This is a genomic window from uncultured Agrobacterium sp. (assembly GCF_913777885.1).
In the GTDB taxonomy this organism is placed as follows: Bacteria; Pseudomonadota; Alphaproteobacteria; order Rhizobiales; family Rhizobiaceae; genus Agrobacterium.
This window is the reverse complement of the sequence record NZ_CAJYTV010000011.1, coordinates 509595-567265: the sequence shown is the minus strand read 5'-3', so window position 1 is coordinate 567265 and position 57671 is coordinate 509595. Positions and strand designations below refer to the sequence as shown.

The window sequence follows — 57671 nt, the reverse complement described above, 5'->3', positions numbered from 1 at the left end:
CAGCATCTTCATGAAGTCTTTCGCTTCGCGATAGCCTTCCTCACCGGAAACGATGATTTCGCTGATGTCCTTGTTGTAGAGGTCGCGGATCGAACGCTTGATCAGCGAGCCTTCCTCATAGACGAGGCAAGGTGCCGTAGAGTTCAGCGTCAGTGTGCGGACGTTCTCCCACAGTCGCATTAGATATTCGAAGTCGCGCTTAATTTCGACGCGTGTGCGGTTGGCGCCAGCGGTGCGCAGAATAACGCCCATGCCGTTCGGAACCTCGAGATCGCGGGCAATCTCCTTCAGGCGCTTGCGGTCTGCAGGCTGTGTGATTTTGCGCGAAATTCCACCACCACGTGCCGTGTTTGGCATCAGAACGGAATAACGTCCGGCGAGCGACAGGTAAGTCGTCAGCGCAGCACCCTTGTTGCCGCGTTCTTCCTTGGCAACCTGCACAAGCAGGATCTGGCGGCGCTTGATGACTTCCTGGATACGATATTGCTTGCGCGGCTTGCGCATGGCGCGGTCTGGAACTTCTTCCATCGCGTCTTCAGCGCCGACAGACTCGATGACCTCCTTCTCATGATGATCGTCGTCGTCGTCATCATCATCATCGCCGACGCGTTCAACGTCCTCGGAAATCGTGTCCGTGTCGACCATGGCCGCCATTTCGCCGCCCTTGGAGCCGTCCTCGTCGGAGGCTTCATCGGCCGGCGCTTCGGCAGAAGCCTCTTCGGCGTCGGTCTTTTTCTTCGCACGGGGACGACGGGTGCGCTTCTTTGGCTTTTCTTCTTCCGCAGACTGCTCTTCGGCAATCGCTTCTTCCGCAACGGCGATGGTCTCTTCCGCGACTACGACGTCTTCGGACGCCGCGGCTTCTTCGGCCTTTTCCTCAGCTGCCGGAACGATGCCGATATCCGGCTGGTCCGCCTTGGAGAGATCGATAGCAGGCCCGTTGGGCGCATCGGCCGGCTCGAAGTCATCGCCGCGGCGATGCTCCTCGGCTTCCGCCTTCAGAAGCGCTTGCCTGTCGGCCAGAGGGATCTGGTAATAGTCGGGGTGAATTTCGGCGAAGGCCAGAAATCCGTGACGATTGCCGCCGTAATCAACGAAAGCTGCCTGAAGCGACGGTTCGACGCGCGTCACTTTTGCCAGATAAATATTGCCGCGTATCTGCTTCTTATGTTCGGACTCGAAATCGAATTCTTCTATGCGATTTCCGCGAACAACGACTACGCGCGTCTCCTCTTCGTGGGAGGCGTCGATAAGCATTTTGTCTGCCATGTAAGCTGTGCTCCTCGGCGCAGCCTTGTCCCATACGAGAACAGGCCTGCCGCAGGGACAGGCCTTTCATATTTTTTCAAGGGTGTGCCGGAAATGAAGTGTCCTGCCCGACGCATGTAAACTGGCAGCATCCGGACAACGTACAGGGCAATTTGCCTGCTTCCTGTGTCCGGTTCGTATGAAAGCTGCTGCAACGACATCATTGTCCAAGCTAGAACGACTATAATAAATAGACTCCTTAGAGTCCGATGAAAATGCTCTCCACAGAGCGATCGGTGGCATGCCACCGGGTATGTCTCCGGCCGCGGCCGGATTGATCCAGTTTCAGGATAAAAATGAAGCGACGGCAGATGATTGCCCGTAATTCAGCGCCAGAGTCATTCTCGATTGGCAGCCGGCGGGAATCTATCCCGTCAACATTTTTAACCCTCAATCGTGTTGTATGGTTTATCCGTCACAATAGCAATAGGCAGGCTAAATATGCCATATCATTGATGGAATTTCGCAGTTAAGAATTGCTTCATCAAGGCTTGCGAATGTTGCCCCAGGGCTCAAGTAGGGTCATTCTTATCCGAGGAAATGCGCGTTTTGTCTAACTAGCCGGCAAAGTTCGTGCGAAACGATGAAAATTTAAAGATATTGACGACGATGAAAAATTGGCTGGCTACGGTGGCAGAATTGAACCGGGAGAGCATTCTCCCACGAATCACTCGTTATGCGGGTGTTGTTGTTCCGGCTCTGCTGATGACGTTTATGTCGAGCATTCACGTTCATGCCGCACCTGAGTTTGTCGCGAAGGCCGCGCGTATCATTGGCGATGAGGCTCGCACACGCGTCGTTCTCGATTTCAACGCCGAACCCGAGTTTGAGGTTCACTATCTGGATTCGCCAGTGCGTGTCGTGATCGACATGCCAGCGGTCAACTTTGCCTTTCCTGCCCATGAGTTGAAACCCACGGGCCTCTTCAGCGATATCCGTTTCGGCAGTATGGGCGAGGGGAGTGCGCGGCTGGTGCTGACGGCCCGAAAGCCGGTCCAGGTTGCGATTGCCAAGGTTGAAGCGGAAGAGGATGGCAAGCTGTTCCGTTTCGTTCTCGATACGGAAATTGCTTCCAAACAGAAGTTTGGGGAACTTTTGAAGCAACAGGACTGGCAATCGCTGGCGCCTGCCACAACCGCATCCGTCACGCCGGATATCATCGAAAAATCACCACGGCAGTCCGATTTCGTTATTGCGGTTGATGCCGGTCACGGCGGTATCGATGCGGGCGCCACAGGGGGGGTCAGCGGAACGGACGAAAAGGTCATCACCTTGGCCTTTGCCAAGCAACTGGCAGATCGTCTGAACAAGATTGCCGGTATAAAAGCGTTCCTGACCCGAGATGACGATACGTTTCTGGCGCTTTCCGAGCGCGTCACCATTGCTCGCCAGCACAGCGCCAATCTTTTCGTTTCGGTTCATGCCGACACACTGAGCCAGAAGGGCATTCGAGGTGCCACAGTCTACACAATCTCTGACAGGGCTTCTGACAGAATGGCGCAGAATCTGGCGGAGCGCGAAAACCTCTCCGATCAAATTGCAGGTGTGACGGTCTCAAACGCGCAGCCAGAGGTCGCCGATATCCTGCTCGATCTGACGCGGAGAGAAACTCAAGCTTTTTCGGTAACGCTTGCGGAGAATATAGTCTCCTCATTCGAGGGGCAGGTGGGGCTGATCAACAATCCCCATCGTTATGCGGGTTTCCAGGTTCTGCGTGCGCATGATGTCCCTTCGGTCCTCGTCGAACTCGGCTTCCTTTCAAATCCGGAAGATGAGAAGCTTCTTCTTGATGAGAAATGGCGCGACAAGGTGGCCGAGAGGTTGTCGGAAGCGGTCACCAAATATCGCGCTCAGGCTCTTGCCAATGGTGGTTGATCGCTGATGGGTCAGTCTACCCGGCGGGCCAGTCCTGCATGGCTGTGTTGCTTTTGTGACGGTAGCTGGAAAGCGACGTCTAGCAACCCTAAAGCTGCGGGATTTGTCAGCAAGAGCCCTATTTTACTCACATTCCCCGCGTTACTGCGATAGATGGATTCGGTATGGTAGCGGGCTCTTTACTCGTTGCGCGAACTCCATCTCCCGGTAACATGAACGCGAATGGTAATATCCGCGACTTGTCATCGGTTAAGCGGTGTGCAAAACGGCACGCTCCATATAAATTTGCGCGCCTACGGGCAGGCGCAAAGTGCGATTCGAAGTATCGGTAGCCTCATATGATCAGACTGATTGGATATTTCTTCGGCTTGGCAAGCACGCTTTTTCTCGTGGTCGCTGCTGGCGTTGCCATTTACCTGGTGACGATAACGAAGGACTTGCCTGACTATGCGGTTCTGAACAGCTACGAACCGCCGGTGACGACGCGTGTCCACGCCGGCAATGGCGCGCTCATGACGGAATATGCGGAACAGCGGCGCCTGTTCCTGCCGATCCAGGCCATTCCTGACCGGGTGAAGGCTGCCTTCCTTTCGGCGGAAGACAAGAATTTCTATCAGCATCCCGGCATAGACGTGACTGGTTTCGCGCGTGCGGCACTCGCTTATGTAACAGGCGGACCGACGCAAGGCGGTTCGACGATTACCCAGCAGGTGGCGAAGAACTTTCTGTTGACGAACGAGCAGACGATGGAGCGTAAGGCCAAGGAGGCCATTCTCTCCTTCCGTATCGAGCAGGCCTACAGCAAGGATAAGATCCTCGAGCTTTATCTCAACGAGATTTTCTTCGGTCTGAACTCATACGGCATTGCCAGCGCCTCGCTGACCTATTTCAACAAGTCCGTGACGGAATTGACCATCGCGGAGACGGCCTATCTTGCTGCTCTGCCGAAGGGGCCGGCCAACTATCATCCTTTCCGTCGAGAAAAGGCCGCTGTCGAGCGCCGTAACTGGGTGATCGATCGTATGGCCGAGAATGGCTATATTACCAAGGCGGATGCCGAAGAAGCCAAGCAACAGCCGCTTGGCGTCAACGTCCGTCGCAGTGGCCCACAGCTTGCCGGTTCGGATTACTTCGCAGAAGAAGTGCGTCGCCAGATCGTCGATCAGTTCGGCGCAGACAAGTTGCTCAAAGGCGGCCTTTCGGTGCGCACCTCTTTCGATCCTGAAATCCAGATGGAAGCGCGTAAAGCGCTGCAGGACGGTCTCATCGATTATGATGAGCGCCGTGGTTTCCATGGCCCGATCGATCAGATCGACATCAATGGCGACTGGGCGGCGCTCCTTTCCAAAATGAAACCTCTGCGCGACGTTCCCGAGTGGAGGCTTGCCGTGGTGCTGGATGCGAGTGCCGGTGGCGTCGATATCGGCCTGCGTCCGGATCCCGACAGCGACACCCCTGATAAGGGGAGCCGCGGCTCCATCAAGCCAGAGAACATGAAGTGGGCTTATCGCGACTCCAAAGGGCAGCGCAGCACAGCAAAGTCTCCGACCGGAGTGCTGAAACCCGGAGATGTCGTTTATGTCGAGCCCATCGCAGCACAGGGTACGTCCTATCGTCTTCGTCAGCCACCGAAAGTGCAAGGTGGAATGGTTGTGATGGACCCGCATACGGGTCGTGTTCTGGCAATCGTCGGCGGTTTTTCCTACGCGCAGTCCGAGTTCAACCGCGCCACGCAGGCCATGCGTCAACCGGGATCGTCCTTCAAACCGTTTATCTACGCAGCAGCACTCGATAACGGCTATACACCGGCATCCGTTATTATGGATGCGCCACTTGAAGTGGTATCCGGTGGCGAGGTCTGGAGGCCGCAGAACTATGGTGGCGAGGTTGCCGGCCCATCCACGCTGCGACTTGGCATCGAAAAATCGCGTAACCTAATGACGGTGCGTCTTGCGCAGGACATGGGCATGAATCTGGTCGCGGAGTATGCGGAGAGATTCGGCATCTATGACAAGATGCCGCCTCTGCTTTCCATGTCGCTCGGTTCCGGTGAAACCAGCGTCATGCGTATGGTCTCTGCCTATTCGGTCATTGCCAATGGTGGCAAGCAGATCAAGCCGACAGTGATCGACCGCATTCAGGATCGTTATGGCAAGACCATTTTCCGCCATGAGGATCGCGCCTGCGAAGGCTGTAACGCGACGGTGTGGCAAGATCAGAACGAGCCGACCATCCTCGACAAGCGGGAGCAGGTTCTCGATCCGATGACCGCCTATCAGGTCACCTCGATGATGGAAGGCGTCGTTCAGCGCGGTACGGCTGCTGGCAAGATCAAGGTCGATCTCCCAGTTGCAGGCAAGACCGGCACTACCAATGACGAGAAGGACGCCTGGTTTGTCGGTTATACGCCAGACCTGGTTGCCGGGCTTTACATCGGTTTCGATAGCCCGGCACCGCTTGGTCGTGGCGGTACGGGCGGCTCGCTTGCAGCACCAATCTTCGGCGAGTTCATCTCGCAGGCTGCCAAGCACCTGCCGCACAGCAAGTTCATTGTGCCGAACGGCATGAACTTCGTTGCCGTCAACCGCAAGACGGGTATGGCGGCGATGGAAGGCGAGCCTGATACGATCATGGAAGCCTTCAAGCCGGGTACCGGCCCCGCATCGAGCTTCAATGTCATCGGTATGGACGGCAACATGTCGCAGGAAGACATTTTGCGGGAATCTCCACAGGCTCAGCAGGCCATCACTGGCGGCGGCGGCGGACTTTACTGAAATCAATTCCGTACGAAGTCGAGGGGCGCGGGTCTTTACATCCGCGCCCCTCGCATTTATTCACCCAGGCAGTTTTTTAAAAAGGCGAAGAATCTGCGAAATGCGCAATGAAATCGTAAATGTAGTCGACGAAATCAAGCAGGCCATAAGCCTGCTGAGGAGGCATCTTTGACTGGGACCAGGCGATAAGGCGACTGGACTGGTTGAACAACAAGGCAGAGGATCCGACCCTCTGGAACGATGCCGGTGAAGCGCAGAAGCTGATGCGCGAACGCCAGCAACTGGACGAATCCATCACGGGCGTTCGCTCGCTCGAGCAGCAGGTCAACGACAATATCGAGTTGATCGAGATGGGTGAGGCTGAAGGCGACGACGAAATCGTACGTGAAGCGGAAGAGGCGCTTAAGGCGCTCAGAAGCGAGGCGAACCGTCGTCAGGTGGAAGCGATGCTTTCCGGCGAGGCCGATTCCAACGATACATATGTCGAAGTGCATTCCGGTGCCGGCGGTACGGAAAGCCAGGATTGGGCGAGCATGCTGCTGCGCATGTATACGCGCTGGGCCGAGCGCCAGGGTTTCAAGGTCGAAGTTCTGGAAGTGCATGATGGCGAAGAAGCCGGAATCAAGTCTGCGACAATTCTCGTTAAGGGCCATAATGCCTTTGGCTGGATGAAGACCGAGTCCGGGGTTCACCGTCTTGTGCGTATCTCACCTTACGACAGCAACGCACGCCGCCACACGTCGTTTTCTTCCATCTGGGTCTATCCGGTGGTGGATGACTCGATCCAGATCGACATCAACGAAAGCGATTGCCGTATCGACACCTACCGGTCGTCCGGCGCCGGCGGTCAGCACGTCAACACGACCGACTCGGCGGTGCGTATCACTCACATTCCTACCGGTATTGCCGTTGCCTGCCAGCAGGAGCGGTCTCAGCACAAGAACCGCGCCAAGGCGTGGGAAATGCTGCGGTCGCGTCTTTACGAAGTCGAGCTGCAAAAGCGCGAAGAGGCCGCCAATGCGCAGGCCGCGTCCAAGACGGATATTGGCTGGGGTCACCAGATCCGCTCCTACGTTCTGCAGCCGTATCAGCTGGTCAAGGATCTGCGCACCGGAGTGGAAAGCACCTCGCCAAGCAGCGTTCTCGATGGCGATCTCAACGAGTTCATGGAGGCTGCGCTTGCTCACCGCATCAGCGGCGGCGCGGGAGTGGAAGTTTCCGATATCGATTGATCGTTGCTTTAAAGGGCTATGAGATCATGACCTCTCGCGGCATACGCTGCGGGAGGTCTTTTTACGGCATCTGGCTGGCAATTTTCTACCATCTGCCCGGCGATCGGAATATTGAAAAGCTCGATGAGCCGATTAGAGCGTTCTATATGATACGGAAATGTCTTAGGAGTTCCGTGAGGACGAATGGTGCCTTGGCCGCACCGTAGTTTTGCAGGGCGCACATTGGTAGATCCAGACAACTTGGCAGGAGATTGACGTTGAGACAGGCTCTTTACATCGTCGATGTTCAACTGAGCTTTAATCCCCCGCAGCGCCTCGTCGAGGACATCGCGGCTCTTGCTCTGAAAATGCCGAGCATTGCAAGCGTCGAGCGGCATGATGAAAAGATCACACCCTTTGAACGGCAATTGGGTTGGAAACCGGCCAAAGACGATGAGTCACTGGTGGCTGCGGATCGAGTCTTCGTCAAGCATGGTTATTCGCCGCCAAGGGACGCCATCGACTATCTTCTGTCGCTGGAACTCGATCGGGTTTTGGTTTGTGGTATCCAGACCGATACTTGCGTTCTGGCTGCCGGTTTCTGTCTATTCGACGCTGGCCTTTCGCCCACTCTCTTGCCGTGGCTGACCGTTGGCTCCAGTCTGGACCGGTCGGGCGCACTGGGTGTAAGGCTGTGGAAGCACCATTTCGGCGCAGTTCTAAGCGGACCCGAAGAACTTTAGGCGCTCTCTATCGATTTCCGACAGATTGTGACGAAAGCGGCCATTATGGTCCTAAGCTGCATTTAGGCAAGGGGCGAGACACAGCGACCCGTTCTAATTGGACGCCTTTTCGATCTTCATGTCACCCAGTTCGTCGATGAGGATGGTCCATGCATCGGGCTCTTTCTGAGCCGGATCGGTCTTCAGATGCACCGTGACGAATAGGCCAGGCAAGCTGGATGCGCCTGCTGAGCTTTCCGGACGGATGTCGGTGACGTAAGCTTTCATCTGGGTAAACTCTTCCAGCTCGAGCGTATCGACCAAAGCGGGGCCATCTGCAGTGTAGGCGATCTGTTGGAGGTAGATTTTCGCCGTACCGTCTCCCTGACGCATGGCGACGACCTTGTAATAGCCGCGCGTGGGCTCGGCGCGCGCAGTCGGGTTGTTTTGCGCAGGCTCGCTCGGCTTGGCTGCGTCATCCGCTGGTTCACGCTCCCACATGCCGCTGCTGGTGACGAAGATCGTCGAGACGGGCAGGGCTTCAATGTCCGGAGTTTGAGCGAAGGCCTGACTGAAGCTGCCAAGCAGGAGCGCTGCCGCAAAAAGAGCTTTCATGGTCACGTCCTTTATCAATTGGTGAACTGCTCTGCGAGAATGCGGTCAGACCAGGAACGATCCGGATCCGAAAGAATTCTTGCCGTTCTGTCCTGAGAAAGCGCAATTTTGACGCTGCGAACGGATTTGACCTCACGATGATCAGCAACTGCGTTCACGGGGCGCTTTTCAAATTCATGGACATGAATATCCACCGTGACCTGGTTGGGTAACAGCGCACCGCGCCAGCGTCTTGGGCGGAAGGCGCTGACGGGGGTCAGCGCAAGAAGCGGAGATTCGAGAGGCAGGATCGGGCCATGGGCAGAGAAGTTATATGCCGTTGAACCCGCAGGCGTAGCAACCATCACTCCGTCGCAGATCAACTCTTCCAGTCTCGTCTTGCCATCGATATCGACGCGAAGCTTTGCGGCTTGGTGAGATTGGCGAAATAGGCTGACCTCATTCATTGCAAGTGCCGAAACTTCATTGCCAGTATCGTCCACTGCGGTCATTTTAAGGGGGTGGAAATCGTTGCCGGTGGCAACCTCGATCCGCTCATGCAGCCGTCCCACTCTGTAATCATTCATCAGGAAGCCGACCGAGCCACGGTTCATACCATAGACGTGCTTTCCAAGGTTCATCGTCTCGTTCAGAACCTGTAGCATAAATCCGTCGCCCCCAAGTGCGACGATCACCTCCGCCTCTTCGAAAGAGGCATTGCCATATTCGCGGATGAGGTCTTCTCTTGCTGCCTGCGCATGATCTGCGGGGGATGCAACGAAGGAAATTTTGTATACTGAGCGCGACATACGGTCATCCCGATTGATGCTCTCTGGTACATGAAGAAATGCATCATGGACAAGCTCTTTCGGACCGCAAGCGCCAACTCGCGATTCACACCTCCACGGACTGGTAATTGTTTTTCTTCGGTGCGGGAGAAGCGGTGGCGCGAGCCATGCCTTAAATATTAACGACGGACCATCGACGGTTGGAACAAAAGGAATTTCTCTCCGTTCTCTCCGCTCAATGGAGATTGTAACATGACGTCGCAAGGTACTTCCGGTCGCCGAAGAGTTCTTGAGGCCGCAAACAAGGCCTCCGCTACTACCTATAAGCCGATCATCATGCCGCTTGCTGGAACTTATGTTGCCATGATCTTCCGCAGGGGGATCAAGAGTGCATCTAAACTGGTAAAAACTTGAACGTAGCCTGGCGTTACTACGCTTTGCCGATGAGCGGCAGCGCGACGCACACATTTACAGTCCACGGATCTGATTTTAGAAAAATCGACCGTCGATCACCGCGAGAGGAGAATGACATGAAGGAAATTCTCATAACCGCCGCAGCCTTGGTTTTTACTGCCGGTACGGCCTTCGCTGACTGTGTCAAAAATATCGAGACCACGGCGGTGCCGCCCGGTATCGACCGCGAGTTCACGACAGCGAGCATTTCAGCTCCGTCTGAGATGTATCAAAAGACCGCTCTTGTGTTGAAGAAGACCGATAGGCTTCCTGGAAACGCCGAAACAACTGTTGCCTCACCAGAAAGCGCAGTGGCAAGAATGCAGTAAGAGTGCGATTCCGAAGCAAAAAGGCCGCGCTACGGACGAACGGGCGTGGCCTTTTTTCGAGTCTGGAAGGAACGGCGCCTTTTGCCAGACCTTACGAATCAAGCCGTAGCGTGAGCTGACGGCTACTCTTTTTCTTCAAGTTGTAGAGAGGCTTCGTCGTCATCATCTCCGTCTTTCGGCGGAGGTCTCGTCGGCGCTCTTCTGCGCGCTCTCTCAAGCTTCTGGATTGCGCTACGAGCGCAAGTGCCTGTTCTATCGATCTTTATGACGTCGTCATCCAAATCTCCTTTGTTCACTTTATGTTCTTTTTTGAATGATTCGTCAATATCGTCCAGTTCAGACGTTTCAGTGGGTCTACGCGAAGCATCATCGTACCCTCCAGTCTGAGGCCTAATCTTCGTCGTCGCTCTCACCGCGGCGGGCGGTTTCGCGAGCAAACGAAAAAAGGCCCGGCAGAGCCGGACCTTTTTTTTAATAAAGACAGCGTTTTCGTGTCAGGAAAGAGCGCGTTCTTCTGTGAAGCTATCCGCAGAAAGCCGACCGCTTGCGAGCGCCACGATGGCGAGCGCGGCGTGCTGGCGGTCCCAGCCAGCACTTTCGGCTATTTCAAGCAACCCATTGATGGAAGGCTCGAGAGCGAACTGGCATTCCGCCTGGTAGTCCATTGTGTCGATCGTGAGCGAAGGCGGATTGATCAAAGCGCGCATGCAGCACTCCATTATATCGCATATCCTGCTCCCCATTGCAGAACATGCGCGAAATTCATTAGCTTTTTGAAGCCGAACGTCGTTACGACGTCAAGCAGTATCAAGCGACGAATCCCCAGCGTGGGGAGATTCTTTTATCTTAGCTGGCATGTCAACCAGTCGGGAGGACTATGCATCTTTTCGATTGTGCCTGAAGGGTCGCTTTCGCCAGACGAGAAGCGCCATGAGATAGAGCGCGAAGGTCACGAACCAAACGAGCGGAAACGCCAGGAACACAGCCCCATACCCGCAGCCGCCGTCGAAACAGGTTCCGAAGGTCGCGGCTTGCACCACAGTCCTTCCTATAAAGAAAGAGACGAGGCCGGTTCCCACGACGCCTCCAAGCAACAACACGATATTGGTGAACAGTCTCATGGCGCCGGAGTATGATCAAGAATAAGACGTCTTTGCGGACATCTAGGAAGAAGCAGCTCTAGCAGCACTATTTTGATGGAGTGGGTGGCGCTCACTCGGTCCTGTGGCATCGGTAGGTCCTTCTAGCCCTCCAGCGCTCGCTCACAGTCCGGTAGGAATCGTCTGAAGACTCACTCAGAGGAGCGGTGCAGCCTGTGCCTATCGTCTTGCCCGCGCCCCTAGAACCCAGTGTGCGAGCCGAGACTTTCGGGTCGTGCGTTCTCCGATCAAAACTGTCGAGAGAGTGTTCAAGCGTCGCGCAGCCTTTTTGCTTGCCTGAACCGTATCCGCCTATCTTACTCGATACAGATTGTAATGCGCGTAGTTTACGGCGTTCTCTGCGCCACGAGAGGCGCTATATCTTGCGCAGATACCTAACTTGATGTGTGAGAAACAGGCTGTAAGCCTTTGAAAGAATGGTGGGTGATGTAGGGCTCGAACCTACGACCCGCTGATTAAGAGTCAGCTGCTCTACCAACTGAGCTAATCACCCGACCGGCACCGTGTGGCGGTGTGAGGGGGCGTATAAAGGGGTTCATTTCCCTTGTCTAGCGCCAAAGACGAAATATTGCGATTTTTCTTCTGGGAGTGATGCTCTTTCAATGAAAAAGCCCGGAAAACCGGGCTTTTAAAAAGAAAGTTTTTTTGACGCGTTTCAGCGCCTTATCGCTCTCGCGACTGCAATGAGGATGCAGGCGCCGATGAAACCAGCGATCAGATAGCCAATCCAGCCGCCCAAAACGATTCCGAACACCGACAGGATGGCGTTGGCGATCACTGCGCCCACGATCCCGAGGATGATGTTCATCAAAACACCCATATTGCTCTTCATGAACTGCTCTGCGAGCCACCCGGCGATGCCACCGATGATGATTGCTGCGAGCCAACCGATACCTGCTGCTTCCATGATTACCCTCCATCTATGGACACTATTTGCTTGTGCACACTCTAATGGCTGAAACCGAAAGAAGTTCCACATCTTAGGCGTAACGCCGCTGTTGAATTGCCTTATAGGTCCATTATCTAGGCCCCATGATTCGACAGGAGCAGAAGGGTATCCGTGATGAGGTTTTCGATGAGTGGCACGCGCTGGGTTCGGCCTCTGTCTCTTCTGCCTATTCTGTTGCTTCTGCTATCCTCGTTCGTTTTCGCTCAAGATCAGGGGCAAGGTTCAGCGCCGGTTTCCAATGGGCCTACCGCTGCGGCGCAGCCGGCTGCGGCAACACCTGTCGTTGAGCGCTCTACCAAAGAGCTCGACACGGCTAAGGCCTCCCTTTCCGATATCAGCCGGCAACTCGAAGAGGGCGGTAGAGACGATGCCCGTCTCGTCGATCTGAAAGGCAGGGCGGATGATCTTGCTGCGTCTGTGAACGGCGTCCTCGGCAATCTGCGCGGCCGGCTGGATGAGATCAACGGCCGTATCACATCGCTCGGCGCGCCGCCCAAGGAAGGCGCACCGCCCGAGGCAAGCGTCGTGACGGACGAGCGTGACAAGCTCAATTCTGAAAAGTCCCAGATCAATGCGGTTCTGGGCGAAGCAGAAGCCGTAGCCGGGCGAGCCAATGCTCTGTCCAACAACATCACGTCGATCCGGCGTGCGCTGTTTGCCGCAACTCTGTTCAAGAGAACGGAAATTTCTCTACCGGTGCTCGCGGAGGCTGGCAGGGAGTTCATCGACGAGATCTCGATGGTCAGCAGTTCGCTGACAAGCTGGTCCATATTCGTCTGGAATTACAAGCGGCTTTCGATGTTCGGTGCCGTATCGCTTTCGATACTGGCAGCACTTCTGTTTCTTGTCGGCGGTTATCGGCTTCTTGGACACCGCATGGAGCGACGCGCTTTTTCCGGCGAGCCGTCCTATCTGCGCCGCCTGTCCGTCGCCTTCTGGTCGACGACGGTGCAGTCGATGTCGGTCTTCCTCTTCATGGTGACGTCGGCCTTTTTCCTCGATAATTTTGGTGTCCTGAGACCGGATATCGCGCCCATCGTCTTCGTGGCGATGTCAGTGATTGCCTTCGTGTATTTCATTTCTCGCCTGACTTACGCAATTTTTGCCCCGACACAGCCGGAATGGCGTCTTCTGCGTGTGTCGAACAGCGGCGCGCATACGATATCGTCGGCGATGCTCGTCATGGCGATCGTCAACGGCTTGGATTACCTCTTCAGCACGATCAGCGAGACACTCAATTCGCCGCTCATTCTGACGGTGGCGAAGAGTTTTGTGGCCTCGATTGTCATCGGCGTTATCCTTTTTGGGATTTCTTTCCTCAAGCCTGTGGTCGGAGAAGGTCAGGATGCCGAAACCGGCCACAAGCGCATGCCGCGCTGGCTCGCGATTTTGCTGCGAGTCGGCGGTTTGGTGCTGATCGGTGCCTGTCTGACAGGCTATGTCGGGCTTGCCCGGTTTCTTGCTACACAGATCGTGGCGACAGGTGCGGTCGTGGCGACCGTTTATATCGGCATCCTTTCCGGCAAGGCGATCTCTCGTCAGGGAGCCTTTGGAGAAACGCTTGCGGGACGGTATCTCGGCCGTCGATTCTCTCTCGGCCCCGTGGGTCTGGATCAGACCGGTCTTGTCGCAGGGCTTGGCATCTACGCGATTGCGCTTGCCTTCGGCGTACCGCTCGTTCTGTTCTCCTGGGGTTTCCAGCCCGGCGATATCGAAAACTGGGCGTACAGCCTGCTGACAGGCTTCAAGGTCGGCAACACTTCGATCTCGCTGATCAGCATTTTTAGCGGCATTCTGGTCTTCATCGTCGGTTACGCGGTGACACGGTGGTTCCAGAAATGGCTGGATCGCAATGTCATGGCGCGAGGCCAAGTCGATGCTGGCGTGCGAAACTCGGTCGGCACGGGTATCGGCTATCTGGGGATCGTTGTTGCCGCAATCTTTGGTATCTCGTCTGCCGGTCTTGATCTGTCCAGCCTTGCTCTCGTTGCGTCGGCCCTGTCTGTCGGTATCGGTTTCGGCCTGCAAAACATCGTCTCCAACTTCGTCTCCGGTCTGATCCTTCTTGTCGAGCGTCCATTCAAGGTGGGAGACTGGGTGGTGACGGGCACAGTCGAAGGCACCGTAAAGCGGCTTTCCGTTCGCGCCACCGAGATTGAAACCTTCCGAGGTCAGTCGATCATCGTGCCGAACTCGGAGTTCATCAATTCCTCCGTCGGCAACTGGACGCATCGCAATCGCATTCAGCGTGCTGAAATTCCGGTTTCGGTCGCCTATGAGACGGATCCGCAGAAGGTGATGGATATCCTGCTTGAACTGGTGAAGAAGCAGACGCCGGTCTTGAGAAATCCGGAGCCGCATGTGGAATTCCTGCGCTTTGGCGATTTCTCGCTCGATTTCGAGCTTCGCTTCCATCTTGCCGATCTTTCGCATGGACTAGCCGTAAAAAACAATCTGCGGATGGAAATTCTGAAGCGCTTCCGAGAGGAGGGGATCAGTATTCCGATGCCGCAGCGTAATCTCAACATCCACATGGAAGGCGAGACGAACCCGCAAATCCTCGCGGCACTTCTTTCGGAGGAGGGTGACAAGGCGGTGGTTTCCCATACTGGTGCCGCAGCTGCTCCCAAGCAAGAGATAGCGAAGTCCGAGGCTGCCAAGGTGCAGGCCGAGGAGGAAAAGCCGGGAGAGGCAAAGGTTGGGGAGTTTAAAGCATCAGCTGCAAAGAAGCCAAGCTGAGCATTCTCGCTGCTTGAAAATCGTCAAAAGGCTCGCCGTCGCGGCGAGCCTTTTGCATGTCGTAATCAGGCGTTTGGGCGGCGATGCGACATTGCATAGTCTGCGCCATAGGTTCGGAAAAAGCCGCGTTCATGCGGATGACATGCCTCAAGGGGAACTATGATTATGAAGACACATGCGCGGGCAGTGGTTATCGGTGGTGGCGTTGTCGGCGTTTCGACGCTCTATCATCTGGCCAAAAAGGGCTGGACTGACTCCGTTCTCATCGAGCGTAAAGAGCTGACATCTGGTTCCACATGGCACGCGGCGGGCCTCCTGCCGCTGTTCAACATGAGCTATTCGGTCGGCCAGATTCATAAGTACTCGGTCAAGTTCTACGAGGAATTGCAACAGGAGACCGGCATGAATGTCGGCTTTTCCAAGGTTTCCAACATTCGTCTCGCCCGCACCAAGGATCGCTGGGACGAGTATATGTATTACACCGGTATCGCTGAAACCATTGGCGTCAATGTGAAGATGCTGACGCCGGAAGAAGTCAAGGAAGTCTGGCCGCTCTGTGAGATCGATGGCCTTCTCGGCGCGATCCAGCATCCGGATGACGGCTATATTCAGCCGGCTGACCTCACCCAGGCGCTGGCCAAGGGCGCGCGTGACAAGGGCGCGACTATCTACAGAAACACAACCGTTACTGCGATCGAGCAGACCGAAGACGGTCACTGGAAGGTGACGACTGACAAGGGCGAGATCATTGCCGAGCATGTCATTTCCTGTACGGGTTCATTCGCCCGCAAGACAGGCGAGATGGTCGGCATCAACATTCCGGTCATTCCGGTCGAGCACCAGTATATCGTCACCGAACCGCATCCAGACATTCTGGAGCGCCGCAAGCAGGGCCTTCCGGAAATGGGCGTTCTGCGCGAATCGGATAGCGCTTGGTATATGCGCGAAGAAGCCGGTGGCCTGATCCTTGGTCCGTACGAAGTTGGCGCGCCTGTCTGTTATGTCGACGGCCCTTCCGACGACAGCGAATACGAGTTGTTCCAGGAAGAGCTCGACCGTCTGATGCCGCATATCGAAAGCGCCATCGAGCGCGTTCCGGCTTTCGGCGAAGTCGGCATCAAGAAAGTCTATAACGGCGCGATCGCCTACACCCCGGATGGCAACCCGATCGTCGGTCCAGCGCCTGGCCTGAAGAACTTCTGGCTGAACGAAGGTCACTCGTTCGGCATCACCGCTGCAGGTGGAGCTGGCTGGCAGCTGGCGGAGTGGATCGTCGATGGCGAGCCTACTCTCGATCTAACGGGTGTCGATCCGCGTCGTTTCGGCCCTTATGCAACCGAAGGCTACCTGATTGCCAAGAATGAAGAGGCCTATGCCAACGTCTTCACCATGCACTATCCGGATGAGGAGCGCTCTGCTGCTCGCCCGCTGAAAACGACGCCGGTCTATGATCGCCTCAAGAAACTCGGCGGTGTGTTCGGCTCGGTTTATGGGTGGGAACGCGCCAACTGGTTTGCACCCGAAGGTTATGCGTTGAAGGAAGAAGAACTTGGTGTTGGCGCAGACGTCATTACCAACCACAACTACGCACCACCGCTCGAAGATGGACGCATTGTTGAAAAGTGGTCGTTCCGCCGGTCGAACTACTTCGAGCACGTCGGGAATGAAGTGAAGAACGTTACTCAGAATGTCGGCGTTCTGGACATGTCGGCTTTTGCGAAGATGGAAGTCTCCGGTCCCGGCGCTCGCGCATGGCTCGAGTCGATCCTGGCGAATGCCATTCCAAAGAAGCGTGGCCGTATCGCGCTGACGCATCTCCTGACGCCGAATGGTGGCGTCAAGGCGGAGTTCACGGTCTATGAGTGGGCACCCGGTCGCTTCTATCTGGTTTCCGCAGGTGGTCTTGAATCGGTCGATCACGACACGCTTCGCCGTCTTGCGCCCACCGATGGCTCCGTCACTCTGCAGCAGATCACTCAGAAGTACGGCGTTCTGGCTCTGGCCGGTCCGAAGTCTCGCGAAGTCCTGAAGAAGCTGACGCGCACCAGCCTCGAAAACAAGGATTTCCCGTGGCTCACCGCCAAGGAAATCTCCGTTGGCGTCGCAACCGCACATGCGCTTCGCGTCAACTTCGTCGGTGAACTTGGCTGGGAACTGCATCATCCGATCGAAATGCAGACCTACATTTTCGACCGTCTGATGGAAGCCGGTGCCGAGTTTGGTATCAAGCCATTCGGTATTCGCGCTATGGTGTCCATGTCGCTGGAAAAATCTTACCGCAACATGGGCCGTGAACTTTCGGTCGAGTACAACGCGTACTCGTCAGGTCTCGACCGCTTCATCAAACCGGAGAAGCAATTCATCGGTCGTGACGCAGTGGTTGCTGGCAAGGAAAAGGGTCTGCCGTGGATCTTCTCCACGCTGATCGTCAGCGGCAACACTACCGTTGATGCACGCGGTTCGGAAGCCATCCTGAACGATGCGGGCGAGGTTGTCGGTCGTGCAACGAGCGGTGGTTTCGGCTGGCGTATCGGCAAGTCGGTGGCGCTCGCTATGCTCGCACCAGACTACGCCACGATTGGTACCAAGCTGAAGATCAAGATCCTTGGCGATCTTTATGATGCGGAGGTCGTGGTCGAAAGCCCGTTCGATCCGGACAACGCAGTGCTGCGCGCTTAAGGCGCCAGGTCGCATCTATCAAACAAGGATGGGCTCCGTTACGACGGAGCCCTTTGCATTTATGAGACTATTGTCTTCAGCCTCTTAGCCTGATGGCTGTGCATTCCGCCCCGGCGGGCAGTTCAGGCGCGTGCGGTGGGCGGACGATCAGGCAATTGGACTTCGCCATGATCTTCATCATCGACGAGTCCTGCTTGGTGAAGACTTCTGCGATGGGGAGCCCATTGTCTGTGCCAGTGAAGCGGGCGCGCAGATAATCCTGCCGCATGTCATTGGCCTTGAGAGCGGTTGCCGTCTTGACCGTGATCTCGCGGGATTGGTGTTGGTGGTGGCCAAGCTTGTGGATGAGAGGCTCAAGGAACAGCAGGCTGCAGACAAGACTGGCGACTGGATTTCCCGGCAGGCCCAGCACCTGCATCGCGCCGATAGTACCGACCATAAGCGGTTTACCCGGCCGCATAGCGATGCGCCAGAAGTCCAGTGTCATACCTTCTGCCTTCAGCGCGGCCTGGACGAGATCGTGATCGCCAACCGAGGCGCCACCAAGCGTGACGAGAATATCGGCCTTGGCGGCGATGGCCTTGCCGATTGCGGCGCGGATCAGCGCGTCGTCATCCTTGACGATCCCTAGGTCGAGAATATCCGCGCCGGCCTGACGTGCGAGTGTTGAAACGCCAAAGGTGTTCGATGCGATGATCTGTGCCACCTGCGGATCACCGCCCGGCGGGACGAGTTCATCGCCTGTTGCGAGCACGGCGACAAGCGGCTTGCGATAGACCGTGACCTCGGCATGATTCATTGCGGCAGCAACGGTCAGATCGGCGAAGCTCAAGCAATTGCCTGCATCGAGAACGGCTTCGCTTTCCATGAAGTCCTGGCCGCGCGGGCGGATATGTCGCCCTTGAGTGACATCGAATGTGGTACGGATGTGGTTAGCATCCAGAAGCTCAGCATCCTCCTGGATCAAGACTGTGTCCGCCCCCTTAGGTACTGGCGCGCCTGTGAAGATGCGAACAGCTTGCCCCGGTCCCACCGAACCTTCAAAAGCGTGCCCCGCAGAGGCCGTGCCGATAACAGTCAGTTCGGAGCCGAACGTCGGAGCATCCGCGGCGCGCAGTGCGTACCCGTCCATGGCTGAGGAATCGAAGGGCGGCTGTGTAATCCGTGCAGCAAGGTCAGCGGCCAGGACGCGCCCATCGGCATTGGTGAGGCTGACGCGCTCTGTGACAGTGAGAGGCTGTGCCGCACCTAGCAATCGTTCGAGAGCTTCGTTGACAGGCAGAAGGGGTTTCATACGCTTCCTTTTCGGTCACAAGCATGACCTTCATATATTACTCTATCACAGTGATGAGAATCAGGATGATCAGCAGAGGCCAGTCGGGCTTTTCAAGAAGAGTTGAGTCGGAGACTCAGGCCCGGTAATCGCCGGACTTTCCTCCGCTTTTTTCAAGCAGCCGGATCGAACCGATTTCCATGCCCTTATCAGCGGCTTTGGCCATATCGTAGATCGTCAGGCAGGCAATGGAGACAGCCGTCAGCGCTTCCATTTCCACGCCCGTCTTGCCGGAAAGCTTGACGGTTGCCTGAACACGCAAACCGGGTAGAGCGTCGTCTTCACAGATATCGACGGACACTTTGCTTAGCATCAGAGGATGGCAAAGAGGGATGAGATTGGATGTCTGCTTGGCAGCCATGATACCGGCGAGGCGAGCGGTGCCGATGACGTCACCCTTCTTGGCGTCGCCATCGCGGATCAGCGCCAGTGTCTCCGGTTTCATCCTGACAAAACCCTCAGCCACGGCGGTGCGGACGGTATCCAGCTTGTCGCCGACATCGACCATATGCGCCTCGCCGGAGGCGCCGATATGAGTGAGCTTCGGGGATGAGCTCATTCGGCTGCCATAACGCCGCTCCGGCCCGTGAGCAGGGCGCGTGTCGCAGCCGTGACGTCGTCCTTGCGCATCAGGCTCTCACCAACCAGGAAGGTGCTAATGTTGCATTTTTCCAGCCGCAGGCAGTCCTCATGGGTGAAGATGCCGCTTTCGCCGACCAACAGCTTGTCCGCTGGCACCATCTTCGCCAGCCGCTCGCTGGTTTCGAGGCTGACCTCGAATGTGCGTAGATTGCGGTTGTTGACGCCGAGCATGGGGGAGGCGAGTTTCAGCGCACGCTCCGTTTCCTCTTCATCATGCACCTCGACCAGCACATCCATGCCGAGGGCGAAGGCTTCGGCCTCAAGACGTTTTGCCTCATCGTCGGTAAGCGATGCCATGATCAGCAGGATGCAGTCCGCGCCCCAGGCGCGGGCCTCATGCACCTGATAGGTTTCGAACATGAAGTCCTTGCGCAAGGCGGGCAGGGAGCAAGCGTTGCGGGCAGCGGTCAAAAACTCCGGCGCTCCTTGGAAGCTCGGTGTATCGGTCAAAACCGAGAGACACGCTGCGTTGCCTGCTTCATAGGCTTTTGCAAGCGCCGGTGGATCGAAATCCGGACGGATGAGGCCCTTCGATGGGCTTGCCTTCTTGATCTCCGCAATCAGGCCATAGGTGCCTTCCGCCTGCTTGCGCTTTAAGGCGTTGTAGAAGCCTCGAGGGGCGGCCTGATCGGCGGCCATCGCCTTCAGATCGGCAAGAGACACCTTGGCCTTGGCGGCTGCGATTTCCTCGCGCTTATAGGCTTCGATCTTTCTCAGAATGTCGCTCATCTTCGCTTACTCCTCGTTGGAGACTGCAACCAGCTTATCCAGTGCAGCAGCAGCCTGGCCCTCATCCAGCGAAGCGCTGGCAATCTTCATACCGTCGCTCAGCGTTTCGGCCTTGCCGGCAACGACGAGTGCCGCTGCCGCATTGCAAAGAGAAACGTCGCGATAGGCGTTTTTATGACCGGAGAGCACGCCGCGAAGTGCATTGGCATTGAAGATGCCGTCTCCGCCCTTGAGGTCGTCGATCGTCGTTGATGAGACGCCGAAGTCCTTCGGCGTCAGGTCGAAGGTGCGGATCTTGCCATTTTCCAAAGCCGCGACATGGGTAACGCCTGTGGTGGTGATCTCATCCATGCCATCGCCGTGGACAACCCAGATCGATTCCGATCCAAGATCGCGCAAGACCTCGGCAATTGGCTGAAGCCACCGCGGTGAAAAGACGCCGAGCAGCTGGCGCTTCGCGCCTGCGGGGTTCGATAGCGGGCCGAGCAGGTTAAAAATCGTGCGGGTGCCAAGTTCCACTCTTGTCGGGCCGACATGGCGCATGGCGGAGTGATGCAACTGCGCGAACATGAAGCCGAGGCCAGCTTCGTTTATGCAGCGGCTGATGAGCTCAGGTCCAATATCGAGTTTGACGCCCAGGGCCGAAAGAGCGTCGGCAGTACCAGACTTCGAGCTCAAGGCCTTGTTGCCATGCTTGGCCACTGGAAGGCCGGTGCCTGCAACGATGATCGCGGCGAGGGTGGAGATGTTATACGTGCCGAGACCGTCACCACCCGTTCCGACGATATCCACCGCATGGGCGGGCGCGGAGACAGGAAGCATCCGAGCCCGCATCGACGAGACTGCACCGACGATTTCATCCACGGTTTCGCCACGTACCCGCAGCGCCATAAGAAAACCGCCGATCTGAGACGGCGTGGCCTCGCCGGACATCAGGATATCGAAGGCCTGGCGGGCCTCCTCCCTGTTTAGGCTTTCACCATTTGCAACCTTGGCGATTAGCGGCTTCAGTTCGGCCATGTCCCGTTCCCTATCAGTATGCAGTCATCGCCTGATCTGCGAGCGCCTGATTGATGCTGACACCATAGTCGTTCTGCAGACGGCTGACCATCTGATCCAGCATGTCCTCACCCGCAGCCTTTGCCATGGCCGTGATCTGACGATCGTCGTTGTTCAGGGCATCGACAGGGGCATTGGTGTTGACTTCCGTCACCTTGAAGAGAATCCGACCGGAACCATCCGCATTGACGGCGGTGCCGGCCAAGCCGTCAGCGCCTGCAAAGATCGCCGCAACGGCCTGCTGACCGAAGAGAGCATCGTCACTGTTGCGACGCAGCCCCATCTTGGTTTCAACAGCAAGACCCATTTCGCCGGCAATCGTCTGAAGGCTCTCGCCTTTTTCGATACGAGCCTTCAGCTCTGCTGCCTTGGCTGTCAGGGCATTGCGCTGCTGCTCGGCCGTCCATTCAGCGACGACTCGTTCGCGAACCTCATCCAGCGTGCGGTCACGCGACGGGATGATCTGATCGACATCGAACCAGACGTAACCTTCGCGACCGATGTTAACCGCTGGTGCTTCTGTGCCCGGTTCCGTTTTGAATACCTCTGTCAACAGAGCAGGCGTAGGAAGGCCTTCGACCGGGTTGCCCTTTTCGTCCTCGCCATTGGTGTCGATGGCGTTAATGGTCACTGCCTTGAGGTTCAGCTGGTTTGCCGCATCCGCAAGCGACGAGCCGCCGCCACGCAGGTCTTCGTAGCGATCGTGAACACTGTTGAGTTGCTCAGCAGCATTTGCGGTCGCAAGTTGCGTGCGAATTTCTTCTTTTGCCTCATCCAGTGTCTTCATGCTCTCACCCTTTATGCCGGTGACGCGAAGGATGACTGGGCCAAAGGCTCCATCGACCACAGGCGAAATGCCGCCGTCTTTCTGAACCGCAAAGGCTGCATCGGCGATGGAGGGATCAGGCATCGTTTCCTTGGTAAACTCACCAAGCAGCACGTCTGCCGGCTGCTTGCCCTGATCCTTGATGACCTGATCGTAGGTCGTCGTTCCAGCGCGGATCTGAACAGCAGCAGCTTCCGCCATCTCCTTATTCGGAAAAACCAGCTGCTCGACCGTGCGGCGGCCTGCGGTGCGGAACTTGTCCTTGTTCTTTTCGTAGTATTCGGCGACCTGAGCGTCGGTGATGTCGCTCTGATTTGCGATATCGGACGGCTCAAGCTTCACATATGTGAATTTGCGATATTCGGGTGCGCGGTACTGCGCCTTGTGACTTTCGAACCAGGCAGCCAGCACATCCTCCGCCGGAGCTTTCACCGGATCGATATTGGCGTTGGACAGCAGGAGATAATCGACCGAGCGCTGCTCGTTGCGGTACTGCTTCAATGCATCGACCAGAACCTGTGGCGGCGTGAAACCATCGGAAATGGCATCTACGATCTGGCTGCGGACCGCTACCTTGCTGCGCTCCTTCACATAGTCGTCCTCGTTGAAGCCAGCGCCGCGTAGACGCTGGCTGAAGAGCTGTCGGTCAAACTGGCCAGTGGGCGACTTGAAGGCTGGGTCTTCGGCAATGAGATTCGCCAGACGGTCCTCGGAAAGCCCAAGGTTCATGTTCTCCGCGAGTTGATCAAGCGAAGCGCCCGCTGCAAGCTGGCTGAAGACCTCGCGGTCGATACCGAAAGCTTTCGCCTGTTCCGTTGTCAGACGCGTACCGAACTGTTGGCCGATCTCTCCCATTCGCCGCTGGTAGGCCATGCGAAACTCATTCGGTGTCACCGTCTGATCACCGACCGTCATCACGGCGTGTGAATTGCTCGAAACGAGTGATGCCGACACACCCCATATGCCGAATGAAACGACAAGAAGAAGAAGGAGCAGCTTTGCCGCCATGGTTCTGGAAGCGTTTCTCAGGGAATCGAGCATCGTTATGCAAACCTCACAATATGCGCCCGTTACGCCGGGTCTATCGGGGTTCCTTAGAGCGTTTTATTGGTAAATGGAAGCTGTTCTGTTGAAACCTAAGGGTCAACTGATTGTGCGAACCGCATGCAGATGCCATGGCCTGCGGCGCACAAAAAAGCCGCCTAGGATAAGGCGGCTTTGTGCGGCGATGGAGTTTTGATGCCTATGCTGTCAGAACGACTTGCTGCGTTCCAGCATATCCTTCAACTCCTCATCTTCCTTCTGTAGTTCGGAAACAACCGAGACGACCGATGCCACGAACATGACGCTGATCAAGGCAGAAAGCACTGTCAAAACGAAAATCATGGCGTATTACTCCGGTCTATGTGGGTTTCCCCTGCCGATCAGTAGTAGTTCATATACTGATAGCGGGATGTAAGCTGCGGGAAGCTTGCTTCCTGTTGCTGTGGCTTCTGGGCGTAAAGGCTGAACGTCGTCGCAACCATCGCGATGAGCAGCATTGTCCAGGCGGTGCTGATCACACCGATTTTCGCCGAAGTAGACTGCTTTTCTCTTGCAAACATTTGTCCGTTCCTTTGCCTGCGAATAGAACGCCTGACTTCAAGTCGGGTTCCGAAATACTATTAAAAATCGATTAGCATTGCGCCTGTGAAGCTTCCTTGAATGCCGCGTTCATCTGGCGTTCAGGAAATTGGCAGCTCACGTCAATCCATGAAGAGCTGTTCCACCAAGAATGAAGTGGCGACCGTCAGGATCACCATGAATGCCAGCATTTCCGTCTCCATTGGGATGTCAGACCCGATGCGTTGTCGATGGTTCAACTTATAAGGAGTGGCTTTGAAGCTGTGCTGAATGCTGCATTCATTGGACATTCACTTAAGCGATCGAGGTATAAGTCTTGCAGATGCGATGCTGACGTGACAAAAGGCCCACCGACACGGAAGTATCGAGAGCGGTATGACGATTGCCTTTTATCCTGGATCCTTCGATCCGATGACCAACGGACATCTGGATGTTCTCATCCAGTCATTGAATGTGGCATCGAACGTGATCGTCGCCATTGGCGTTCATCCAGGTAAGGTGCCCATGTTCAGCTTCGAAGAACGTGCGGATCTCATCAGACAATCTCTCAATGACGTGTTGCCGGACGCTATGGACAGGCTGCGTGTCGTTTCCTTCGACAATCTCGTTGTCGATGCGGCCCGCAGTCATGGTGCAACGCTTCTGGTTCGGGGCCTGCGCGACGGTACCGATCTCGATTATGAGATGCAGATGGCGGGGATGAACCGGCAGATGGCGCCGGATATCCAGACCGTTTTCTTACCCGCAGGCACCGCATCGCGGCCTATTACCGCCACATTGGTTCGTCAGATCGCAGCCATGGGCGGCAATGTCGAGGCCTTTGTGCCCAAAGCCGTGCTTGAAGCCCTTAACACGAAGCTGAAACGATAGTTTCGGCATATAGGTGGAGCCAATCCGAATGAAATTGCTCAAATTTGCCTTTGCAGGCGCCATGTTCGTCAGCGCTGTTGCTGCAAGCACGATCGCCTCTGCGGCCGATCTTCTGACGATCCAGTTGAAGGACGGCCCGGTCGTCATCCAGCTTATGCCGGAGGTTGCGCCGAAGCATGTGGCGCAGATCGAGGCACTCGCCAAGAAGGGCGCTTATGATGGCGTTGCTTTCCACCGCGTCATCAACGGCTTCATGGCACAGACCGGCGACGTGCAGTATGGCAATATGAACAAGGGCTTCGATGCGCGCCGTGCCGGTACCGGTGGTTCCGACCTTCCGGACATCCCCGCCGAGTTCTCGAAGGTTCCCTTCGAGCGTGGCACCGTCGGCATGGCCCGCTCCCAGAACCCGAATTCTGCCAATTCTCAATTTTTCATCATGTTCGATCAGGGACCATTTCTCAACGGCCAGTATACCGTGGTCGGCAAGGTCGTTTCGGGCATGGAATTCGTCGACAAGATCAAGCGTGGCGCCGGCGGAAACGGCGAAGTCTCCGATCCTGACCGTATGGTCAAGGTAACGGTGACCAAGAAGTAACGTCGCGACAACCACGTCAAACGGGCGTTGTGCCCCTCTAGCCCAACCTTAGTAAGGAGAGATATCATGGCCGAGATCAAGGATCCGGAAAACACCCTCATCATGGAAACGACGACCGGCAAGGTTGTCATCCAGCTTCTGCCAGAAGTTGCTCCAGGCCATGTTGCCCGCATCAAGGAACTGGTGTCCGAGCAGGCTTATGACGGCGTCGTATTCCACCGCGTCATCGCAGACTTCATGGCACAGACCGGCGACGTGAAGTTCGGCAAGAAGGGTTCTGCCGATTTTAACCCGGCACGTGCCGGTATGGGCGGTTCTGAGAAGCCTGACCTGAAGGCTGAATTCTCCGCCATTCCGCATGTTCGCGGCACGTGCTCCATGGCCCGTTCGCAGAGCCCGAACTCCGCCAACTCGCAGTTCTTCATCTGCTTTACGGATTCTCCGTGGCTGAACAAGCAGTACACGGTCTGGGGCCAGGTCATCGAGGGCATGGAAGCCATCGACAAGATCAAGAAGGGCGAGCCTGTGAAGGACCCCGATTCGATCGTGTCGATCCGACTGGCGTCTGCAGCCTAAGGAGTTCTCGCCTTGCCGAGAGGCAGGGCGGGCTGCCGACGTTGTAAATCCTCGGCGCACTCTTGGGCTTGACCCCGGGGCCGAGGATCACGTCGAGGAAAAGGCATCCTTCCTGCCAACCATGACCCGCCGGCAGTTCGCTGCGAGGCGGGTTTTGATATTCTGAGCTTTTCGCTTTTCTCTGCGGCGAGAGAGGTGAAAGTGACAATAGACGAATTTTATAAGAGCTTCCGAATGCGTGTTGACCTGTTCGATTTCGATCTCCCCGAGGAAAATATTGCGTTGCGCCCGGCCAATCCGCGTGACAGCGCCCGACTACTCGTGGTCGATCCCAATACGGACCGGATGACGGACCATCAGGTCTTTGATCTTGCGAGCTTCCTGAAGCCCGGCGACGCGCTGGTGTTCAACGATACACGCGTCATTCCCGCACAGCTCGAAGGCATACGCTTGCGCGAGGGTGCGCAGGAGACCTCGGTTTCCGCGACACTGCACATGCGCGCCGATGCCAGCCGGTGGAAGGCCTTTGCGCGACCGGGCAAACGCATCAAGGCGGGCGACCGCATTCGCTTCGGCTATGAGCGCGACAATGCCTGCGGCCTTGCCTGTCTGGAAGCGACGGTGGAGGAAAAGGGCGAGGAGGGTGAAATCACTCTGCTGTTCGACGTATCCGGTCCCGCACTCGATGAGGCGATTGCCTCTGTCGGGCATATTCCGCTGCCTCCCTATATCGCTGCGAAGCGGCCCGAGGATATGCAGGATCAGGAAGATTATCAGACGATCTATGCGCGGGAAAAAGGTGCCGTTGCCGCACCGACGGCTGGCCTGCATTTTACGCCAGCACTCTTCGAAGCGCTGGACAAGGCTGGCATCGAGCGCCACTTCGTCACGCTGCATGTCGGTGCCGGAACATTTCTGCCGGTCAAGGCCGATGACACCGAAGACCACAAGATGCATCTCGAAATCGGCTATGTGTCGGACGAAACGGCGCAGAAGCTGAATGCGGTGAAGGCGAGAGGCGGACGGATCGTCTGCGTTGGCACGACATCGCTGCGGCTGATCGAAAGTGCTGCCGGCGACGACGGGCAGATCCGCCCATGGTCAGGTGCGACCGGCATCTTCATCACGCCAGGCTATCGCTTCAAGGCGGTCGATATTCTGATGACCAATTTTCACCTGCCGAAATCCACTCTTTTTATGCTGGTTTCGGCCTTCTGCGGTCTGGAGACGATGCGAGCGGCTTACGCCCATGCCATCGAAACAGGCTACCGTTTCTATTCCTATGGCGATTCCAGCCTGCTCTTCCGGAAAGTCTGATGCACGAAAACTTCACCTTCACCCTTAAAGCAACCAGCGGCGGCGCGCGCCTCGGCGAAGTGGCGATGCCGCGCGGCGTGATCCGCACGCCCGCCTTCATGCCGGTCGGCACAGTCGGTACTGTCAAGGCCATGTATCTGGATCAGGTGCGCGAGCTCGGCGCCGATATCATTCTCGGCAATACCTATCACCTGATGCTGCGCCCTGGCCCGGAGCGTGTGGCGCGTTTGGGCGGCCTGCATGAGCTGATCCGCTGGCCTCATCCGATCCTCACCGATAGCGGCGGCTTCCAGGTCATGTCGCTGTCTGGCCTGCGTAAGCTCGATGAAAAAGGTGTGACCTTCAAGAGCCATGTCGATGGTTCGCTGCATCATATGTCTCCGGAGCGCTCCATCGAGATCCAGGGTCTGCTCGATTCGGATATCCAGATGCAGCTCGATGAATGCGTGGCGCTTCCCGCCGAACGCAAGGAAATCGAGCGGGCCATGGAAATGTCTCTGCGCTGGGCGGAACGCTGCCGTGTGGCCTTTGGCGAGCAGAAGGGCAAGGCAATGTTCGGTATCGTCCAGGGCGGCGACCAGCCGGACTTGCGCATCCGGTCTGCCGAGGGATTGAAGCAGCTTGATCTCAAGGGCTACGCCGTTGGTGGCTTGGCAGTCGGCGAGCCGCAAGACGTGATGCTGGCCATGCTCGACACGACGCTGCCGGTTCTGCCGACGGAAAAGCCGCGCTATCTGATGGGTGTGGGTACGCCGGACGATATCCTGAAATCCGTGGCGCGCGGCATCGACATGTTCGACTGCGTGATGCCGACTCGTTCTGGCCGCCACGGCCTTGCCTTTACCCGCAGGGGCAGGGTCAATATTCGCAATGCGCGCCACGCCGAAGATATGCGTCCGCTTGATGAGCAGTCCAACTGCCCGGCATCGCGCGATTATTCCCGCGCTTATCTGCATCATCTGGTCCGATCCAATGAAGCGCTGGGCGGCATGCTTCTTTCCTGGCACAATCTCGCCTATTATCAGGAGTTGGTGCAGGGGATTCGCAAATCGATTGAAGAAGGTCGCTTTGCGGATTTCTACGCGGAGACCATTGAAATGTGGGCGAAAGGCGATATCGATCCGGTGTGATAAACATCATCGGATCGCCGAATGCTAGATGCGCCTTACGTTCTTTTTCGTGACGATACGACCGGCACCGTGACACTGTTTACGGAGCCGGAGGAGATTATCGTTGCGCATGAGATTGACGCATTCTTTCCCGCCCTTGCACGGATGGAGGCGGTCAGGGCTGAGGGCAAGTATTTAGCCGGCTATATGTCCTATGAGGCAGGATACCTTTTCGAGCCGAAGCTTGCACCCTTGGCAGAGGGGAGCCGACAGACACCGTTCCTGTGTTTTGGTGTCTTCAGCTCACCAGCCGGTGACATGACCCGTATGCCTAAGCCATTGAATATCCTGGCGGCTGACGCTTTGTTGAGCGATCTCAAACCCTCCTGGTCTTTCGCGGATTATGAAACGCAGTTCAACAGATTGCACCAGCATCTGCGCCAGGGAGATTGTTACCAGGCTAATCTTACTATGCCTGTCACCGGTCGGTGGCACGGTGATCCGCTTGCCGGGTTCTGGTCTCTGATCGACCGTCAGCCGGTGAAATATGGCGCCTTGATCGATCTTGGTGGGCCTGTGATTCTGTCGCGCTCTCCCGAACTGTTTTTCTCGGTCGATGCGGAGGGCTGGATCGCGACCCATCCGATGAAGGGCACCGTCAAGCGCGGATCGTCGGCGGAGGAAGATGCGGCTCTGATTGAGGCCATGGGCAAGGATGAGAAAACGCTTGCCGAAAATCGCATGATTGTCGATCTGCTGCGCAATGATATTTCACGGATCACGGAAGTCGGCACGCTACATGTGCCGAAGCTTTTCGAGATCGAGACCTATCCAACCGTCCACCAGATGGTCAGCCATGTGCGGGCCAAGCTGTTACCCGATGTGAGCATTGGTGATATCTTCGCCGCTCTCTTTCCCTGCGGTTCGGTGACGGGTGCGCCGAAAATGCGGGCGATGGAAATCCTGCACGATCTGGAAATCGGCCTACGCGATGTCTATTGCGGTGCCATTGGACTCATATCGCCAAAGGGGGAAATGCGCTTTTCCGTGGCGATCCGCACCATTACTTTGTTCGACGATGGACGAGCGACCTTCAATGTCGGAGGCGGGATCGTTTTCGATTCCACTGCGCAGTCCGAATATGACGAGTGCTTGCTGAAGGCGAAGTTCGCAGCTGGTAAGCGAAAACTCGGCTGAGCTGGTCAAACGCATGAAGGTCGGATGAAGAGACGGCATCGCCGTCATGCAAGTGTCATATCCTGCTCTTAGAGACAGTGCGCAGAAGGTACGCTTCGACATGCACCAAAACCATGCGCGGCTGCGCGATGGGACATGTCGGAGAGACCATCTTTCTTTGTTTCTCAAGGATATCGCTCCATGACATCATTCCGTTCCGTGACCTCTCGCGGGCTTGCCGCCGCGCTGGCGACATCGATCTTCATCTTTCCTGCCGCTGCGATGGCTGAAAGCAGCGCCACCGCAAATGGCGTCAGCTATGCTAACAAGGGTCTCGTCGCCATCGGGCGCATTCCCGCCAGCCAGCGCGACAAGTTGGGTGAAACCTTCGGCTCAGGTTCCGGCATGGCGATCGATGCCACCAGCTGGAAGAAGGATGGCGATGCCTATCGCGGTTCGCTATGGCTGTTGCCGGACCGTGGCTACAACGTCGAAGGCACGACGGATTATGATGCCCGCATCAACAAGATCGATGTCACGCTGATGCCCGCAACGGGCGGCGATGTGGCTGCGGACAAGCAGCAGACGGGTGTTCAGGCGAAACTTGCCGATACGCTGCTTTTGACCGATGAGCAGGGCAAGAACATGACAGGCCTCGACCCGGAGGCAGGTACCCGTCCGGCGAGCGGCGCAACGCCAGTGCTGCCTTTTGCCTCTACCGGTAAGGTCTCTCTCGATGCCGAGGCTGTTGTGCGCCTAGCGGATGGCTCGTTCCTCATCAGCGACGAGTACGGACCCTATATCTATCATTTCTCTGCCGATGGTAAGATGATCTCGGCCACGCAGCCGCCAAAGGCGCTGCTGCCGATGCGCAAGGGTGAGATCAACTTCTCGTCCAACAATGTTGGCGAAGGCGGCAAGAAGCCTGATCCGAAGGATCCCGAAACCGGGCGCCAGAACAATCAGGGTCTTGAAGGCATGTCACTAACCCCGGATGGCAAATACCTCATTGCCGTTCTGCAATCGGCGACCCGTCAGGATGGTGGTGATTCCTCGTCGACTCGCGATCATACCCGCGCACTGGTCTACGATGCGAGCGATGTCGACCACCTGAAGCTTGCGCATGAATATGTCGTGCCGCTGCCGAAGTTCGAAGGCAAGGACAAGAAGCTCGTGGCAGCCCAGAGCGAAATTTTGGCGCTGTCCGACAAGGCCTTCCTGATGCTGGCGCGTGACAGCAACAACGGTCAGGGCCTGAAGGGCGATACGTCTGTCTACCGTAAAATCGAACTCGTTGATCTTTCCGGCGCCACTGATATTGCCGGCGGCGAGTATGATGACGTGAAAGCGGTTGCGCCCAAGGGCGTTCTGGACAGCGCCGTCAAACCCGCTCTTCTGCATGACTTCATCGATCTGAATGACAGCAAGGAGCTTGCTCGTTTCGGCCTGCACAACGGCGCGCCGAACGACAAGAACAACCTGTCGGAAAAGTGGGAAGCCATGTCAATTGCCAGCGCCATCGACGCGTCCGCACCGGACGACTACTTCCTCTTCGTTGCCAATGACAACGACTTCCTGACGCAAGACGGATTCCAGGTCGGAAAGTCCTACAAGGCGGAAGGTGATGCGGATGTGGACACCATGTTCCAGGTGTTTCGCGTGACGCTGCCGGGCGTTACCAAGCGCTAGAGACAGATCGCTTTACAAGGGCCACGCCGAACACAATCGGCGCGGCTTTTTTTATGCGTCTCAGTCGTCTTCGACGTCGTTGAATTCCTGCGTGCCGGATGCAGTGGAATGGAACACCGGCACAAAGAGCCGCATATAGACGAGCTTGACGCTCCAGCCCTGTTCCAGGGCGTCCGCCCATGCTTGCTTGCGACCGGGCTTCTTGAAGCCTTTGGCAATCGCCTTCTTCTCGCTCTTGGCGAATGTCTTCGGTTGGAGAATGTTTTCAGGTGAGCAAAGGGCAAAACCCTTCTGAAAGGCCGGTGGCGGATTGGGTGTGATTGTCATGTCTATCAGCCTGCGTGGAGGAAGCGGATGGCTTCGTCCCTGCGATGGAGGTAAAGCAGGGTTCTCAGGTTCCTGCCGCGCTCGCTGACGAGCTCGGCATCTTTTTCGATCATATAGGCGGCGTCCTTGCGGGCGATTTCAAGCAAGTCTGCATGGGCCTCGAGACTGGCGATACGAAAGCCCGGCGTTCCGGATTGGCGCGTGCCGAGAAGTTCGCCTTCGCCGCGCAGCTTCAGATCCTCTTCGGCAATCAGGAAGCCGTCTTCACTGTCGCGCAGGATGGAGAGCCGCGCCTTGCCGTTTTCGCTGAGTGGACCCTTGTACAGCAATATGCAGGTGGAGGCCTCGTCGCCACGGCCGACACGACCGCGCAACTGGTGAAGCTGTGCAAGGCCAAAACGTTCGGCGTGCTCAATGACCATGATCGTTGCATCGGGCACATCCACGCCTACTTCGACGACAGTGGTTGCCACAAGCAGGCGCGTTTCGCCACTCTTGAAGGCCAGCATAGCGGCATCCTTTTCAGGCCCGCTCATGCGGCCATGGATGAGGCCGATATTGGCGCGCAAGGATTGCGATAGCACCGCATGTCTTTCCTCCGCCGACATGAGATCGGATTCCTCCGATTCCTCCACCAGCGGGCAAATCCAGTAGGCTTTCTTGCCTTCGGCCAGAGCGCTTCGCAGCCTGTCGACAATATCGCCGATCCGCTCATTGGGAATGGTGACCGTCTGGATGGGCTTTCGGCCTGCGGGCTTTTCCGTCAACTTGGAGACATCCATGTCACCAAAGGCGGCGAGAACGAGCGTTCGCGGGATGGGCGTTGCCGTCATCACCAGCATATGCGGTGTGATGCCCTTGGCGGTGAGGCGCAGCCGCTGATGTACCCCGAAGCGATGCTGCTCATCCACCACGGCCAGAACGAGGTTCTTGTAAGTGACGCTGTCCTGAAACAGAGCGTGCGTGCCGATAACAATCTGTGCTTCGCCGGATGCGATGCGCTCCTCGATTTCGCGGCGCTCCTTGCCCTTGGTTCTGCCGGTCAGAACCTCGCAGGAGATGCCCGCAGCCGCTGCATATTTCGAGATCGTCGCGAAATGCTGGCGCGCCAGAATTTCCGTCGGCGCCATCAGCACGGCCTGACCGCCAGCTTCAACGGCGGTTGCCATCGCCATCAGCGCCACCAGCGTCTTGCCCGCGCCGACATCGCCCTGAAGCAGCCTCAGCATTCGGTCCTCGCCCGCCATATCGGTCAGAATATCCGTCACTGCTGCACTCTGGCTGTTGGTCAGCGAGAAGGGCAGGCCCGCCAAAATCCGCGCCGCATAATCGCCCCTGGCGCGGATCGGCTGGCCCGCGACCTTTCGCAGTCTTTGGCGAACGAGCGCGAGTGAAAGCTGGCCTGCCAGAAACTCGTCATAGGCGAGCCTGCGGCGGGCAGGGGCTTGCGGATCGATATCGGCCCCATCGCGTGGATCGTGCAGTTCTCGGAAGGCATCCGCCACATGCGGAAAGCTCTGGCGCGTGGCAAGCGTCTCGTCAATCCATTCGGCAAAGACCGGCAGGCGCTGCAAAGCCGTATCGATGGCGCGTTTCAGTACCTTGGGCGAAAGGCCCGCCGTCATCGGATAGACCGCTTCCACCAGCGGCAGATTATCCGCCTCCGAGACCTTCACCATGAAGTCCGGGTGAACCATGGAGGCGCGGCCATTGAACCAGTCGATCTTGCCGCTGACCATTACCTCCTCATCGATTGGAAGCGCCTTTGAGAGCCAGTCGCCGCGGGCGCGGAAGAAGGTCAGTGCCAGTTCGCCGGTATCGTCATGCAGGAAGACGCGATAGGGTGCGGAGCGATTGCCGGGGGGCGCAGGCTGGTGCCTGTCGATCCGTCCCTGAATGGTGACAATAGCCCCTTGGGGTGCAAGCGCGATACCCGGACGATTGCGCCGGTCGATGATATTGGACGGCGCGTGAAACAGAAGGTCGATAACACGCGTGTCCTCGGCGTTCTCCCGGCCCAGAAGTTTCGCCAAGAGATCGGCAAGCTTTGGGCCAACGCCTGCAAGCGAAGAGACTGTGGCAAAAAGGGGATCGAGGATGGCGGGGCGCATGGGCTGCAAAATCGGGTAAGGCTGCGCCCATTGCAAGAGTGCTAGACGGATAAAGAGCGTTTATCACCGGCAGTTTTTATGCCCAATGCCGCATATTTGCACAAATAGCGGTTCCCAAGCGTTCCTGTCCTGTTCTATAGGAATGCGAAACCAACAAACAGGTGAATGCGATGACTGGACTGGTGCGCACGAGTGCCGACCTCGAACCGAGGCGCCGGCGGATTCTCTATCGTTGCTGGCATCGCGGGATTCGCGAGATGGACCTGGTGCTGGGGCAGTTCGCCGAAGACAATATCGCCGATCTTTCGGACGCGGACCTCGATGAGCTGGAAGTCATCATGGCCGAGGAAGATAACGACCTCGTCAAGATGGTGACGGGCGCTCTGCCGATCCCTGAAAAATTCCAGACACCTCTCTTCATGAAAATCGCCTCTTATCGCCCGGACTTCGATCCGGTCACATCCGAGACAACGAAAGCCTGATTTATGATCGCCGGGATTGATGTGAAGCTGGTGGCATCGGCCGATACGCCGCTGACCATTGGAAATGTGCCATCCGGAATGGAGGCGCTTCTCCTGGCGGATATGGCGCGGGCGGGAACGTCTGTCGCCTATGTCATATCGGACGGGCACCGTATTGCCGATCTCGAGCAGATCCTGGGCTTCGTTGCGCCGGAAATCCCGGTGCTGACACTACCTGCCTGGGACTGCCTTCCCTATGACCGCGTGTCACCAAGTGCGGACACCTCTGCGCGCAGGCTTGCGGCGCTGTCGGGGCTGATCCAGCATCAGAAGAAGCCGCATCCGGCCATCGTTCTCGTCACCGTCAACGCCATGCTGCAAAAGATGGCGCCGCGCGACATTATCGAGAGTCTGGCCTTTTCCGCCAAGCCGGGCAACCAGATCCGCATGGAAGACATTGCCGCGCGCCTCGAGCGTAACGGCTTTGATCGCGTGGCGACGGTGCGCGAAGTCGGCGAGTTTGCCGTGCGCGGTGGCATTCTCGATGTTTTCGTTCCCGGCACGGAAGAGCCGGTGCGTCTTGATTTCTTCGGCGATACGCTTGAGAGCATCCGCACCTTCGATCCCGCCAGCCAGCGCACCATCGGCCAAGCCCGGTCGCTCGATCTCAACCCGATGAGCGAAGTGACGCTGACGCCCGATACGATCAGCCGCTTCCGCAAGAATTACCTGTCGCTCTTTGGTGCCGCGACGCGAGACGATGCGCTCTATCAGGCCGTATCCGAGGGTCGTCGCTATGCGGGCATGGAGCACTGGTTGCCGCTTTTTTACGAGAAGCTGGAGACCGCCTTCGACTATCTCCAGGGCTTTCGCATCGTCACCGATCACACCGCACGCGAGGCCGCCGTCGAGCGCTCCAAGCTGGTGCACGACTATTTCGAGGCGCGGCGCAATTCCGGCCAGACAAAGGGCGCGACGCAAGGCGCACCCTACAAGCCGGTATCACCCAGCCAGCTCTATATTGGCGGCAAGGGCTTCGATGAGGCGCTGAACGCGGTCAATGCGGTTCGCCTGACGCCGTTCAACGAACAGGACACCAACGACAGGCCGGTTGCCACGCTCGATGCGCATGTCGGCCCCCGTTGGGCAAAGCCGCCTGCTGAAGGTGGCGCGGAAGACCGGGTCAATGTCTTCGATCTCGCGGTCAAGCACATTGCCGAGCGGCGCTCGAAAGGCTGGAAGGTGCTGATCACCGGCTGGTCGGAAGGATCGCTCGACCGCCTGATGCAGGTTCTCAACGAGCATGGGCTGGAAAAGATCAAGCCGATCGCTTCGTTGAAAGAGGTGGAGAAGCTCGGCAAGGGTGAGGCGGCCTCCGCCGTTCTCAGCCTTGAGGCTGGCTTCGAGACGAGCTACGGGGCAAGCAATCTCGCTGTTATCGGCGAGCAGGATATTCTTGGCGACCGTATGGTGCGCCGCTCTAAGCGCCGCAAGCGCGGCGCCGATTTCATCTCGGAAGTTGCCGGGCTGGATGAAGGGTCGCTGGTCGTTCATGCCGAACACGGTATCGGCCGTTTCGTCGGACTTCGCACCATCGAGGCTGCCGGTGCGCCGCGCGACTGCCTCGAATTGCACTATGCCGATGATGCGAAGCTTTTCCTGCCCGTCGAAAATATCGATCTTCTCTCCCGCTACGGATCTGATGCCGCGGAAGCGCAGCTCGACAAGCTTGGTGGCGGCGCATGGCAGATGCGCAAGGCGAAGCTCAAGAAGCGCCTGCTCGATATGGCAGGCGATCTCATCCGCATCGCAGCTGCCCGCCTGATACGCCAGGCTCCAGTCTTGACGGCACCCGACGGCCTCTATGACGAGTTCGCGGCACGCTTCCCTTACGATGAAACCGAAGATCAGATGAATGCGATCGACTCGATCCGCGATGATCTGGGCGCCGGTCGTCCGATGGACCGCCTGATCTGCGGAGACGTCGGCTTCGGCAAAACGGAAGTGGCGCTGCGCGCCGCTTTCCTTGCGGCAATGAACGGCGTGCAGGTGGCCGTCGTGGTGCCGACCACGCTTCTGGCACGCCAGCATTTCCGCACCTTCTCCGAGCGTTTCAGAGGGTTGCCGATCCGTGTGCAGCAGGCCTCGCGCCTCGTGGGCGCCAAGGAACTCAATCTCGTCAAGAAGGAAGTGGCCGAAGGCAAGACCGATATCGTCGTCGGCACGCATGCGCTGCTCGGGCAGGGCATCACCTTCGCCAATCTCGGTCTCCTCATCATCGATGAAGAGCAGCATTTCGGTGTGAAGCACAAGGAGCGGCTGAAAGAACTGAAGAGCGACGTTCACGTTCTGACGCTGTCGGCGACGCCGATCCCGCGCACCTTGCAGCTGGCAATGACCGGTGTTCGTGAACTGTCGCTCATCACCACGCCGCCGGTGGACCGCATGGCGGTGCGCACCTTCATCTCGCCTTTCGATCCGCTGGTGATCCGTGAAACGTTGATGCGAGAACATTATCGTGGCGGCCAGAGCTTCTATGTCTGCCCGCGTCTGGCGGATCTCGCCGATATCCATGCCTTCCTGCAATCGGACGTTCCGGAGCTGAAGGTGGCGGTGGCCCATGGTCAGATGCCGGCGGGCGAGCTGGAAGACATCATGAATGCCTTCTATGACGGCAAATATGATGTGCTTCTCTCCACTACCATCGTCGAATCCGGTCTCGATGTGCCGACAGCCAATACTCTGATCGTCCATCGCGCCGACATGTTCGGCCTGGCGCAGCTTTATCAGCTGCGCGGTCGTGTCGGGCGTTCGAAGGTTCGCGCTTTCGCCCTCTTCACGCTACCGGTCAACAAGGTGCTGACGACCATGGCTGAGCGTCGTCTGAAGGTGTTGCAGTCGCTCGATACGCTTGGTGCGGGCTTCCAGCTTGCCAGCCACGATCTCGATATTCGCGGCGCCGGCAATCTGCTTGGCGAGGAGCAATCCGGCCATATCAAGGAAGTCGGCTTCGAGCTTTACCAGCAGATGCTGGAAGAGGCGGTCGCTGAAGTGAAGGGCGAGGATGACGTCGTCGATACCGGCTGGTCGCCGCAAATTTCTGTCGGCACCTCCGTCATGATTCCGGAAAGCTATGTGCCAGACCTGCATCTGCGCATGGGTCTTTATCGCCGCCTTGGCGAGTTGACAGATCTCAATGAGATCGACGGTTTTGGTGCTGAAATGATCGACCGCTTCGGTCCGTTGCCGAAGGAAGTGCAGCATCTGTTGAAGATCGTCTACGTCAAGTCGCTCTGCCGTACAGCCAATGTCGAGAAGCTCGATGCCGGTCCGAAGGGCGTTGTCGTGCAGTTCCGTAACAAGGAGTTCCCGAACCCGGCAGCACTGGTCGGCTATATCGGCAAGCAGGGCTCCATGGCAAAAATCCGTCCCGATCACAGCGTGTTCCTGACCCGCGATCTGCCGACGCCTGAGAAGCGATTGGCGGGTGCGGCGATGATCATGACGCAGCTTGCCGAGCTGGCGAAATCGTGACGCCTGAACGCCGTTGGCGTCAAGATATCTGACGCCAACTCGCATCCTTACACGGAATTAATCAAACGGACATGTGGCGGTAGCCATAGCAGGCGTAGTCTCTTCTTCATCAGCACAGGACAATGTGCTGGATCATTCAAGGAGCAGGACTATGTGGACGTTGAAGAACAGATTTGTCACCGCTGGTCTGGTTGCTTTGACAATTGCGGGCACCACAATTGCCACCACCAGCCAAGCTGAAGCACGCAACAATTTCGGCCGCGGCTTTGCCGCTGGCATCGCCGGTACGCTCGTGGGCGGCGCTTTACTATCGGCTGCGCATGACAGGCCTGTCTACACCACTCCGGTTTATGCTGAGCCGACCTATTACGGCCCGCCACCCGTCGTTTACGAACCCGTCTATCCCCGTTGCCACATTGCGTGGCGTCAGGACGGTTTTGGCGACATGTACCGTGTTCGCGTCTGCAATTGATACGCCCGTAATATTTTAGGTCTTTAAAATATCAATTTGAACCGAGTGTGCCAGAAATCCAGGCGGGCCGATCATCGGCCCGCCTTCGTCTCTTCCTGCGGCAGCATAACCGTCGTTACATTCTGATCGGATGCAGCGACCGAATTCGGAAGCGGTACGTTGCGCTGCTTCTCGCGCATCAGCGTCAACAGGCCGGACCCGACGATGAGCGCGATCCCCAGCACCATCCAGCCATCGATACGATCTCCGAAGATCAGGTAGCCGAAGAGGATAGCCCAGAGCATCTGGCTATATTGCGTCGGGCCGATGACGGCTGCGGGTGCATATTGTGCCGCATACATGATGAGCACATTTGCCAAGGCTGCCAGCAGACCGTAACCTGCCAGCATCAGCCACTGCTCCGCGTTTGGAATGGTGAAAGTGGGGATCATCAGGACGCCAGATACCGCGAGACATCCCAGGACGCCTGCGCCGTAGAGAGAGATGTTCTTTTCCCTCGGGCCGATCGCTCTGAATATGACGATGGACAGAGCCCCACCAACCCCGCCGATAATCGCACCCAGGTGGCCGATCGATAGTTCGCGAAAGCCTGGCCTCAGAATGATCAGCACGCCTGCAAAGCCGATAATGACCGCCGACCAGCGCTTGATACCTACCTGTTCCTTCAGGAAGATCACGGACATGATCGTGACGAAGGACGGAAGCAGAAATATCAGCGCGAAAGCTTCTGCCATGGAAAGATGGGTGAAAGCGACCACGCTGCCAATGGTGCTCGCGCCGGTGGCGAAGAAACGAAGCAGCCATAAGGACCGATTTGTCGTCTTGACGATATCCGTCCAGGCATCCTTGCTTTTTCGGATGAAGGGCAGAGCCATCAGGCCAAAGAGCGCTCCGAAGAAGCCAGATTGAACGGGTGGAAGCTGCCCATCGATCAGTTTGACGCATGCATCGCTGAATGCGTAGGCCGCAAACGCGGCAAAGGCGAGCAAGATGCCCTTCAACCTGCTGTCTGACACGAAATCACCGCTCAATCGTATGAATGGAAAACCGGAGCGGCGAAGGGTCGATCAACGGATTCGCACGCACACGGTCAGTTCATCGCCCTATGCTCTTCCTCTTTCATCTTGGCAATGTCCCGTAGCGCATTAACAAGCACATCCGGCGTCTGCGCGCCGCTCACGGCATATTTTTGATCCATGATGAAGAACGGCACGCCGGAGACGCCCATCTGTTGTGCGGCGTCAATTTCGGCCTTGATCGTGTCCTTGTCGGCATCCGATGTCAGCAGGCGACGCACCATCTCGCGATCCATGCCGCATGCGCCCGCAATATCGATCAGTACTGCGTGGTCACCTATGTTGCGGCCTTCTTCGAAATTTGCCTTGAACAGTGCTGTGACGATCTTGTCCTGAAGCTCACGCCCTTCTGCATGTGCCCAAAGCGACAGCCTGTGTGCGTCCAACGTGTTCGGGCCTATCTTGATAGCATCGAAATCATAAGCGATGCCCACGTCGCGACCAAGCTGGGTGAGCATCGTGTGCGCCTGCTCGACGCGATCCTTGCCGCCGAGCTTCTTTTCCAACTCGGCCTTCTGATCGACGCCTTCCGCCGGATAATCCGGATTCAACTGATAAGGCCGCCAGTTGACGTCAACGCTGACCTCATCCTGCACTTCCGCCAAGGCGAGATCGAGCCGGGCCTTGCCGAGATAGCACCAGGGACAAACCACGTCCGAAACGATGTCGATGACAATGCGCTGCATGGTGCTGTTCCTTCCTGCTTTTGAATATGCATCTGATCTAGAGAGTCTGTGCTTGCGGCACAAGGCGTTACCAAAAGAGAACCTGTCGGGCAGAGACGCGCACCTTTTTACTGCGCGCGCGCGTCCCACCACGTTTGCTTCTGGTTTCCGGTGAGCGGCGTTTTGTCCGGCCGGTCGATGTATTTCCAGCGGGCAACCCATTGCGCGCCAATGTAATAGAGAGGGATTACATAATGCCCCGCTGTCAAAAGGCGATCATAGGCGCGAACCGCAACCTCGAAATCATCTGTTTCACGGGCCTGCAACAACGCTTCTATCATCCGGTCGATATCCGGATCGGCAACGCCCGCATAATTGAAGCTGCCATTGGCGTCTTTCGATATCGAGCCCCAGCGATTGATCTGTTCTGCACCTGGAGAAAGCGAGGATGGGTAGGAGCGGATGATCATGTCGTAGTCGAAGCTGTTGGAGCGCGACTGGTACTGTCCGTCATCCACCGATCTGATTGCCATATCGACGCCGATCAGGCGTAGGGAGCGCTGATAGGCCAACGCAATCCGCTCCTGAGCGGGGTTCTGTGTCATGATCTCGAAGCGCAGGGGTGTACCGTTTTTATCCACCATCTTGCCGCCCTTTATGGTGAAGCCTGCTTCTGCAAGCGTAGTGACGGCCTTTTTCAACACGTTCCGGTCAGCGCCTGATCCATCCGTAACCGGCATCTGATAGGTGCCAGCGAGTATGTCCGGCGGCAAACGTTTTGCCGCATTGCCCAGAAGCGCAAGTTCCTTGTCGTTGGCTGCATTGCCAAAGGCGCCAAGTTTCGAGTTCTGCCAGAAACTCTGGGTCCGTTTGAACGCGCCGCCGAGGATGTTGCGATTCATCCATTCGAAATCGAGGACATAAGACAGGCCCTCGCGCACCCTCTCATCGGCAAATATCGGGCGACGGGTATTGAGAACAAGACCGAACATGCCGGACGGCAAACCGGGTTCGAAGACGTCCCTGACGATATCGCCACGGTGAACCGCCGGAAAATTGTAGGCCTGCCCCCAATGGGATGTGTCGGACGTTCCGTTGATGGCGTCACCCTCCGGGTAGATGTCGATATCGCCCTTTTTGAAAGCCTCGAACATCGTCGTCACCTGGAGGAAGTAGATCACGCTGATTTCATCGTAATTGTCGAAGCCGACCTTCACGGGAAGGTCTTTACCCCAATAATTCCTGTCCCGTTCCCAGACGATCTGCTCGCCGGGACGCAACGTTTTGATTCGGTAAGGACCTGAACCGACGACCTTGCCAAGACCTGCCTGCTCGAATGTCTTGGGGTCCGTCGCATGCGCTGGGAGAATCGGCGTGGAGGATGCGAGAATCAGCGGCGTTTCGCGGTTGGCCTTGTCGTTGAAGGTAAAGCGAATGCCTCTGTCGCCTACCTTTTCCATTTTCGCCACACCGTTCAGACGGCTATCATAAGGAGGCCGGCCTTTTTCCTTCAACAGGTTGAAGCTGAAGATCACGTCTTCCGGGGTGACGGGTTTCCCGTCCTGCCAGTGCGCCTTCGGGTTGAGATTGAACTGGATATAGGTGCGTTCATCATCCCACTCCGCTGTTTCTGCAAGCAGTCCGTAGAGCGTGAAGGGCTCGTCATGGGAGCGCTGCATCAGGGGTTCATAGAGAAGATTGCCGAATTCCGGGTCCCAGACACCGCGCGCCGTGGTGCGCATGCCCTTGAGAACAAAGGGATTGAGACTATCGAACGTGCCGACGACGCCATAGGATACGCGCCCGCCTTTGTTGACGTCTGGATTTACGTAAGGGAGATTCTTGAAGTCCGCCGGCAGGGCTGGTTTGCCATGCATCGAAATGCCGTGAAGCGGTTCAGCCATTGCCATGCCGGAAAGAAGAAGGGCGGGAATGAGGGCCAAAAGGCTTCGCATGTCACTATCCTGTCGCATTCGGGCGATCAACTCGCGGTCCTTAAAACCGGTGCGACTATGCCCGTTTCGTATTGATTCCCGCCGAAACGTATCACAGCGGTCAGGGCCATCCGTTCATGGAAATCGTGTCGGATACAAGGAAAAAGTAAAAGAAAAGCTGGATATCGCGCCGAACGGGATGTAACAGAATGGCCGAAACACTCGGGTCACGCATTTGCCTCATTTAACCGACAGTGGAACGGGCAGACGGATACCGGCGATGTTGAGCGTCGCTCACATTAAGCGCTGCTTCGCATAAATTCAGGAGACGGAACTCTTATGATGCAAAATGCAAACACATTCACCCGGGCGGCCTTGTCGGCTCTCGTTCTTTCTCTGGGCGCGGTGTCTGCACCGGCTGTGTCTCAGGCTCAGCAGGCTGCCGCTCCGGCAGGTGCTCCGCCACTCGGCTGGTTCAAGACTTGCAGCAAGCAGGAAGACAATGATGTTTGCGTCGTGCAGAATATCGTTCTTGCTCAGAACGGCCAGATGATCACCGCTGTTGGGCTCATCAGCGTCGAAGGCAAGGTCAATCGCAAGATCCTGCAGGTTTCCGTTCCGACAGCACGTCTTCTGCCGCCAGGCATTGTCATGCAGATCGATGGTGGCAAGGGCCAGAAGCTTGATTACGCCGTCTGCCTTCCAGACAAATGCACCGCCGAAGTTCAGTTGACGGATGCGATGATCGCAAGCCTGAAGAAGGGCAATGAGGTTGTCTTCACATCGATCAACTTCCGCCGCGCGCCGAACCCGATCAAGATTGCCTTGAACGGCTTCACCGGCGCTTATGACGGCCAGCCGATCAGCCAGTCTCAGCTTGCAGAGAGCCAGCGCTCGCTGCAGGAAGGAATGCAGAAGAAGGCTGAAGAAGCCCGCAAGAAGCTAGAAGCAGCGCAGGATGCAGCCAAGGCTAAGCCGGCCAACTGATACCGTCTGAATGAATCAAAAAAACCGGCTTTGTATGAGGCCGGTTTTTTCATGTCTGGGCATTGAGACTGACAAGCTCAGTGCGTCATGGCCGATTTGGGCCTCAGTTCGCCATTTGGCGCCGTGTCGAATATCCGAAGGATATGCGGGTTGCGCAACGGCTGGTCGCTCTCGTCATGAACCAGGTTTTGCTCTGAAACGTAGGCGACGTATTCCGTCTCCTCATTCTCGGCAAGCAAATGATAGAATGGCTGGTCACGGTCTGGGCGTATTTCAGCGGGGATTGCGTTCCACCATTCCTCGGTATTCGCGTATTCGGGGTCAACGTCGAATATCACGCCGCGGAACGGAAACACCCTGTGGCGAACGACTTCACCGATAGTAAATTTCGCGTCTCTTTGTTTCATGGCATGTCATCCTTTCCCAGTATAATTTGGGTTATCACGCGGGAATATCAAGATGCTGGCTTCTTCTAGGCCAGACTAGCCTGTTTTGCCCAATGGTGCCGTCGCAAGCACGACGCCTCCTGTTACAAGTACAATGCCAGCGGCGTGATATGGTTCGAACTTTTCTCCCAGAAACAGGGCCGCGAGAACGATCGACACGGGCGGCATCATGTAAAGGGTGATACCGGCTGTGACCGGCCCGAAAACGCGGACCGTGTGCGTGAAGCAATAAAAGGCTGCAATCGAAGCAGATATAATGATGCCACCGATCTTTGCCCAAGCCATAGGGGTAGAGGGGAATAGGCCGCCATTCATGAGTTCGACGCCGGCGAGCGGCGCAAGAACAAGAGCGCCCGAGAAGGCGATTGTGCCGAAGAGGCTCAGCGATGCAAGATCGCGCGCTGCGGGGTCGCGCAGGAGCAGAGAATAGATCGCAAAGGCGATCGCCCCGCTTAAGATCGCGAGATCGCCGATATTGAAATTCAACGCCCACAGTTGTGAGATATCTCCCTTCAACACGATCTCTGCCACGCCTGCGAAGGCAACGAGCATCCCGATGAGCTCTAGCCGCCTGATCGGCCGCGCCTGGAAGAGGCGCTGGAAGATGATGATAAAAAGCGACGACGTGGTGTAGATCAGCGTGCCGTTAGCGGCTGAGGTCATTGTTAGTCCCCAGTAGACCACGCCACCACACACCGCCATGCCCAGCGCGCCGAGTAACAGCCAGAGCGCGGTTTTCTTGCGGGTGAAGCTCATACACGCACGCCAGTCTGCGAGGATGAAGGGTAGCACCAAGAGAGTGGAGAGGGACCAGCGTAAAAAGGCTGCGGTAAAGGGTGAGACTTCGCCGCTGATGCCGCGGCCGAATATGACATTGCTGGAGAAGAAGAAGGGAACGGCCAGAAAGATCAGCCAGTCGCGCAGGCGAGGGGACGGGGCGGCACTCTTGGGCATTTCCGGTTTTCGCATGTACTGGGAGGGCGATCAGCCCCGCTGTTGCTCTTAGAAGCGTAAGGCGCCCCGCAGGGCGCCTCTATTCGTTCGGGTTGCGTTAAATGGACCACAGCCGACGCAGGTAAGAAGGCACTCCGCAGGGTGCCTCACAAACCTTTAGGCCGAGTAGTACATGTCGAACTCGACAGGATGCGGGGTCATTTCGAAGCGCATGACTTCCTGCATCTTCAATTCGATAAAAGCATCGATCTGATCGTCATCGAACACACCACCGGCGGTCAGGAACTTACGGTCCTTGTCGAGGCTTTCAAGAGCTTCGCGCAGGCTGCCGCACACGGTCGGGATTTTCTTCAGTTCCTTTGGCGGCAGATCGTACAGATCCTTGTCCATCGGCTTGCCGGGGTGGATCTTGTTCTTGATGCCGTCGAGGCCGGCCATCAACATAGCGGCGAAGCCAAGATAGGGGTTCTGGGCAGGATCCGGGAAGCGAACTTCGACGCGCTTTGCCTTCGGGTTGGAGCCGAACGGAATGCGGCAGGATGCCGAGCGGTTGCGTGCCGAGTAGGCCAAGAGAACCGGTGCCTCATAGCCCGGAACAAGACGCTTGTAGGAGTTCGTCGTCGGGTTGGTGAAAGCGTTGATCGCCTTGGCATGCTTGATGATGCCGCCGATGTAATAGAGGCAGGTTTCGGACAGGCCGGCATATTCATCGCCTGCGAAGGTTGGCTTGCCGCCCTTCCAGATGGACTGGTGAACGTGCATGCCCGAACCATTGTCGCCGAAGATAGGCTTCGGCATGAAAGTTGCCGTCTTGCCGTAGGCGTTCGCGACCTGGTGGACCACGTACTTGTAGATCTGCATCTTGTCGGCGCTGGAGACCAGCGTGTCGAACTTGACGCCGAGTTCGTGCTGCGCTGCCGCCACTTCGTGATGGTGCTTTTCGACAACCACGCCCATTTCGCCGAGGACCGTCAGCATCTCGGAGCGCATGTCCTGGAGGCTGTCGACCGGCGGCACGGGGAAGTAGCCGCCCTTGACGCGCGGACGGTGACCGAGGTTTCCGGTTTCGTAATCGGTATCGTCGTTGGATGGCAGCTCGGAGGAGTCGAGCTTGAAGCCGGTGTTATAAGGATCCGCCTTGTACTTCACGTCATCGAAGACGAAGAATTCAGGCTCAGGGCCAACAAAGACCGTGTCGCCGATACCCGATGCCTTAAGATAGGCTTCCGCCTTTTTCGCCGTGCCGCGCGGGTCGCGGTTGTAGGATTCGCCCGAAACCGGATCTAGAATATCGCAGATGATGACCATCGTGGACTGCGCGAAGAACGGGTCCATATGAACAGTTGCCGGGTCTGGCATCAGCACCATGTCGGACTCGTTGATGGCCTTCCATCCACCGATGGAGGAACCGTCGAACATGACGCCGTCGGCAAACATGTCCTCGTCTACACAGGCAATGTCCATGGTGACGTGCTGCAGCTTGCCCTTTGGGTCTGTAAAGCGAAGGTCGACGAATTTGACGTCGTTGTCCTTGATCTGCTTCAAGATATCATTGGCGGTGGTCATAGCAATTTTCCTTGAGTGGTAATGTTCAACCCGGTGAAGCTTGAGCTTTTTCGGCTCGTCTTTTTATATGGCGTCAACACCCGTTTCACCCGTACGGATACGGATAACCTCTTCCACATTCGAGACGAAAATCTTTCCGTCACCGATGCGGCCTGTCTGAGCGGCATTGCGAATCGCTTCGATCACTGCATCCGCATTCTCATCGGCAAGCACGACTTCGACCTTCACCTTTGGCAAAAAGTCGACGACATATTCCGCGCCACGATAAAGTTCCGTATGGCCTTTTTGACGACCAAAGCCCTTGGCTTCCGTAACCGTTATTCCCTGGAGTCCGACTTCCTGAAGGGCTTCCTTCACTTCGTCGAGCTTGAAAGGCTTAATGATCGCTTCGATCTTTTTCATGAGAAAATATCTCTCCGCTTCTCCCGTTAAAGCGGTCTTTCCGCTCCACCACAAGAATGCACGTATCGTGCCAGATCGGAAGCGGGTTTGGATAAAAAATCTGCGAAAATTGACGGGGCGGAAGACATTTCACTGCGAGATAACGGTGGTGCGGGCCGAAAACACTAGACGGAAGGCCGAAATCTGGAAAATTTGCCAAAAGCAATCGACATTTCAGCGTGCTAGCTCCGTCTGTTTCGATAATGGTTATTGATGATTTTATGTGCTTTTGCGTATTTTTTAATCTCAATGTCCCGCCTAAAAAAGCGTCGGTTGCGTTTCTTCAGTTTTTGCGATCAAGTGACAAATCATGTGTAATGATGATGACAAACGCCTGATCGACCCCGTCCGCATGAGCGGAATCGATGCTGCCGCTGACGCTAGCGGGATCGATGTCCGCGCGCTTATGGAACGCGCGGGGCGCGCGGTCGCGGCCTCTGCATTAAAGCACTATCCTGGGGCGGTCCGTTACGCTGTGCTTTGTGGCACAGGAAACAATGGCGGTGACGGATTTGTTGCCGCGCTGGCACTGCGCGAGGCGGGCGCTAAGGTCTCAGTCTATCTTTTCGGCGATAGTGCTAGGCTAAAAGGGGCTGCCAGGCAGGCCTACGAGAACTTAAGGCGCGATGAGGTCGATCCAGGCTGCCTTCCGCTTGTGGAGTTCATACCGCAAGATGGTGAGGTGGTGATCGATGCGATTTTCGGCGCAGGGCTGTCACGCGACGTCCCGCCAGACGTTTCTGCCGTAATTCATGCCGTCACGCAAGCGAAGACTCCAGTCATTGCGGTTGATCTGCCTTCTGGCCTGTGCGGACGTCGAGGTATCGTCCTTGGCACTGCTTTCAAGGCGGCGCACACGGTCACTTTCGTGGCAAAAAAGCCAGGACACGTGCTCATGCCCGGAAGGGAGTTGTGCGGGTGTCTCGAGGTTTTTGATATTGGCATCCCCCGTCGGATTGTCGATGCTCATTGCGCGCCTTTGTGGGAGAACCATCCGGGATTATGGGAAAACTGGCTTACATCGGATGATGTCGAGACGCACAAGTTCAAACGTGGACACCTGACCGTTTTTTCCGGTCCGTCTCATTCTACAGGTGCTGCGAGAATGACGGCGATAGCTGGCTTGCGCGCCGGTGCCGGTATCGTGACGGTTGCGGCGCCACAGGAGGCGATGTCCGTTCTCGCGGCAACCATGACCGCCGTAATGGTCACGCCTATGGAGAGCGAAGCGGCGCTTTCTGGCTGGCTGGCTGACAAGCGCCATGCAACCTTCGTGATTGGTCCGGGCTTCGGCGATCTTTCGAGGTTAAGGGCTTTCGTGTCGCTCTTGAGAGGTTGCGCGCTCGTACTGGATGCGGATGGCATTACGGCCTTCAAGGATGAACCGGAAACATTGTTTGCCTATTTTGCCGAGGAAGACCGTTCGCGGATACTCACACCGCACGAAGGCGAATTTGCCCGGCTTTTTCCATCTATCCATGCGGACCGGGGGATGGGGAAGATCGAGAAGGCGCTCGCGGCTGCGAAAGCCAGTCATGCCGTGATCATCTACAAAGGTGCCGATACAGTTGTGGCGGCACCGGATGGCCGCGCAACCGTCAACACTAATGCGCCGGCTTCTCTTGCTACCGCGGGTTCTGGCGATGTTTTGGCTGGCATCTGCGGTGGGCTTCTTGCCCGTCAGGTCCCTGCCTTCGAAGCTGCCGCTGCGGCAGTCTGGTTGCATGGGAAGGCAGCGCAGCGGATTGGCGCAGGCTTGACAGCCGAAGACCTTGCTTCGGCTGTTTGCCCCTCCGTCCATCACGGCTCGGCGACCGGAACTCATTAAAATAATCGATGCGCCCGGAGACTCCTTTTTGGGCGCCGGCGCCTCTCTTAAAGCTTTGGGGTCCTGCTCGACCAGACCGGTTTGCTGATGGTCTGTAGTTCCGAGGCAGGCTGGCCTTCTATTCTTGCTAAAACAGCGCGTGCGAGTTCACGACCGGCCAGTTTGATGTCCTCGTTCATGGTATGGATTTCCGGGCGCAACCAGTTCAGGAACTCTGCGGACTGCTTGGAGACGACATCGATATCCTTGCCAATCTTCTTGCCGCTCGCTTCTATACCCGCGACGATCGCGATGGTGGAACTGCCGCTGATCGAAATGAGTCCGTCAGGGCAATCGCTACTGCTCATCAACTTGCAGCTTTCTTGTTTCAGTTGTTCCAGCGGGGTGTCGTTGTTGATACCCGGCAGGGTAAACTCTGTCAGGCCGAAATCTTGGAGGCCACGCTCAAAGCCTCTCCGGGCATAGCCGTGGTACGAAAACAGGCTCTGTGGCAGCAAAATAGCAACCCGCTTCCTGCCGCATTGGGCCAAACGCTTCATCGCCTCGTACACATAGGCCTCGTTGTCGAAGTCATGGAAAGGATGTTCGATGCCCATGCTGCTACGTCCGTGGGTCGCAAAGGGCATATTGCGCTCCGTCATCAGTCGCACACGCGGATCTTCCGGCCTAACCTTGGAGATGATCACACCATCCGCCGATCCAGTTTCAAGGATATAGCGGATAGGGGTCATCGTATCCTTTGCGTGCGTATGTGGCGTAACGACGAGATGATAGGGCGTGTTGGTCAGGACTTCCGTGATGCCGAACACCATCTGGGAGGTGAAGCCCATCAATTCCTCGTCCACGCTTAGAACCAAGGCAATGACATTCGTCTTGCCAGTGCGCAAACGAACGCCTGCGCGGTTGGGTTGATAGCCGATCTGTTGAGCGACACGTCGCACCCGCTCCTTGGTATCCGCGCCGATATCCGGGGCGTCCTTTAGAGCGCGCGATACGGTAGTGATGCCGAGGCCCGTCATATATGCGATCGTCTTCAGCGTCGGGCGCTCGTTCGAAGGGAGGGGCCGATCGCTTGCGTCTACGTCCGTTCTGTCGTTCATGTTCTGCGATCTCCCTTAACCGGACAGGCATGGTAGTTCGGTTTTCTACCATTGCAAAGCTTCGTACATCACAAGCGGTACGGCTTACGACATTAGCCTCCTGAAACGATACAGAGGAAACACCAAAAGTGACGGGGTGCGTGATCCGAACGGCTGTCATGATCGTTGGGTGACGGAGTTAAGATCGCCGTTCAATCTTGATAAAAGCGATGAGAATTATCTCCCAACAGTATGAAAATAAAAAGTGTCATCGTTTCATCTCTAAGTTTAGTCTGGCGCTATCATCGATATCCCGTTTCTGAGGTGACGCTTTTGGTTTTTTACGATAACGTTTCCGTCTGGAGGAATTCCGACATGATCTTTCGCGATGTCGGATGAATTATATCAGCGTGTTTTCGCAGTTCTGATAGTGGATGGAGTCGCGACGTTTTTAGCTGTTGCGCGAAGAGCAGGGCATTTGGAAATGGCATCAACCTACGCAAACGATATGGTGATCGATCTCTCCGGCCAGTGGCAGTTGACATCAGCCGAGGGCGATCACTCAACGATTATGACAATCCCGGGCGACGTTCATACGGCTTTGCGGGCGGCGTCTGTCATTCTCGACCCCTACTTCGGTCGCAACGAGAACGATGTGCAGTGGGTCGCGCATCGCGACTGGATCATCGAACGTCGTTTCGCAGTCGATGAAGTCGACGCCGACTGGTATCTCGATATCGATAATCTGGACACTGTTGCGGTCGTCTTCGTCAATGACATTCCGGTGCTGTCTGCCGACAACTGCTTTCGCCGCTACCGACCGGATGTGTCGAGAGCGCTTCAGCCGGGTGAAAACGTCATTCGTATCCATTTTCATTCCAGCATCAAGGCGGGTGCTGACCGGCAAGCGGCGCAGCCGTTCTACGTGCCGTATCATCCCGGTAATTCGCCGATCCCCAACGGCAATCTCTTACGCAAACCGCAGTGCCACTTCGGATGGGACTGGAACATCGCCATCGCGCCGCTCGGCCTTTATGGAAATGTGATGCTGCGCCGGCTTGAGACGGCACGCATCGAGCATGTCACCACCACCCAAAATCACAAGGATGGTGGCGTAGAACTGCATGTGGAAGTCACGCTTCATGCCAAGCAGTCTGCAAGCTTGCCTTTGCATCTTTCGTTTGGTGCTGAACGGCTGCGACTGGATTGTGGCGTCCACGCCGGCGATACGGTTATCCGGCATGTGTTTTTCATCGAAAATCCAAAACTTTGGTGGCCTGCAGGCAGTGGCGAGCAGGCGCTTTATACGCTGACAATCGACCTGCCGGACGAGACTTTGACGCGCCAGATCGGCCTTCGCATCGTTGAACTTCTGACAGACGAAGACGAGGCTGGGAGCCGTTTTGCGCTTCGCGTCAATGGTCGGGAAATCTTTTGCCGAGGCGCGAACTGGATACCGTCGGATGCTCTGTTTTCGCTCTCGAACCAGGAAAAAACGAACGATTTGCTTCTATCGGCGGTGGAAGCCAACATGAATATGATCCGCGTCTGGGGTGGCGGCTTCTATGAACCGGACTGGTTCTACGATCTTTGCGACCGGCTCGGCCTGATGGTCTGGCAAGACTTCATGTTCGCCTGCAATCTTTATCCCTGCACCGAAGATTTCCTCGATAATGTCGAGGTCGAGGTCGACTATCAGGTGAAGCGTCTTTCATCTCATCCCTCGATCGTGCTCTGGTGCGGCGACAATGAACTGGTGGGGGCGCTGAACTGGTTTGAAGAATCGCGCAACAATCGCGACCGCTATCTCGTCGCTTACGATCGCCTCAACCGCACAATCGAGAAGGCACTGAAGAAGGCGGCACCTTCTGCCATCTGGTGGCCGTCGAGTCCTGCGTCTGGCTATCTGGATTATGGCGACGCATGGCATGCGGATGGATCTGGCGATATGCACTATTGGTCCGTCTGGCACGAGAACAAGTCCTTCGATGACTATCGAACGGTCAAGCCGCGTTTCTGCTCCGAATTTGGCTTCCAGTCCTACACATCCATGCCTGTGATCCGCACCTATGCGGACAACAAGGACATGAACATCGCCTCACCGGTGATTGAGCTTCATCAGAAGAATGCGGGTGGAAACGAGCGGATCGCGGGAACGATGTTCCGCTATTTCCGCTTCCCAAAGGATTTTGAGAATTTCGTCTATGTCAGCCAGGTCCAGCAGGCGCTCGCCATCAAGACGGCCGTGGAATATTGGCGTTCGCTCAAACCCCATTGCATGGGTACGCTTTATTGGCAGCTCAATGACACATGGCCCGTCGCCTCGTGGTCGAGCCTCGATTACGGCGGCAATTGGAAGGCTCTGCATTATGCGGCGCGACGCTTCTTCCAGCCGGTTTCCGTCTGCGCCATTCCGTCTGAAGACGGAAAAGCCGTCCGCTTCTCCATGGTGAACGACACAGTGGATGATGTCGAAATCGATATGAACATCTTCGCGCTGGCGCTTGACGGCGTTCGCATTCCGCTGAAATCCGCCAGCGGTACCTGCGGACCTGATGCCGCCGCGCTATTGACCGAAATCGATCTGCACCAGCTTCCGGCTGGGGCGCTGCTTTCCTGGAATTTCATCGCCTCTAACGGCATGATGGGTGAGGGGCACCATGTGCGCGAGACTTACAAGGCGCTCGATCTTCGACCATCGGTTCTTACCCATCAGGTCAGCACGCTGGACAATGGAGACGTAGAGGTTGAGATCTTGGCAGAAGGCCTAGCGCTCTTCGTCATGCTGGAAGCCGATGTTGCCGGGCGCTATTCGGACAATCTTTTTGATCTTGCAGCGGGAGAGAGACGCCGTATCGTCTTTTCGCCAAGCGACAAGGCGCAGACCGGTAAGCCAGCGTTCAAGGTGTTCGATCTGTATACGTCGCAATCGCAGGCTTGAACGCAGCGCGTGATCTTCTAATCTCACATCAGCAGAAACCGCTGCGTCTGCAGTGGATTACCCGTTCCGAAAAGGGAGGAAAGACATGGCCTGGCAACCGGCTGAAAACCGTTACGCATCCATGAAGTATAATCATTGCGGCCGCACCGGCCTCAAGCTTCCAGCCATCTCGCTTGGTCTTTGGCACAATTTCGGGAACGATTTCTCTCACAAAACGAAGCAGGATATTTGCCGGAAGGCTTTCGATCTCGGCATCACCCACTTCGATCTCGCCAATAATTACGGCCCGCCTCCGGGAAGTGCTGAAAGCGCCTTCGGCGAAATCCTCAGGACCGATTTTGCCGGTTATCGTGATGAACTGATAATATCCTCCAAGGCAGGCTACAACATGTGGCCGGGTCCCTATGGCGAATGGGGCAGCCGCAAATATTTGATCTCATCCTGTGACCAGAGCCTGAAGCGCATGGGGCTCGATTATGTCGATATTTTCTATTCCCACCGTTTCGATCCGGAAACGCCGCTTGAAGAGACCTGCGGTGCGCTGGGTCACATCGTGCGTTCAGGCAGAGCGCTTTATGTCGGCATCTCGTCCTATAATTCACAGCGCACGCGCGAGGCAGCGGCGATCTTGAAGGATCTCGGTACGCCTTGCATCATCCATCAGCCGAGCTATTCGATGATCAACCGCTGGATTGAGGAGGACGGCCTTGTCGATACGCTGGACGATCTTGGAATCGGCTCCATCGTCTTCTCTCCGCTGGCACAGGGCATGTTGACCACCAAGTATCTGGGCGGCGTGCCGGATACAAGCCGCGCCAGCCAAGGCAAGTCGCTCAATCCAGCCTTCCTCAATGAGCGTAATATCGAAAATATCCGCGGGCTAAATGCCATTGCTGAGAATCGCGGACAGACACTGGCGCAGATGGCAATTGCCTGGGTGCTGCGCGGCGGTCGCATTACCTCTGCACTGATAGGTGCGAGCCGGCCCGAACAGGTGGAAGATTGCGTCAAGGCGCTGGACAAGCCGGACTTCACCACGGATGAACTGGCTGAAATCGATCGCTATGCTCGCGATGCGGATATCAACCTCTGGGCCAAATCTGCAGAACTCAAAAAGTAACGCGAACCCGCCGCTCGTGCATCTTGGCCCGAGCGGCCAATCGACTATTTGCTTGTCACATTAGAGATCGTGAACTTTAATTTCATCCTCTAAGTCTCAGTCAACATTACGATATTGTAATTTTGCGCTTCAGTTTCCATTCATCCTCGGCGCGGTAGGGTCATCCCGTCAGAACAGGAAAGGAAACACCCATGAAAAAGCTCGTCACCGTTTTTCTGGCTGCGACAATTCTCGCAGCGCCGATGGCCCAGGCGCAGGGTCGCCATGACTACGGGCATGATCGCCGTGGGGTTCACGAACGGACTGTCACGACCAAGAAGGTGATCATCAAGAAGCATCGCTGGGACCGCGGTCAGCGTTTGACGCCTGCCCATCGACGTCACTTCGTCGACCGTCGTGAATATCGCCGCTATCACCTGAGAGAGCCGCGCCGCAATGAGCGCTGGGTGCGCGTCGACAACCAGTTCCTGCTGATCAACGCAGTAAGCGGCCTGATCATCGGGCTCGCCGCAGCCCGGTAAACTGTGAAGAATATGGGAGCGGGCGCATCGAGCGCCCGCTTCTATGCGATCAATCACGCGGCCTGTTTGTTCCAATCCGGGAACGGGTCTTTCATCGACTGCCAGTTTTCCGGCGTGAAGCGCTCGGCTTCTATCAGGCAGGCGTCAAGTTCCCTGCGTAGAGCAGCTTCGCTCATCGGGTCAGCGCCGATAAAAACGATCTCCTGACGCCGATCTCCCCAGACCTTGTCCATGTAAGGCGCCAGCATCTTTTCGAAGCCCGGATCATCCGGCCAGCGCGTCTTCGGCACGGAAGACCACCACAACCCCATCTTGCCGGTTTTCACCAAGGCGCCTGCCTGGCTGATTTCGCCGACATGGTTTGGCCGAGTGGCTAGCCAGAAGAAACCCTTGGCGCGGATCACACCAGGCCAGTCGCGGTTGATGAAGGCGTGGAAGCGGGCAGGATTGAAGGGACGCTTGGCACGGTAAACAAAGGAGCGGATGCCGTATTCTTCCGTTTCCGGTATGTGGCCTTTGAAGCCGTGAAGTTCTTTGAACCAGAGCGGGTGCGTTTCCGCCTTGGCGAAATCGAACAGACCGGTGCCGAGTACGTCCGCCAACTTTACCTTGCCAAAATCCGCCTCAATGAGGCGAGCATCAGGATTCAGTCCGACGACGATCTTGCGGGCAGCATCCAATTCTGCAGGACTTGCCGCGGAAACCTTGTTCAGAACCACGACATTGGCGAATTCGATCTGTTCGACAAGGAGATCGACCAGTGTGCGGTTGTCGCCATCGCCCGCCGTTTCGCCGCGATCAGCGAGAAAATCTGCCGAACCGTAATTCTTTAGAAGATTGGCACAGTCGACCACTGTCACCATCGTATCCAGCCGTGCGATGTCCGACAGGCTCTCGCCCTTTTCATCGCGAAAATCGAATGTCGCCGCAACGGGCAGAGGCTCGGCAATGCCGGTGGACTCGATCAGCAGGTAATCGAAACGGCTTTGCTCAGCCAATTGTCTGACCTCGTTCAGCAGATCGTCTCTCAGAGTGCAACAGATGCAGCCATTGGTCATTTCGACCAGTTGCTCCTGCGTGCGGGAGAGATTTGCTCCACCATCGCGGATCAGGGCCGCGTCGATGTTGACCTCGCTCATATCGTTGACGATGACCGCGACGCGCAAGCCTTCGCGATTGCCGAGGATGTGATTGAGGAGGGTGGTTTTGCCAGCTCCGAGGAAGCCGGACAGAACTGTGACGGGCAGCTTCTTCTTCATAGAAACCTCATTTGTTATAACATTACATGTAAAGCTCTAAAGAAGGGCGGTCAGTGCCGCCCTTCGGTGCGCGTCCGATCAGGACAGGCAGTTTTTCAGCGAGCTGGCTATGCCGCGCATCAGTTTGAAATAGAGATCCGGTCCGGCTTCTAGTGTGCCAGCTTCAGGATCCAACGTGCCGGATTTGGCACTGGTGCCTTCGATGACGACGTTCACCAGCTTCGGCTCGAATTGCGGCTCGGCAAAGACGCAAGTTGCATTGAGTTCCTTGACCTTCGCCTGGATCTGTTTGATGCGATCGGCGCCCGGCATGTTTTCAGGGCTGACGGTAATGGAACCTGCGGTCTTTACGCCGTAACGGTGTTCGAAATACTGATAGGCATCGTGGAAAACGATGAAGGGTTTGTCCTTGATCGGCGCGACGGTCGCCGCGAGTTCCTTGTCGAGCGCGTCAAGGTTGTCGACCAGTTTCTTGGTGTTTTCCTGATAGGCCTTGGCGTTGGCTGGATCGGCAGTCATTAGCGTCTTTTCGATCTCGGTCGCCATGGCCTTTGCATTGGCAGGATCCAGCCACAGATGCATGTCGTATTCGCCGTGGTCGTGTCCGTCCTCATGGGCATGTTCGTGCTCACCCTCATGCGCGTGATCGTGGCCCTTCTCGCCTTCGTGCGCATGATCGTGACCATCATCATCATGTCCTTCATGGTCATGCTTGGCTTCGCCCTCATGGGCATGGTCATGACCTTCCGCCTCAGCGTGATCATGACCTTCATGTTCACCATGGTCATGGGCCTCAAAGGGGCCGCCTTCGCGGAATTTCAGCCTTTCGATACCAGGGGCATCATCCAGTTCAACGACGGTTGCTTTGCCGGCCAGCGACTCCAGCGGCTTTTGGAGAAATTTCTCCAGCCCGTCGCCGACCCAGAAGACCACGTCGGCATTCTCTAAGGCTTTGGCGTTGGACGGCTTGAGGCTATAGGTATGAGGGGATGCTCCACCGTCGACGATGACCTTCGGCTCCGCAACGCCTTCCATGATGGCCGCCACAAGCGAATGGATCGGCTTGATCGACACGACCACATTGGGGGCGGCCATGGCATCGGACGTGCCAATCATGGCGGCAGAGGCGAGAAGGAGGGCGGCGAGTGACTTCATGCGGTATGCTCCACTTGTATCGAAATGTAATGTTATTACATAAGTTGCGTAACGCTATAACGTATGCCATAGCCATGTGCAACAGCTGCAATCGGAAAATCCCATGCTTCATTCTCCGGCCAAAACCGACGGAAATCTCGTCTCCCTGTCCAGTGCAGGTGTGAGGCGTAGCGGGCGCTGGCTGGTGCGCGGCGTAGATTTTTCTGTTCGTCGCGGCGAGATCGTTACGCTTATCGGACCGAACGGATCGGGCAAGTCCACCAGCGCCAAGATGGCGATTGGCGTGATGAAGCCGGATGAGGGAAAGGTTGAGCGCCTGGCTGGCCTTAGGGTCGGTTATGTACCGCAAAAGCTTTCTGTCGACTGGACGATGCCTTTGACCGTCTGGCGGCTGATGACGCTGACCGGCGCTCTGCCCGCAAGGGAGATCGATGCTGCGTTGAATGCCACAGGGATCGCACATCTCGCCAAAGCGGAGGTTCAGCATCTGTCAGGAGGTGAGTTCCAGCGGGCGCTACTGGCGCGTGCCATTGCCCGAAAGCCCGATTTGCTCGTCTTGGATGAGCCTGTGCAGGGCGTAGACTTTTCTGGTGAAATAGCTCTTTACGATCTCATCAAGACCATCCGCAATTCTACCGGCTGCGGTATCCTGCTGATATCGCATGATCTGCACGTGGTGATGGCGGAAACCGACACGGTCATTTGCCTGAACGGTCATGTCTGCTGTCGCGGCACGCCGCAGGCCGTCAGCCAGAGCCCGGAATATATGCGTCTCTTCGGCGGAGCAGCTGCCAAGGGACTGGCAGTCTATAGTCACCACCATGATCACACGCATCTGCCGGATGGACGTGTGATGCATTCCGATGGTTCAGTGACGGACCATTGCCATCCAGATGATGGGCATCATAACGACCATGACCATGGTCATCCACACTCCCACTCACATGACCACCAGCACGACGATGAGGATGCTTGCGGCTGCGGGCATCATCACGACTCGGACCACCATGCCCCTGCGCCCGGAGTGAAACATGTTTGACGACTTCTTCATCCGTGCCATCTTCGCCGGGGTTGGTGTCGCGCTGACGGCTGGGCCGCTTGGCTGTTTCGTGGTGTGGCGGCGCATGGCCTATTTCGGCGATACGATGGCGCATTCGGCGCTCTTGGGCGTGGCGCTCTCGCTGCTGTTTCAACTGAACCTTATCGTCAGCGTTTTTCTCGTCGCTTCAGCTGTATCTGTGCTCTTGCTTCTGTTGCAACGGCGTCAGGCTCTATCTGCCGATGCGCTGCTCGGTATTCTGTCCCATTCCGCACTTGCTTTCGGCCTCGTCATCGTCGCCTTTATGACCTGGGTGCGGATCGATCTCGTTGCTTTCCTGTTCGGCGATATTCTTGCCGTTTCAGTAACGGACATTCAGATGGTCTGGGGCGGCGGCGTCCTCGTACTGGCGGCTATCGTCTATCTGTGGAAGCCGCTTCTGGCTTCTACGGTGAATGCAGAGCTCGCTGAGGCCGAGGGATTGCGGCCGGAACGATCCAAGCTTCTCTTCATGTTGCTGATGGCGCTCGTCATTGCCATCGCCATGAAGATCGTCGGCATCATGCTGATCACATCGCTGCTGATCATTCCAGCAGCAACGGCCAGACGCTTCTCGTCGACACCGGA

Annotated in this window: 48 protein-coding genes and 1 tRNA gene (2 of these 49 cut by a window edge); 24 read left to right on the top strand and 25 right to left on the bottom strand. The window is 56.7% G+C overall.

Annotated features, from left to right (window positions below; translation table 11 throughout):
* Positions 1-1269 carry the 5' portion of an Rne/Rng family ribonuclease gene (locus QZ869_RS11225; protein ID WP_296104588.1) on the bottom strand. Its footprint begins 1662 nt before the window's first position, so 1269 of the gene's 2931 nt are visible here — the first part of the coding sequence; its start codon is at positions 1267-1269; its stop codon lies off the left edge, out of view.
* A gap of 744 nt (positions 1270-2013) precedes the next feature.
* Here QZ869_RS11225 and QZ869_RS11220 point away from each other — a divergent pair.
* The 4 genes from QZ869_RS11220 to QZ869_RS11205 all read left to right on the top strand — a co-directional run bounded on the left by QZ869_RS11220 (position 2014) and on the right by QZ869_RS11205 (position 7911).
* Positions 2014-3183, top strand: coding sequence for an N-acetylmuramoyl-L-alanine amidase (locus QZ869_RS11220; RefSeq protein ID WP_296104645.1), 1170 nt, complete (start codon positions 2014-2016; stop codon positions 3181-3183).
* Between the two features lie 338 nt (positions 3184-3521).
* The gene (locus tag QZ869_RS11215) at positions 3522-5957 is read left to right on the top strand and encodes a penicillin-binding protein 1A (RefSeq protein ID WP_296018476.1); all 2436 of its coding nucleotides are present in this window, start codon (positions 3522-3524) and stop codon (positions 5955-5957) included.
* 100 nt (positions 5958-6057) lie between these two features.
* Positions 6058-7189, top strand: a protein-coding gene (gene prfB / locus QZ869_RS11210; protein ID WP_296078171.1) for a peptide chain release factor 2 whose coding sequence is annotated in 2 segments (ribosomal slippage) — positions 6058-6126 and positions 6128-7189 — 1131 coding nt in all. Because the reading frame shifts where the segments join, the coding sequence is not laid out codon by codon here.
* A 257-nt stretch (positions 7190-7446) separates the two neighbouring features.
* The gene (locus QZ869_RS11205) at positions 7447-7911 is read left to right on the top strand and encodes a cysteine hydrolase family protein (protein ID WP_296104585.1); all 465 of its coding nucleotides are present in this window, start codon (positions 7447-7449) and stop codon (positions 7909-7911) included.
* 93 nt (positions 7912-8004) lie between these two features.
* On the opposite strand, the gene QZ869_RS11200 is transcribed toward QZ869_RS11205, so the two are convergent.
* Together QZ869_RS11200 and QZ869_RS11195 are read right to left on the bottom strand one after the other, a co-directional pair.
* On the bottom strand, positions 8005-8505 hold the full coding sequence (locus QZ869_RS11200; RefSeq protein WP_296018483.1) for a hypothetical protein: 501 nt from the start codon (positions 8503-8505) through the stop codon (positions 8005-8007).
* A gap of 14 nt (positions 8506-8519) precedes the next feature.
* The gene (locus QZ869_RS11195) at positions 8520-9293 is read right to left on the bottom strand and encodes an NAD kinase (RefSeq protein WP_296104581.1); all 774 of its coding nucleotides are present in this window, start codon (positions 9291-9293) and stop codon (positions 8520-8522) included.
* A 509-nt stretch (positions 9294-9802) separates the two neighbouring features.
* Between QZ869_RS11195 and QZ869_RS11190 the strand changes: the two genes are divergently transcribed.
* On the top strand, positions 9803-10054 hold the full coding sequence (locus tag QZ869_RS11190) for a hypothetical protein (RefSeq protein WP_296104579.1): 252 nt from the start codon (positions 9803-9805) through the stop codon (positions 10052-10054).
* A 494-nt stretch (positions 10055-10548) separates the two neighbouring features.
* Here QZ869_RS11190 and QZ869_RS11185 read toward each other — a convergent pair whose 3' ends face one another.
* From QZ869_RS11185 to QZ869_RS11175, 3 genes are all read right to left on the bottom strand, one after another.
* Positions 10549-10761 (bottom strand): hypothetical protein, encoded by a 213-nt coding sequence (locus QZ869_RS11185; protein ID WP_296018486.1) that lies wholly within the window; start codon positions 10759-10761, stop codon positions 10549-10551.
* 870 nt (positions 10762-11631) lie between these two features.
* Positions 11632-11707: transfer RNA gene (locus QZ869_RS11180), tRNA-Lys, on the bottom strand.
* A 162-nt stretch (positions 11708-11869) separates the two neighbouring features.
* Positions 11870-12121, bottom strand: a complete 252-nt coding sequence (locus QZ869_RS11175) for a GlsB/YeaQ/YmgE family stress response membrane protein (RefSeq protein ID WP_296018489.1) — start codon at positions 12119-12121, stop codon at positions 11870-11872.
* Positions 12122-12289: 168 nt separating this feature from the next.
* Between QZ869_RS11175 and QZ869_RS11170 the strand changes: the two genes are divergently transcribed.
* Both QZ869_RS11170 and QZ869_RS11165 read left to right on the top strand, forming a co-directional pair.
* A complete protein-coding gene (locus QZ869_RS11170; RefSeq protein ID WP_296104578.1) occupies positions 12290-14902 on the top strand; it encodes a mechanosensitive ion channel family protein in 2613 nt (870 codons plus the stop codon).
* 165 nt (positions 14903-15067) lie between these two features.
* Positions 15068-17581, top strand: a complete 2514-nt coding sequence (locus QZ869_RS11165) for an FAD-dependent oxidoreductase (protein WP_296078184.1) — start codon at positions 15068-15070, stop codon at positions 17579-17581.
* Positions 17582-17657: 76 nt separating this feature from the next.
* Here QZ869_RS11165 and glp read toward each other — a convergent pair whose 3' ends face one another.
* The 7 genes from glp to QZ869_RS11130 form a co-directional block, all read right to left on the bottom strand.
* Positions 17658-18875 carry a gephyrin-like molybdotransferase Glp gene (gene glp / locus QZ869_RS11160; RefSeq protein ID WP_296104576.1) on the bottom strand — a complete coding sequence of 406 codons (1218 nt, stop codon included), beginning with the start codon at positions 18873-18875 and terminating at the stop codon, positions 17658-17660.
* Positions 18876-18990: 115 nt separating this feature from the next.
* Positions 18991-19473, bottom strand: coding sequence for a cyclic pyranopterin monophosphate synthase MoaC (gene moaC / locus QZ869_RS11155; protein ID WP_296018522.1), 483 nt, complete (start codon positions 19471-19473; stop codon positions 18991-18993).
* Positions 19470-20285: an indole-3-glycerol phosphate synthase TrpC gene (gene trpC / locus QZ869_RS11150; RefSeq protein ID WP_296037241.1), complete on the bottom strand. Its 816-nt coding sequence runs from the start codon at positions 20283-20285 to the stop codon at positions 19470-19472. Before trpC ends, moaC begins: the two co-directional genes overlap by 4 nt.
* A gap of 6 nt (positions 20286-20291) precedes the next feature.
* Entirely contained in the window at positions 20292-21305 is a 1014-nt protein-coding gene (gene trpD / locus QZ869_RS11145; protein WP_296018537.1) for an anthranilate phosphoribosyltransferase, read from the bottom strand.
* Between the two features lie 13 nt (positions 21306-21318).
* Positions 21319-23211, bottom strand: coding sequence for a peptidylprolyl isomerase (locus tag QZ869_RS11140; RefSeq protein WP_296104575.1), 1893 nt, complete (start codon positions 23209-23211; stop codon positions 21319-21321).
* Positions 23212-23421: 210 nt separating this feature from the next.
* Positions 23422-23556 carry a hypothetical protein gene (locus QZ869_RS11135; protein ID WP_296018542.1) on the bottom strand — a complete coding sequence of 45 codons (135 nt, stop codon included), beginning with the start codon at positions 23554-23556 and terminating at the stop codon, positions 23422-23424.
* Between the two features lie 38 nt (positions 23557-23594).
* Positions 23595-23774 (bottom strand): hypothetical protein, encoded by a 180-nt coding sequence (locus tag QZ869_RS11130; RefSeq protein WP_296018544.1) that lies wholly within the window; start codon positions 23772-23774, stop codon positions 23595-23597.
* Positions 23775-24168: 394 nt separating this feature from the next.
* Here QZ869_RS11130 and coaD point away from each other — a divergent pair, with 394 nt between their 5' ends.
* The 7 genes from coaD (at position 24169) to QZ869_RS11095 (ending at position 31128) form a co-directional block, all read left to right on the top strand.
* Complete coding sequence (gene coaD, locus QZ869_RS11125; RefSeq protein ID WP_296037234.1) at positions 24169-24663, top strand: pantetheine-phosphate adenylyltransferase; 495 nt, start codon at positions 24169-24171, stop codon at positions 24661-24663.
* 28 nt (positions 24664-24691) lie between these two features.
* A complete protein-coding gene (locus tag QZ869_RS11120) occupies positions 24692-25261 on the top strand; it encodes a peptidylprolyl isomerase (protein ID WP_296018547.1) in 570 nt (189 codons plus the stop codon).
* Positions 25262-25327: 66 nt separating this feature from the next.
* On the top strand, positions 25328-25837 hold the full coding sequence (locus tag QZ869_RS11115) for a peptidylprolyl isomerase (protein WP_296018550.1): 510 nt from the start codon (positions 25328-25330) through the stop codon (positions 25835-25837).
* A 234-nt stretch (positions 25838-26071) separates the two neighbouring features.
* Positions 26072-27154, top strand: coding sequence for a tRNA preQ1(34) S-adenosylmethionine ribosyltransferase-isomerase QueA (queA, locus tag QZ869_RS11110; protein ID WP_296104573.1), 1083 nt, complete (start codon positions 26072-26074; stop codon positions 27152-27154).
* Positions 27154-28284, top strand: coding sequence for a tRNA guanosine(34) transglycosylase Tgt (gene tgt / locus QZ869_RS11105; RefSeq protein WP_296104572.1), 1131 nt, complete (start codon positions 27154-27156; stop codon positions 28282-28284). Before queA ends, tgt begins: the two co-directional genes overlap by 1 nt.
* A gap of 21 nt (positions 28285-28305) precedes the next feature.
* Positions 28306-29460: an aminodeoxychorismate synthase component I gene (locus tag QZ869_RS11100; RefSeq protein ID WP_296104571.1), complete on the top strand. Its 1155-nt coding sequence runs from the start codon at positions 28306-28308 to the stop codon at positions 29458-29460.
* A gap of 180 nt (positions 29461-29640) precedes the next feature.
* Positions 29641-31128 (top strand): esterase-like activity of phytase family protein, encoded by a 1488-nt coding sequence (locus tag QZ869_RS11095; protein ID WP_296104570.1) that lies wholly within the window; start codon positions 29641-29643, stop codon positions 31126-31128.
* Between the two features lie 60 nt (positions 31129-31188).
* Here QZ869_RS11095 and QZ869_RS11090 read toward each other — a convergent pair whose 3' ends face one another.
* Both QZ869_RS11090 and recG read right to left on the bottom strand, forming a co-directional pair.
* On the bottom strand, positions 31189-31455 hold the full coding sequence (locus QZ869_RS11090; protein WP_296018556.1) for a hypothetical protein: 267 nt from the start codon (positions 31453-31455) through the stop codon (positions 31189-31191).
* Positions 31456-31460: 5 nt separating this feature from the next.
* The gene (gene recG, locus QZ869_RS11085) at positions 31461-33566 is read right to left on the bottom strand and encodes an ATP-dependent DNA helicase RecG (RefSeq protein WP_296104569.1); all 2106 of its coding nucleotides are present in this window, start codon (positions 33564-33566) and stop codon (positions 31461-31463) included.
* A 170-nt stretch (positions 33567-33736) separates the two neighbouring features.
* Here recG and QZ869_RS11080 point away from each other — a divergent pair, with 170 nt between their 5' ends.
* The 3 genes from QZ869_RS11080 to QZ869_RS11070 all read left to right on the top strand — a co-directional run bounded on the left by QZ869_RS11080 (position 33737) and on the right by QZ869_RS11070 (position 38033).
* Positions 33737-34048, top strand: a complete 312-nt coding sequence (locus tag QZ869_RS11080) for a succinate dehydrogenase assembly factor 2 (protein ID WP_296018560.1) — start codon at positions 33737-33739, stop codon at positions 34046-34048.
* 3 nt (positions 34049-34051) lie between these two features.
* Entirely contained in the window at positions 34052-37561 is a 3510-nt protein-coding gene (mfd, locus tag QZ869_RS11075) for a transcription-repair coupling factor (protein WP_296104568.1), read from the top strand.
* A 151-nt stretch (positions 37562-37712) separates the two neighbouring features.
* Positions 37713-38033: a hypothetical protein gene (locus QZ869_RS11070; RefSeq protein WP_296037215.1), complete on the top strand. Its 321-nt coding sequence runs from the start codon at positions 37713-37715 to the stop codon at positions 38031-38033.
* Between the two features lie 71 nt (positions 38034-38104).
* Here QZ869_RS11070 and QZ869_RS11065 read toward each other — a convergent pair whose 3' ends face one another.
* The 3 genes from QZ869_RS11065 to QZ869_RS11055 form a co-directional block, all read right to left on the bottom strand.
* Positions 38105-39049: a DMT family transporter gene (locus tag QZ869_RS11065; RefSeq protein WP_296104567.1), complete on the bottom strand. Its 945-nt coding sequence runs from the start codon at positions 39047-39049 to the stop codon at positions 38105-38107.
* Between the two features lie 74 nt (positions 39050-39123).
* On the bottom strand, positions 39124-39795 hold the full coding sequence (locus tag QZ869_RS11060) for a DsbA family oxidoreductase (RefSeq protein WP_296104565.1): 672 nt from the start codon (positions 39793-39795) through the stop codon (positions 39124-39126).
* A gap of 107 nt (positions 39796-39902) precedes the next feature.
* Positions 39903-41729, bottom strand: a complete 1827-nt coding sequence (locus QZ869_RS11055; protein ID WP_296104562.1) for an extracellular solute-binding protein — start codon at positions 41727-41729, stop codon at positions 39903-39905.
* A 318-nt stretch (positions 41730-42047) separates the two neighbouring features.
* Here QZ869_RS11055 and QZ869_RS11050 point away from each other — a divergent pair, with 318 nt between their 5' ends.
* The gene (locus QZ869_RS11050; RefSeq protein ID WP_296018573.1) at positions 42048-42695 is read left to right on the top strand and encodes an invasion associated locus B family protein; all 648 of its coding nucleotides are present in this window, start codon (positions 42048-42050) and stop codon (positions 42693-42695) included.
* Between the two features lie 77 nt (positions 42696-42772).
* Here QZ869_RS11050 and hspQ read toward each other — a convergent pair whose 3' ends face one another.
* From hspQ to QZ869_RS11030, 4 genes are all read right to left on the bottom strand, one after another.
* Complete coding sequence (gene hspQ, locus QZ869_RS11045; protein WP_296018580.1) at positions 42773-43102, bottom strand: heat shock protein HspQ; 330 nt, start codon at positions 43100-43102, stop codon at positions 42773-42775.
* A 75-nt stretch (positions 43103-43177) separates the two neighbouring features.
* Positions 43178-44095: a DMT family transporter gene (locus tag QZ869_RS11040; protein ID WP_296104560.1), complete on the bottom strand. Its 918-nt coding sequence runs from the start codon at positions 44093-44095 to the stop codon at positions 43178-43180.
* Positions 44096-44251: 156 nt separating this feature from the next.
* Positions 44252-45661, bottom strand: coding sequence for a type I glutamate--ammonia ligase (gene glnA / locus QZ869_RS11035; RefSeq protein ID WP_296018608.1), 1410 nt, complete (start codon positions 45659-45661; stop codon positions 44252-44254).
* 63 nt (positions 45662-45724) lie between these two features.
* Positions 45725-46063 (bottom strand): P-II family nitrogen regulator, encoded by a 339-nt coding sequence (locus QZ869_RS11030; RefSeq protein ID WP_007753933.1) that lies wholly within the window; start codon positions 46061-46063, stop codon positions 45725-45727.
* A gap of 349 nt (positions 46064-46412) precedes the next feature.
* On the opposite strand from QZ869_RS11030, the gene QZ869_RS11025 reads away from it, so the two are divergent.
* A complete protein-coding gene (locus QZ869_RS11025; protein WP_296104557.1) occupies positions 46413-47930 on the top strand; it encodes an NAD(P)H-hydrate dehydratase in 1518 nt (505 codons plus the stop codon).
* A 47-nt stretch (positions 47931-47977) separates the two neighbouring features.
* On the opposite strand, the gene QZ869_RS11020 is transcribed toward QZ869_RS11025, so the two are convergent.
* A complete protein-coding gene (locus QZ869_RS11020; RefSeq protein ID WP_296104555.1) occupies positions 47978-49030 on the bottom strand; it encodes a LacI family transcriptional regulator in 1053 nt (350 codons plus the stop codon).
* A gap of 463 nt (positions 49031-49493) precedes the next feature.
* Here QZ869_RS11020 and QZ869_RS11015 point away from each other — a divergent pair, with 463 nt between their 5' ends.
* From QZ869_RS11015 to QZ869_RS11005, 3 genes are all read left to right on the top strand, one after another.
* The gene (locus tag QZ869_RS11015; protein ID WP_296104553.1) at positions 49494-51950 is read left to right on the top strand and encodes a glycoside hydrolase family 2 protein; all 2457 of its coding nucleotides are present in this window, start codon (positions 49494-49496) and stop codon (positions 51948-51950) included.
* A gap of 85 nt (positions 51951-52035) precedes the next feature.
* Complete coding sequence (gene mgrA, locus QZ869_RS11010) at positions 52036-53070, top strand: L-glyceraldehyde 3-phosphate reductase (RefSeq protein ID WP_296104550.1); 1035 nt, start codon at positions 52036-52038, stop codon at positions 53068-53070.
* 191 nt (positions 53071-53261) lie between these two features.
* Positions 53262-53591, top strand: a complete 330-nt coding sequence (locus tag QZ869_RS11005; protein WP_296018623.1) for an RcnB family protein — start codon at positions 53262-53264, stop codon at positions 53589-53591.
* Between the two features lie 53 nt (positions 53592-53644).
* Here QZ869_RS11005 and QZ869_RS11000 read toward each other — a convergent pair whose 3' ends face one another.
* Both QZ869_RS11000 and QZ869_RS10995 read right to left on the bottom strand, forming a co-directional pair.
* A complete protein-coding gene (locus QZ869_RS11000; protein ID WP_296104548.1) occupies positions 53645-54850 on the bottom strand; it encodes a GTP-binding protein in 1206 nt (401 codons plus the stop codon).
* A 78-nt stretch (positions 54851-54928) separates the two neighbouring features.
* The gene (locus QZ869_RS10995; RefSeq protein ID WP_296104546.1) at positions 54929-56005 is read right to left on the bottom strand and encodes a zinc ABC transporter substrate-binding protein; all 1077 of its coding nucleotides are present in this window, start codon (positions 56003-56005) and stop codon (positions 54929-54931) included.
* Between the two features lie 103 nt (positions 56006-56108).
* On the opposite strand from QZ869_RS10995, the gene znuC reads away from it, so the two are divergent.
* On the top strand, positions 56109-57044 hold the full coding sequence (gene znuC / locus QZ869_RS10990) for a zinc ABC transporter ATP-binding protein ZnuC (protein WP_296104542.1): 936 nt from the start codon (positions 56109-56111) through the stop codon (positions 57042-57044).
* On the top strand, positions 57037-57671 hold the 5' portion of the coding sequence (gene znuB / locus QZ869_RS10985; protein WP_296104539.1) for a zinc ABC transporter permease subunit ZnuB. 181 nt of this gene lie beyond the right edge of the window; only the first 635 of its 816 coding nucleotides appear in the window; the start codon lies at positions 57037-57039; its stop codon lies beyond the right edge, outside the window. Before znuC ends, znuB begins: the two co-directional genes overlap by 8 nt.

Excerpts from the sequence above, each read along its gene's own strand:
- QZ869_RS11220 (WP_296104645.1), top strand. The coding sequence starts at position 2,014 with ATGACGTTTATGTCGAGCATTCACGTTCATGCCGCACCTGAGTTTGTC.
- QZ869_RS11215 (WP_296018476.1), top strand. The coding sequence starts at position 3,522 with ATGATCAGACTGATTGGATATTTCTTCGGCTTGGCAAGCACGCTTTTT.
- QZ869_RS11200 (WP_296018483.1), bottom strand. The coding sequence starts at position 8,505 with ATGAAAGCTCTTTTTGCGGCAGCGCTCCTGCTTGGCAGCTTCAGTCAG.
- QZ869_RS11195 (WP_296104581.1), bottom strand. The coding sequence starts at position 9,293 with ATGTCGCGCTCAGTATACAAAATTTCCTTCGTTGCATCCCCCGCAGAT.
- QZ869_RS11190 (WP_296104579.1), top strand. The coding sequence starts at position 9,803 with ATGAAGGAAATTCTCATAACCGCCGCAGCCTTGGTTTTTACTGCCGGT.
- QZ869_RS11185 (WP_296018486.1), bottom strand. The coding sequence starts at position 10,761 with ATGCGCGCTTTGATCAATCCGCCTTCGCTCACGATCGACACAATGGAC.
- QZ869_RS11175 (WP_296018489.1), bottom strand. The coding sequence starts at position 12,121 with ATGGAAGCAGCAGGTATCGGTTGGCTCGCAGCAATCATCATCGGTGGC.
- QZ869_RS11170 (WP_296104578.1), top strand. The coding sequence starts at position 12,290 with ATGAGTGGCACGCGCTGGGTTCGGCCTCTGTCTCTTCTGCCTATTCTG.
- QZ869_RS11165 (WP_296078184.1), top strand. The coding sequence starts at position 15,068 with ATGAAGACACATGCGCGGGCAGTGGTTATCGGTGGTGGCGTTGTCGGC.
- glp (WP_296104576.1), bottom strand. The coding sequence starts at position 18,875 with ATGAAACCCCTTCTGCCTGTCAACGAAGCTCTCGAACGATTGCTAGGT.
- moaC (WP_296018522.1), bottom strand. The coding sequence starts at position 19,473 with ATGAGCTCATCCCCGAAGCTCACTCATATCGGCGCCTCCGGCGAGGCG.
- trpC (WP_296037241.1), bottom strand. The coding sequence starts at position 20,285 with ATGAGCGACATTCTGAGAAAGATCGAAGCCTATAAGCGCGAGGAAATC.
- trpD (WP_296018537.1), bottom strand. The coding sequence starts at position 21,305 with ATGGCCGAACTGAAGCCGCTAATCGCCAAGGTTGCAAATGGTGAAAGC.
- QZ869_RS11140 (WP_296104575.1), bottom strand. The coding sequence starts at position 23,211 with ATGCTCGATTCCCTGAGAAACGCTTCCAGAACCATGGCGGCAAAGCTG.
- QZ869_RS11135 (WP_296018542.1), bottom strand. The coding sequence starts at position 23,556 with ATGATTTTCGTTTTGACAGTGCTTTCTGCCTTGATCAGCGTCATGTTC.
- QZ869_RS11130 (WP_296018544.1), bottom strand. The coding sequence starts at position 23,774 with ATGTTTGCAAGAGAAAAGCAGTCTACTTCGGCGAAAATCGGTGTGATC.
- coaD (WP_296037234.1), top strand. The coding sequence starts at position 24,169 with ATGACGATTGCCTTTTATCCTGGATCCTTCGATCCGATGACCAACGGA.
- QZ869_RS11120 (WP_296018547.1), top strand. The coding sequence starts at position 24,692 with ATGAAATTGCTCAAATTTGCCTTTGCAGGCGCCATGTTCGTCAGCGCT.
- QZ869_RS11115 (WP_296018550.1), top strand. The coding sequence starts at position 25,328 with ATGGCCGAGATCAAGGATCCGGAAAACACCCTCATCATGGAAACGACG.
- queA (WP_296104573.1), top strand. The coding sequence starts at position 26,072 with ATGCGTGTTGACCTGTTCGATTTCGATCTCCCCGAGGAAAATATTGCG.
- tgt (WP_296104572.1), top strand. The coding sequence starts at position 27,154 with ATGCACGAAAACTTCACCTTCACCCTTAAAGCAACCAGCGGCGGCGCG.
- QZ869_RS11100 (WP_296104571.1), top strand. The coding sequence starts at position 28,306 with ATGCTAGATGCGCCTTACGTTCTTTTTCGTGACGATACGACCGGCACC.
- QZ869_RS11095 (WP_296104570.1), top strand. The coding sequence starts at position 29,641 with ATGACATCATTCCGTTCCGTGACCTCTCGCGGGCTTGCCGCCGCGCTG.
- QZ869_RS11090 (WP_296018556.1), bottom strand. The coding sequence starts at position 31,455 with ATGACAATCACACCCAATCCGCCACCGGCCTTTCAGAAGGGTTTTGCC.
- recG (WP_296104569.1), bottom strand. The coding sequence starts at position 33,566 with ATGCGCCCCGCCATCCTCGATCCCCTTTTTGCCACAGTCTCTTCGCTT.
- QZ869_RS11080 (WP_296018560.1), top strand. The coding sequence starts at position 33,737 with ATGACTGGACTGGTGCGCACGAGTGCCGACCTCGAACCGAGGCGCCGG.
- mfd (WP_296104568.1), top strand. The coding sequence starts at position 34,052 with ATGATCGCCGGGATTGATGTGAAGCTGGTGGCATCGGCCGATACGCCG.
- QZ869_RS11070 (WP_296037215.1), top strand. The coding sequence starts at position 37,713 with ATGTGGACGTTGAAGAACAGATTTGTCACCGCTGGTCTGGTTGCTTTG.
- QZ869_RS11060 (WP_296104565.1), bottom strand. The coding sequence starts at position 39,795 with ATGCAGCGCATTGTCATCGACATCGTTTCGGACGTGGTTTGTCCCTGG.
- QZ869_RS11055 (WP_296104562.1), bottom strand. The coding sequence starts at position 41,729 with ATGCGAAGCCTTTTGGCCCTCATTCCCGCCCTTCTTCTTTCCGGCATG.
- QZ869_RS11050 (WP_296018573.1), top strand. The coding sequence starts at position 42,048 with ATGATGCAAAATGCAAACACATTCACCCGGGCGGCCTTGTCGGCTCTC.
- hspQ (WP_296018580.1), bottom strand. The coding sequence starts at position 43,102 with ATGAAACAAAGAGACGCGAAATTTACTATCGGTGAAGTCGTTCGCCAC.
- QZ869_RS11040 (WP_296104560.1), bottom strand. The coding sequence starts at position 44,095 with ATGCCCAAGAGTGCCGCCCCGTCCCCTCGCCTGCGCGACTGGCTGATC.
- glnA (WP_296018608.1), bottom strand. The coding sequence starts at position 45,661 with ATGACCACCGCCAATGATATCTTGAAGCAGATCAAGGACAACGACGTC.
- QZ869_RS11030 (WP_007753933.1), bottom strand. The coding sequence starts at position 46,063 with ATGAAAAAGATCGAAGCGATCATTAAGCCTTTCAAGCTCGACGAAGTG.
- QZ869_RS11025 (WP_296104557.1), top strand. The coding sequence starts at position 46,413 with ATGTGTAATGATGATGACAAACGCCTGATCGACCCCGTCCGCATGAGC.
- QZ869_RS11020 (WP_296104555.1), bottom strand. The coding sequence starts at position 49,030 with ATGAACGACAGAACGGACGTAGACGCAAGCGATCGGCCCCTCCCTTCG.
- QZ869_RS11015 (WP_296104553.1), top strand. The coding sequence starts at position 49,494 with ATGGCATCAACCTACGCAAACGATATGGTGATCGATCTCTCCGGCCAG.
- mgrA (WP_296104550.1), top strand. The coding sequence starts at position 52,036 with ATGGCCTGGCAACCGGCTGAAAACCGTTACGCATCCATGAAGTATAAT.
- QZ869_RS11005 (WP_296018623.1), top strand. The coding sequence starts at position 53,262 with ATGAAAAAGCTCGTCACCGTTTTTCTGGCTGCGACAATTCTCGCAGCG.
- QZ869_RS11000 (WP_296104548.1), bottom strand. The coding sequence starts at position 54,850 with ATGAAGAAGAAGCTGCCCGTCACAGTTCTGTCCGGCTTCCTCGGAGCT.
- QZ869_RS10995 (WP_296104546.1), bottom strand. The coding sequence starts at position 56,005 with ATGAAGTCACTCGCCGCCCTCCTTCTCGCCTCTGCCGCCATGATTGGC.
- znuC (WP_296104542.1), top strand. The coding sequence starts at position 56,109 with ATGCTTCATTCTCCGGCCAAAACCGACGGAAATCTCGTCTCCCTGTCC.